General features: G+C 71.3%; 41 protein-coding genes. 24 read left to right on the forward strand and 17 right to left on the reverse strand.

The genetic code is table 11. From position 1 onward, the window contains the following. A partial coding sequence (locus tag E0493_RS20820; protein WP_160939194.1) for a COG4223 family protein occupies window positions 1-1233 on the forward strand: 1233 nt, incomplete at its 5' end. Next, window positions 1233-2483 carry a heme biosynthesis HemY N-terminal domain-containing protein gene (locus E0493_RS20825; protein ID WP_160939195.1) on the forward strand — a complete coding sequence of 417 codons (1251 nt, stop codon included), beginning with the start codon at window positions 1233-1235 and terminating at the stop codon, window positions 2481-2483. The genes E0493_RS20820 and E0493_RS20825, both read left to right, overlap by 1 nt. Window positions 2484-2568: 85 nt before the next feature. Here the strand turns inward: E0493_RS20825 and E0493_RS20830 are convergent, their stop codons facing one another. From E0493_RS20830 to E0493_RS20840, 3 genes are all read right to left on the reverse strand, one after another. Next, a complete protein-coding gene (locus tag E0493_RS20830) occupies window positions 2569-3006 on the reverse strand; it encodes a hypothetical protein (protein WP_160939196.1) in 438 nt (145 codons plus the stop codon). Between the two features lie 74 nt (window positions 3007-3080). Continuing rightward, on the reverse strand, window positions 3081-4697 hold the full coding sequence (locus tag E0493_RS23185) for a DUF4214 domain-containing protein (RefSeq protein ID WP_367614562.1): 1617 nt from the start codon (window positions 4695-4697) through the stop codon (window positions 3081-3083). A 63-nt stretch (window positions 4698-4760) separates the two neighbouring features. Beyond that, a complete protein-coding gene (locus E0493_RS20840; RefSeq protein WP_160939197.1) occupies window positions 4761-5522 on the reverse strand; it encodes an urease accessory protein UreH domain-containing protein in 762 nt (253 codons plus the stop codon). Between the two features lie 141 nt (window positions 5523-5663). Between E0493_RS20840 and E0493_RS20845 the strand changes: the two genes are divergently transcribed. Then, window positions 5664-7301, forward strand: a complete 1638-nt coding sequence (locus E0493_RS20845) for a methyl-accepting chemotaxis protein (RefSeq protein ID WP_367614559.1) — start codon at window positions 5664-5666, stop codon at window positions 7299-7301. An 82-nt stretch (window positions 7302-7383) separates the two neighbouring features. Here E0493_RS20845 and E0493_RS20850 read toward each other — a convergent pair whose 3' ends face one another. From E0493_RS20850 to E0493_RS20865, 4 genes are read right to left on the reverse strand one after another with little or no spacing between them, the layout of a single operon-like run. Further along, complete coding sequence (locus tag E0493_RS20850; protein WP_160939198.1) at window positions 7384-8295, reverse strand: DMT family transporter; 912 nt, start codon at window positions 8293-8295, stop codon at window positions 7384-7386. A gap of 53 nt (window positions 8296-8348) precedes the next feature. Beyond that, window positions 8349-9593: a CaiB/BaiF CoA transferase family protein gene (locus tag E0493_RS20855; protein WP_160939199.1), complete on the reverse strand. Its 1245-nt coding sequence runs from the start codon at window positions 9591-9593 to the stop codon at window positions 8349-8351. Then, window positions 9590-10348, reverse strand: coding sequence for a CoA synthetase (locus E0493_RS20860; protein ID WP_160939200.1), 759 nt, complete (start codon window positions 10346-10348; stop codon window positions 9590-9592). Before E0493_RS20860 ends, E0493_RS20855 begins: the two co-directional genes overlap by 4 nt. Further along, complete coding sequence (locus E0493_RS20865; protein ID WP_160939201.1) at window positions 10345-11172, reverse strand: CoA transferase subunit A; 828 nt, start codon at window positions 11170-11172, stop codon at window positions 10345-10347. The genes E0493_RS20860 and E0493_RS20865 overlap by 4 nt, the downstream gene beginning before the upstream one ends. 96 nt (window positions 11173-11268) lie before the next feature. Between E0493_RS20865 and E0493_RS20870 the strand changes: the two genes are divergently transcribed. Continuing rightward, window positions 11269-11850, forward strand: a complete 582-nt coding sequence (locus E0493_RS20870; RefSeq protein ID WP_160939202.1) for a GNAT family N-acetyltransferase — start codon at window positions 11269-11271, stop codon at window positions 11848-11850. 63 nt (window positions 11851-11913) lie between these two features. Here E0493_RS20870 and E0493_RS20875 read toward each other — a convergent pair whose 3' ends face one another. The 6 genes from E0493_RS20875 to E0493_RS20900 form a co-directional block, all read right to left on the reverse strand. Further along, complete coding sequence (locus E0493_RS20875) at window positions 11914-12612, reverse strand: dienelactone hydrolase family protein (RefSeq protein WP_160939203.1); 699 nt, start codon at window positions 12610-12612, stop codon at window positions 11914-11916. A gap of 143 nt (window positions 12613-12755) precedes the next feature. Further along, entirely contained in the window at window positions 12756-13973 is a 1218-nt protein-coding gene (locus tag E0493_RS20880; protein ID WP_160939204.1) for a polyhydroxyalkanoate depolymerase, read from the reverse strand. Window positions 13974-14840: 867 nt separating this feature from the next. Next, window positions 14841-15728, reverse strand: coding sequence for a beta-xylosidase (locus E0493_RS20885; RefSeq protein WP_160939205.1), 888 nt, complete (start codon window positions 15726-15728; stop codon window positions 14841-14843). Next, window positions 15725-16489 carry a TIGR04290 family methyltransferase gene (locus tag E0493_RS20890; protein WP_160939206.1) on the reverse strand — a complete coding sequence of 255 codons (765 nt, stop codon included), beginning with the start codon at window positions 16487-16489 and terminating at the stop codon, window positions 15725-15727. The genes E0493_RS20885 and E0493_RS20890 overlap by 4 nt, the downstream gene beginning before the upstream one ends. Next, entirely contained in the window at window positions 16486-17124 is a 639-nt protein-coding gene (locus E0493_RS20895; protein ID WP_160939207.1) for a histidine phosphatase family protein, read from the reverse strand. The genes E0493_RS20890 and E0493_RS20895 overlap by 4 nt, the downstream gene beginning before the upstream one ends. An 11-nt stretch (window positions 17125-17135) precedes the next feature. Continuing rightward, complete coding sequence (locus E0493_RS20900) at window positions 17136-18110, reverse strand: inositol-3-phosphate synthase (protein WP_367614560.1); 975 nt, start codon at window positions 18108-18110, stop codon at window positions 17136-17138. A gap of 618 nt (window positions 18111-18728) precedes the next feature. Here E0493_RS20900 and E0493_RS20905 point away from each other — a divergent pair. From E0493_RS20905 to E0493_RS20955, 11 genes are all read left to right on the forward strand, one after another. Next, window positions 18729-19844: an NAD-dependent epimerase/dehydratase family protein gene (locus E0493_RS20905; protein ID WP_160939209.1), complete on the forward strand. Its 1116-nt coding sequence runs from the start codon at window positions 18729-18731 to the stop codon at window positions 19842-19844. Window positions 19845-19846: 2 nt separating this feature from the next. Continuing rightward, on the forward strand, window positions 19847-20941 hold the full coding sequence (locus E0493_RS20910; RefSeq protein ID WP_367614561.1) for an SDR family NAD(P)-dependent oxidoreductase: 1095 nt from the start codon (window positions 19847-19849) through the stop codon (window positions 20939-20941). 22 nt (window positions 20942-20963) lie between these two features. Then, window positions 20964-22103, forward strand: coding sequence for a glycosyltransferase family 4 protein (locus E0493_RS20915; RefSeq protein WP_235913924.1), 1140 nt, complete (start codon window positions 20964-20966; stop codon window positions 22101-22103). Further along, window positions 22100-23212, forward strand: coding sequence for a CgeB family protein (locus E0493_RS23990; protein WP_160939212.1), 1113 nt, complete (start codon window positions 22100-22102; stop codon window positions 23210-23212). Before E0493_RS20915 ends, E0493_RS23990 begins: the two co-directional genes overlap by 4 nt. After that, complete coding sequence (locus tag E0493_RS20925) at window positions 23209-24312, forward strand: CgeB family protein (protein ID WP_160939213.1); 1104 nt, start codon at window positions 23209-23211, stop codon at window positions 24310-24312. Before E0493_RS23990 ends, E0493_RS20925 begins: the two co-directional genes overlap by 4 nt. Beyond that, complete coding sequence (locus tag E0493_RS20930) at window positions 24309-25469, forward strand: CgeB family protein (RefSeq protein WP_160939214.1); 1161 nt, start codon at window positions 24309-24311, stop codon at window positions 25467-25469. Before E0493_RS20925 ends, E0493_RS20930 begins: the two co-directional genes overlap by 4 nt. Continuing rightward, window positions 25456-26475: a UDP-glucuronic acid decarboxylase family protein gene (locus E0493_RS20935; RefSeq protein ID WP_160939215.1), complete on the forward strand. Its 1020-nt coding sequence runs from the start codon at window positions 25456-25458 to the stop codon at window positions 26473-26475. Before E0493_RS20930 ends, E0493_RS20935 begins: the two co-directional genes overlap by 14 nt. A gap of 22 nt (window positions 26476-26497) precedes the next feature. Then, entirely contained in the window at window positions 26498-28234 is a 1737-nt protein-coding gene (locus tag E0493_RS20940) for a hypothetical protein (protein ID WP_160939216.1), read from the forward strand. Between the two features lie 93 nt (window positions 28235-28327). Next, window positions 28328-29341, forward strand: coding sequence for a catalase family peroxidase (locus tag E0493_RS20945; RefSeq protein ID WP_202397260.1), 1014 nt, complete (start codon window positions 28328-28330; stop codon window positions 29339-29341). After that, the gene (locus E0493_RS20950) at window positions 29338-29661 is read left to right on the forward strand and encodes a cupredoxin domain-containing protein (RefSeq protein WP_160939217.1); all 324 of its coding nucleotides are present in this window, start codon (window positions 29338-29340) and stop codon (window positions 29659-29661) included. The genes E0493_RS20945 and E0493_RS20950 overlap by 4 nt, the downstream gene beginning before the upstream one ends. Window positions 29662-29707: 46 nt before the next feature. Then, complete coding sequence (locus tag E0493_RS20955; RefSeq protein WP_160939218.1) at window positions 29708-32173, forward strand: putative bifunctional diguanylate cyclase/phosphodiesterase; 2466 nt, start codon at window positions 29708-29710, stop codon at window positions 32171-32173. Here the strand turns inward: E0493_RS20955 and E0493_RS20960 are convergent. From E0493_RS20960 to E0493_RS20970, 3 genes are all read right to left on the reverse strand, one after another. Then, on the reverse strand, window positions 32118-32315 hold the full coding sequence (locus tag E0493_RS20960) for a hypothetical protein (RefSeq protein ID WP_160939219.1): 198 nt from the start codon (window positions 32313-32315) through the stop codon (window positions 32118-32120). The two genes, E0493_RS20955 and E0493_RS20960, sit on opposite strands and share 56 nt — an antisense overlap. A gap of 159 nt (window positions 32316-32474) precedes the next feature. Then, on the reverse strand, window positions 32475-34109 hold the full coding sequence (locus E0493_RS20965) for an FGGY-family carbohydrate kinase (protein ID WP_160939220.1): 1635 nt from the start codon (window positions 34107-34109) through the stop codon (window positions 32475-32477). Window positions 34110-34145: 36 nt separating this feature from the next. Then, entirely contained in the window at window positions 34146-34919 is a 774-nt protein-coding gene (locus E0493_RS20970; RefSeq protein ID WP_235913925.1) for a DeoR/GlpR family DNA-binding transcription regulator, read from the reverse strand. A 201-nt stretch (window positions 34920-35120) separates the two neighbouring features. Between E0493_RS20970 and deoC the strand changes: the two genes are divergently transcribed. From deoC to E0493_RS21015, 9 genes are all read left to right on the forward strand, one after another. Further along, on the forward strand, window positions 35121-35819 hold the full coding sequence (deoC, locus tag E0493_RS20975) for a deoxyribose-phosphate aldolase (RefSeq protein WP_160939222.1): 699 nt from the start codon (window positions 35121-35123) through the stop codon (window positions 35817-35819). Window positions 35820-35862: 43 nt separating this feature from the next. Next, window positions 35863-36918, forward strand: a complete 1056-nt coding sequence (locus tag E0493_RS20980; protein WP_235913926.1) for an autoinducer 2 ABC transporter substrate-binding protein — start codon at window positions 35863-35865, stop codon at window positions 36916-36918. Window positions 36919-36989: 71 nt separating this feature from the next. Further along, window positions 36990-38486 carry a sugar ABC transporter ATP-binding protein gene (locus tag E0493_RS20985; protein WP_160939223.1) on the forward strand — a complete coding sequence of 499 codons (1497 nt, stop codon included), beginning with the start codon at window positions 36990-36992 and terminating at the stop codon, window positions 38484-38486. Further along, complete coding sequence (locus tag E0493_RS20990) at window positions 38483-39475, forward strand: ABC transporter permease (protein ID WP_160939224.1); 993 nt, start codon at window positions 38483-38485, stop codon at window positions 39473-39475. Before E0493_RS20985 ends, E0493_RS20990 begins: the two co-directional genes overlap by 4 nt. A gap of 12 nt (window positions 39476-39487) precedes the next feature. Then, window positions 39488-40480 carry an ABC transporter permease gene (locus tag E0493_RS20995; RefSeq protein WP_160939225.1) on the forward strand — a complete coding sequence of 331 codons (993 nt, stop codon included), beginning with the start codon at window positions 39488-39490 and terminating at the stop codon, window positions 40478-40480. A gap of 18 nt (window positions 40481-40498) precedes the next feature. Further along, a complete protein-coding gene (locus tag E0493_RS21000; protein WP_160939226.1) occupies window positions 40499-41581 on the forward strand; it encodes an aldose 1-epimerase family protein in 1083 nt (360 codons plus the stop codon). A 9-nt stretch (window positions 41582-41590) separates the two neighbouring features. Continuing rightward, window positions 41591-42532 (forward strand): ribokinase, encoded by a 942-nt coding sequence (rbsK, locus tag E0493_RS21005; RefSeq protein WP_160939227.1) that lies wholly within the window; start codon window positions 41591-41593, stop codon window positions 42530-42532. Window positions 42533-42565: 33 nt separating this feature from the next. After that, on the forward strand, window positions 42566-42994 hold the full coding sequence (locus tag E0493_RS21010; protein ID WP_160939228.1) for a secondary thiamine-phosphate synthase enzyme YjbQ: 429 nt from the start codon (window positions 42566-42568) through the stop codon (window positions 42992-42994). Window positions 42995-43156: 162 nt separating this feature from the next. Continuing rightward, entirely contained in the window at window positions 43157-44950 is a 1794-nt protein-coding gene (locus tag E0493_RS21015) for a glucan ABC transporter ATP-binding protein/ permease (protein ID WP_160939229.1), read from the forward strand. Window positions 44951-45336: 386 nt separating this feature from the next. On the opposite strand, the gene E0493_RS21020 is transcribed toward E0493_RS21015, so the two are convergent. Beyond that, the gene (locus E0493_RS21020) at window positions 45337-45846 is read right to left on the reverse strand and encodes an HPF/RaiA family ribosome-associated protein (RefSeq protein WP_160939230.1); all 510 of its coding nucleotides are present in this window, start codon (window positions 45844-45846) and stop codon (window positions 45337-45339) included. Between the last annotated feature and the right edge of the window lie 489 nt (window positions 45847-46335).

The following is a 46335-nucleotide window of genomic DNA, read 5'->3' on the forward strand; positions in this document are numbered from 1 at the left end:
CGGCCGCCCGCCGGCACCACGCCGCCGGGCGGCGGCGGCGGTGGCCGACCGCAGGGCCCCGCCGCGCATGGCCGGCGCGACCACCTCGCGCTGCCGGTGGCGGCGGTCAGCGGCGTGCTGGCCCTGGCCGCGCTCGGTGTCAGCCTCTCCAGCCGCCATGCCGAACAGCCTGCGGTCGATCCGGCCCGCGTTGCCACGCTGGAGCAGAGCGTGCAGGCGCTGCAGGCCGGCCCGGTGAACCAGCTTGGCCAGACCATCGGCGCGGTGCAGCAGCAGCTCCAGGCCCTGCAGTCCGGCCCCCTGGCGCAGGCGCAGCAGCGCCTTGACGCGCTGCAGGCCGCGCAGCAGCAGAACCAGGCGCAGGCGCAGCAACGCCTCGACGCTCTGCAGCAGCGGGCCGACAAGTCCGACCAGCAGCTTGCGGCGCTGCAGAAGCAGCTCGAGGGCCAGGCCAGCGACCGCGAGGCCTTCCAGAACCGCGTGACCGGGCGCATCGAGCAGGCCGAGCGGAACTTCTCGCAGAGCATCGACAGCGCCCGGACGCAGCTGGAGCAGCGGATCGAGCAGCGCATCGCGGCGGCGGAGCAGGCGCTCAACCCGCGCTTCTCGGCGATCGAGACCGCCATGCAGCAGCGCATCGCCTCCGCCGAGGAGGCGGCGCGCCAGCGCATGCAGGAGCGCGACCGCACCCTCGACGAGCGCTTCGCCAACCTGGAGAAGCGCGAGAGCCGCATCAGCGACGCCGAGCGGCGGCTGAACCGGCTGATCGCCACCACCGCCACGGAAAGCGCGCTGGAGGCCGGGCGCCCGCTCGGCCAGGGCCTTTCCACCCTGCCGGGCGAGGCGCCGGCGGCGCTGCGCCGCTACGCCGACACCGCCCCGCCCACCGAGGCCAGCCTGCGCCTGGCCTTCGAGGAGGCGGCCCGCGAGGCGCGCGCCAGGTCGGAGCCTTCCACCGAGGGGCAGAGCGTCTGGGAATCCGCGGCGAACCGGCTTGGCAACCTCGTCACCGTCCGCCGCGGCGACAACGTCGTCTGGGGCGACCCGGCGGGCGGCCAGCTGGAGGAGGCACGCCGCCTGCTCGATGCGGGCGACCTGCGCGGCGCGGTGCAGCGCGTCGAGGGGCTGCCGGACTCCGCGAGGGCGCCGATGCAGGGCTGGCTCGACCGTGCCAAGGGCCTGCTCGCCGCGCGTGACGCCCTGCAGCAGCTCCGCGCCGGAGGGCAGGGCTGATGCGTCGCGCCATCTGGCTGCTGCTCGTCTGCGTCGTCTGCGTCGGCCTCGCCTGGGTGCTGATGCGGATGGGCGGCGTGGTGGAGGTGCGCGTCGGCGACACCTTCATCGGCCTTTCGCTGCCGATCCTGCTGCTGCTGCTCGCCGTGCTCTTCCTGGTGCTGCACGGGATCATCGTCGGCCTTCGCGCGCTGGCGAACTGGCCGGCGCGCGCCCGCGCCCGCCGCGCCGCGCGCAACCGGGAGAAGGGCGAGGCGGCGCTGACCCGCGCCCTGGTCTCGCTCGCCGCCGGCTCGGCCGACACGGCGCGCGGCGAGGTGCGCAAGGCCCGCTCGCTGATGGGCGACACGCCGCAACTGCTGCTGCTGACCGCCGAGGCCGAGCGCATGGCCGGGCGGGAGGAGGGCGCGACGGAGGCCTTCCAGGCGCTGGCCAAGCGCGAGGATTCCCGCTTTCTCGGGCTGCGCGGCCTGCTGCGGCAGGCGATCCAGCGCAAGGACTGGCCGGCGGCGCAGGCGCTCGCCCGGGAGGCCGAGGCGGCCTACCCCAACGCCGCCTGGCTGCGCGAGGAGCGCGCCGTGCTGGCTCTGCGCACGCAGGACTGGCGCGAGGCGCTGGCCCTCGCCGCGCCGGACACCCCGCGCGCGCCGCTGGCCATGGCCGCCGCCGCTCAGGAGCCCGACGCCACCCGCGCCGCCGAGCTGGAGAAGCAGGCCTTCCAGTCCGACCCCGGCTTCACCCCCGCGGTGCTGGCGCATGCCGCGCGGATGGGCGCCACCGGCAGCCCGCGCCGCGCCCGCAACGTGCTGGAGGCCGGCTGGGCCACCGCGCCGCACCCGCAGATCGCCGAAGCCTATCTGGAAGGCGAGACGGAGCCGCTGGCGCGGGTCAAGCTGGCCGAGACCTTGGTGCACAGCAACCGCACCCACCCCGAAAGCCGACTGCTGCTGGCGCGCGCCGCGCTGGCGGCCGGCCTGACCGGGCGCGCGCGCACCGAGCTTGAGGCGCTGGCCGAGTCCGGTGCCGCCGATGCGCGGACCTATCTGCTGCTGGTCGAGCTGGAGCAGGTGGAGCATGGGGACAGCCCGGTGGCCCGCACCGCCGAGGCCAAGTGGCTGCGCGCCGCCACCACCGCGGCGCCGGAGCCGCGCTGGCGCTGCGGCCATTGCGGCAAGGTGCATCCGCGCTGGGCGCCGGTCTGCGACGCCTGCGGCACGCCGGGGCGGATCAGTTGGAGCCGCACGGCCTGAGAACGTCCGCGAGGGGGTGCCCCCCCCTCGCGCTCCCCCGCCGGGACGCCGAGTTTCCGGGACCTTCGATCCGTTCCGCGGCGGATCAGCGCAGCGGGTTGGTCAGCAGGAGGCCGGCGCGGCGGAAGATGCAGGCCAGGCTGAGCGCGGCACCGGTGGCGCCATAGGCCGGCGCCGGCGGCAGCAGCCGCAGGAAGGCTGCCAGTGCCTCGCGGCGCGGGCCGCGCTGCGCCAGCGAGAAAGCCAGCAGCAAAGCAGGCTCGTCACCTCCTAGGCGGGGCGCCAGCGGGCCGGACAAGGCGAAGCGATCACCGCCTGCCCGGAGCACGGCATCCAGTGCCGGCGCCGCCGCGCCCACCTCCTCCGTCACGAGGGGAAGCCGTGCCGCCGGCAGGGCTGGATGACCAAGGCGCGCGGCCTCGCCCCAGAGGCGCATCCCTTCCACCAGCAGAGCCTCCGCTGGCGGCAGCGTATCAATCGGCGCAGCCTGCCAGGGCCAGGTGGGAAGCCCATGCGTTGCCATGGCGAAGCCCCTCGGCAATGGGAACCCCGCCAGTGTGCGGCCGATGAGAATGAGTTGCAAGTCACGCGAGCCATTCAGTGCAGGCCCAGGAGATCTCCCGGCCCACCATGGCTGGCCACCGCTTCCTGCGCGATGCGCAGGGCCAGCTCGCCCCGGTCCAGCGCATGGGTGCTGAGCAGCGCCGTCCAGTGCGCCAGGGTGCCGGCATCGGGCTCCTGGCTCATGGCCACCCTGTAGAGGCTGCTGACATAGGCCGCATCGCCCTGCATGGCATGCAGCATCTGCGCTTCCGGCGAGGCGGCGAGAACATGCACCAGCCGGTCCGGCCCCAGCGCGCCACTGCCGAGCTGCTGCACCCAGAGCATGAGGTCGCCTTGCGAAGGCGGCCGTCCCAGCAGCATCTCGTGCAGCTCGGTGACCAGCAGCGCGTCCGTCCCTGAGGATAAAAGCGGGCTGGCGGCGCCGCCGGGCGGCCCCGCGGGCATGGCGAGATCGCCGGCCAGATGGAACACGAAGCCCTCCGCCTCAACCGTCTGGCCCAGGCCCAGATGGGTGAGAGCGGTGAGCACTTGCTGGTCGGTCAGCGCGCCCAGCGCGCCTGCATGCGTGCTGAGAAACCCGCGCACCAGCTCCGCCAGGGGCGGCCCCTCGCCGGATTGGCTGATCCAGAGGCCGGGAACCGAAGTCTGCAGCAGCGTGCCCGCCAGCATCTCCTGCAGCGGCAGGATGCCGGCCCCACCCAGCGGCAGCGCGCCGTTCGCGGCCTGCAGCGCTTCCTGCGGCGGCAGCCAGACGATCTGCCCGGCCGAGAGCTCAAGGTGCACGCTGCCGTCCGGCGCGATGACGCTGTGCTCCGCCTGCCACTGGAGCTTCAGCTCCCCTGACGGCGTCGTCTCCGCCCGTGCCAGCACCTCAAGCCGCTCCTGCGGCGGTGCGGGGGGCGGTGGATCGGTATGCCCTTCAACCGGAGGCGGCGGAGGCGGCGGCGGCGGTGGTGGCGGCGGTGGAGGTGGTGGCGGAGGTGGTGGCGGTGGCGGCAGGGCCGGGGGAGCGGGCTGGGTGTCGATGTCAGTGGCGTTCAGCACGGCGACGTCCAGCAGAAAGGTCGCCTCGCGCTTGCCGTCGGAAACCTCGATCATCACCTGCCGCGTGGTGCCACCCTCGCGCAGCAGGTCCACACCGTCGCGCAGCTTCAGGATGTTGCCGTCCTTCAGCTCGAAATAGGCTTCGTCCGGCCACACCACGCGGTAGGTGAGCTGGCTCGTGTAGGTATCCGGGTCGCTGCCCTGGATGCGCCCGATCTCGGCCCCGACGTCGTTCTCCAGCACGGTGCCGCCAATCGCGAAGAACACGCGGCGCGGCGGGGCATCGTCGATGTCCTGCAGGGTGACGGACCAGCTCTGGCTGAGACTCTGCCAGCCGGTGGCGAGCTGAACGGAAACGCCGAACTGCAGCACGGGATCGGTGCCGAGCGGCAGCGAATAGGCTTCCCGGTCGAACACCATGGCCGGCACGATGGTGATGGTGCCGGTCAGGCGGTCGAGCGTCGCGTCGAACAGCTTCGCGTCCGGCCCGGTGAGGGCGACGTCCAGCACCTCCGGCCCCACCACCGAGAGGAGGCCGACCCAGTCGCCCGGGCGGGCGTTCTCGAAGATGGTGTTCGGCACGTTGCCCGAAACCAGCAAAGCCACCAAGGTCCTGCTCCGTGTTCCATCCTGGAGCGCGGCAGCTTCGGCGGGGGCAGTAAAGGAAGCCTAAGCGGCGGGTGCCTGCGCCAGCAGGCGCCAGGCCAGCCCCGCCAGCAGGAGGGCGTTGAGGGCGAAGAGGGCGGCGCTGGCCAGCCGCAGCCGGGCGCCGGCGCGCCGCCCGAAGAAGCGGCCGGCCAGGGCAAGGCCCACCAGCGCAGGCACCGTGCCGGCGCAGAAGGCCGCCATGACCAGTGCCCCGCCGAGAGCGCTGCCCGCGCCGGCGGCCGCGGCAAGGGCACCGTAGAGCAGCCCGCAGGGCAGCGCGGAAAGCAGCAGGCCGAGCGCCATGCCGCGCCAGCCGCCCGGCGCCGCGAGCAGCGCGCCGAGCCAGCGGGAGGGCAGGGTGGGCAACCGGGGAGCGGCCAGGCGAGGCAGCGCGGCGCCCAGCCGGCCGGAGGCCTGGGCCAGCATCAGCAGCGCCGCGGCCAGCAGCAGCCCCGCCAGCAGGAAGCGCAGCGCGCCGGACTGCGCGCCGGACTGCCCGCCGGCCAGGCCGGAAAGGGCGCCGGCCAGCCCGCCCAACGCCGCGTAGCCCGCGGTTCGGCCGAGATGGTAGGGCACCAGCGCGGCACCGGCGAGTCGCGCCAGCAGCGTGCCTCCCGCGCTTTGCCCGGCGCCGGCCGCCGCCTGCGCCAGCACGAAGGGCGCGCACATGCCGGCGCAGTGGGTCAGCCCGCCGCCCAGCCCGGCCAGGAACAACGCGCCCATCAGGGTAGCGAGCCCGCCCGGCCCGAGGGCGGCGAGGTCGTGCAGGCAGTCCGCGATCATGCCCGCAGCCTCGCATGGCGGCGCGCAGCCTGCCTTGCGGCAGATCAAGCGGCACAGTGCCGGGTTCGGAAAGAAAGGGTTCTTAACCGGTTCTCGCGATACTGCGCCCCACCTCAACCATTCCCGCACCGGGAGTTCATCGTGAGCCTCAAGACGCGCATCATCGCCTCCCTGGTTGCCTTGCTGGTCTGCCTGGCCGGCCTCGGCGGCTTCGCCCTTCATCGGCTGTCCAGCGGCCAGGAGGTCACCGAGGAAATCACCGGCAACTGGATGCCGAGCGTCAAGGTGGTGGCCGGCGTCAGCAGCGCGGCGAAGGATTTCCGCATGGGCCTGCTGAGCCTCCTGACAAGCCAGACCCCCGCCGAGGCCGCGGCGCTGGAGCGCGACATGCGGGCGCGGCAGGGGGCGATCACGCAGAGCTTCGCGGCCTATGTTCCCCTGCTGACGGGCGCGCAGGAGCGCGCGCTCTACGATGACCTGATGCAGAGCTGGAAGCGCTACGAGGAGCGCGCGCTGCAGGTGGCCGCCCTGGCCGTCCAGGGCGCGCAGCAGGAGGCCAAGGCGGGGGCGGTGCAGGCGCGCCCGCTCTACGACGCCTTTGAGCAGGCCGCCGTCAGTCTCACGGAATACAACGTCTCGGGCGCCCAGAAGGCGACGGCCGCCTCGCGCGAGGCCTACCAGCTTTCGCTCTGGATGATCCTGGCCTGGCTGGGCATCGGCGCGGTGGGGCTTGCCGCGGTTGGCCTCAACCTCGTGCGGGGCATCAGCGGGCCGGTGCAGCGCCTGACCCACAACATGGAGGCGATGGCCGGCGGCAACCTGCAGGTGGCCGTCACCGACCAGGAGCGGCCGGACGAGATCGGCACCATGGCGCGCGCCCTGGAGGTGTTTCGCGCCAAGGTGCAGGAGGCGGAGCGTCTGGCCGCCGCCCAGACGGCCGCGGACCGCGCGCAGGGCGAGCGCGCCCGGCGGGTGGGCACCCTGGTCACGGGCTTCGGCGACGAGGCGCGCCAGGCGCTGGAGAAGCTGCGCAGTGCCGCCACCCGCCTGAACGGCATGTCGGGCGAGATGAGCAAGGCCGCCGAGGAGGGCTCACGCCTGACCCACAGCCTCGCCGAGGCCTCCACCGGCGCCTCCAGCAACGCCCAGACCGCCGCCGCCGCCACCGAGGAGCTGACCGCCTCGATCGGCGAGATCACCCGGCAGGTCAGCCGCTCGGCCGAGGTTTCCCGCCGCGCGGTGGCCGAGACCGAGCGCACCGACCGCACCGTGCGCGAACTGGCCGACACCGCCAACCGGATCGGCGACGTGGTGAAGCTGATCAACGACATCGCCGGGCAAACCAACCTGCTGGCGCTGAACGCCACCATCGAGGCGGCGCGGGCCGGCGAGGCCGGCAAGGGCTTCGCCGTAGTGGCCTCCGAGGTGAAGTCGCTGGCCAGCCAGACCGCCAGGGCGACCGACGAGATCGGCCAGCAGGTGAGCGCCATCCAGGGCGCCACCAGCCTCGCGGTGGAGGCCATCCGCAGCATCGCCGGCGTGGTGGCGGAGATCGACCAGACCGCGGCGGCCATCGCGGCGGCGGTGGAGGAGCAGGGCGCGGCGACGCAGGAGATCGCCCGCAACATCGCCGGCACGGCGGCNAGGAGATCGCCCGCAACATCGCCGGCACGGCGGCGGCGGCGGCGGCTGTGTCGCGCGAGACGGGGGTGGTGCGCAGCGCCTCCGAGACCAACGGCCGCGCGGCCGAGCAGGTGCGCTCCGCCTCGGGCGAGCTGACGGAGACCAGCAACACGTTGCGGGGCCAGATCGAGAGCTTCCTGGCCCAGGTGCGCTCCGCCTGATGGGAAGGGCCGCCGCCTCAGCCCCGCAACGGGGCGAGGGGGCGGAGCAGCCTGCCGTCCAGCAGGGCGAAGCCAAGGGCGATCAGCGCCATCCCGGCCAGCTGGCGCGGCAGCAGGCTCTCGCCCAGCACCAGCACGCCGAGCAGGATGGCCATGACCGGGACAAGCTGCGTCACCAGCGCGCTGTTGGTAGCGCCGGCCTGGTCGAGGATGCGGAAGAACAGCGTGTAGGCGAAGCCGGTGGAGATCAGGCCCAGCGCCAGCAGGGCCAGCACAGCCTCCGGCGCGGGGGAGGGCAGGCTCCAAGGCTGGTCGAGCAGCGCGACCAGCGGAAGGGCCAGCAGGGTGGAGGCGGTGGTCTGGCCTGCCGCCGCCGCGAGCGGCGGCACGCCCAGGGCGCGGAAGCGCCGGCCCCAGACCGCCGCGAGGGCATAGCTGAGGCAGGCGCCCAGCCCGGCCAGGATGCCAGGCCACTCCGCGCCCTGCCGCAGCGCCGCCGGCCCGGCCAGCACCGCCACGCCCGCCAGCCCGGTCAGCACGCCCAGCAGGCGGGGGCCGCTCAGCTTTTCGTCACGCGTCGCGACATGCGCCACGCAGGCGGTGAAGACCGGCGTCGCGGCGTTCACCACCGAGGCGAGGCTGGAGGAGATGGACTGCTGCGCCCAGACGATCAGGCTGAAGGGCACGAGGTTGTTGAGCACCGCCATGCCGAGGCAGGCCAGCAGCACCGGCGCCCGCAGCGGCAGGCGCTGGCCGTTGAGGGCGAGCAGGCCCCAGAGCAGCGCCGACGCCAAAGCAACCCGGCCGAGCACGATGGTGAGCGGCGGCAGGGCCTTCACCGCCACCGCCATGAAGAAGAAGCTGCAACCCCAGGCCAGGGCGAGCAGCAGCAGAAGGCCCCAGAGGCGCGGCGTCATCGTCGTGGGCATGGGCTGATCCTGGCGCCTCGGACAAGGGCGCGCCCTCCGGGGATTGCGCCGGCTCAGCGCCGCTTTTCGACCAGGACGCCCTCGGCCTTCAGCGCCGCGATCTCCTCCTCCGTGAAGCCGTGCTGCGCCAGCACCGCGTCGCCGTGCTGGTTGAAGGCGGGCGGCGCGGCGCGGGTGCCGCCGGGTGTGCGGGAGAGCTTGATGGGCGTGCCCAGCGCGCGGAAGCTGCCGAGTTCGGTCACCATCTCGCGGTGGGCGGTATGCGGCTCGGCCAGCGCCTCGTCCACGTTCAGCACCGGGCCGGCGGGCAGGCCGGCGGCCAGCAGGCGGTCGCAGAGGCTGTGGCCGTCCTCGGTGGAAAGGCGCTCCTCCAGGATGGCGGTCAGCGCGTCGCGGTTGGTGACGCGGTCGCCGTTGGTGCGGAAGCGCGGGTCGTCCGGCAGGCTTTCCAGGCCGAGGAAGGCGCAGAGCTTGCGGAAGGCTGGGTCGTTGCCGCAGGCGACGAAGATCTGGCAGGTCTGGGTGCGGAAGGCCGAGTAGGGCGAGATGTTCGGATGCGGGTTGCCGGTCGGCTTCGGGCGCTTGCCGTTCAGCAGGAAGTTGGCGGCATGCGGGTGCAGCAGGGCCATGCCGCAATCATGCAGCGTCATGTCCACATACTGGCCCTGGCCGGAGCGGGCGCGCTCCTGCAGCGCCATCAGGATGCCGATGGCGGAATAGAGGCCGGTGGCGAGATCGACGACCGGCGTGGCCATGCGCACCGGGCCGCTGTCCGGCGTGCCGTTGATGGACATCAGCCCCACCATCGCCTGCACGATGGCGTCGTAGCCCGGTAGGCCGCCGCGCGGGCCGGTGGCGCCGAAGCCGGAGACGCGGCAATGCACGAGCTGCGGGAAGCGCTTGCTCAGCACCGCTTCATAGCCGAGGCCCCATTTCTCCATCGCGCCGGGCTTGAAGTTCTCGATCAGGACGTCGGCGTCCTCCAGCAGGCGCAGCAGCACCTCGCGGCCCTGCGGCTTGCCGAGGTCGAGCGCGAGGGACCGCTTGTTGCGGTTGACGCCGATGAAGTAGCTGGCGGCCTTGCCGGATTCCTCGGGGCCGAAGGGCGGACCCCATTCGCGCACCTCGTCGCCCTGCGGCGGCTCGATCTTGATGACCTCGGCGCCATGGTCGGAGAGGATCATGGTGCAGTAGGGGCCGCCGAGCACGCGCGTCAGGTCGATCACCTTGAGGCCGGCGAGCGCGCCGGCGGAACGGGCGAGGCCGCTGCCTTCATTCGTCGGGATGGCGTCGGTCATGCGGCGGCTTTCCTTCCAAACACGCGGGCACAGAAGTCGGGGTAGGTTTCCAGCATCTCCTCGCAGACCGGGCCGCGCAGCAGGGCCAGCTCGGCGTCGCTCGGGTCGGGCGTGGCGGGGAGGCTGGCCGGCTCGTCATAGTTGAAGCCGGTGGCGGCGCGGATGCTGGCGGCGTCCTCGCCGGGATGGGCGCTTTCCAGGGCGAAGCGGGCGCGGGCGGGGTCGAAGCGGAAGATCGCCTTGCCCGTCACCAGCGCCTGCGCGGTGCCGCGGCGGAACACGCCGGGCGGCGAGACGCCGGGGGCGGAGACGTTGTCCACCTGGGGCACCAGCACGCGGGGCGAGTGCTCCTCGCGGAACAGGATGGTGCGGGGGGTCATGAAGTACATGTAGGCGCTGCCGAAGCTGCCGGGGAAGCGGACGCCCCCGGAAGCTCCGCCACCCGGCCATTGCCCGGTGCCGACGAGGTTGAGGTTGGCCTGCCCGTCGATCTGTCCGCCGCCGAGGAAGAACAGGTCGATCCGCCCCTGGCCGGTGAGGTCGAACAGCTCGCGTGTGCCCTCGGTGAAGGGGTTGCCGCTGCGCTTGTGCAGCAGGGAGAGGCGGACGTCGTGCCCCTGCTTCCTCACCAGCCAGCAGGCCGCCGCGGGAATGGGCGAGGCGGCGCCAACGGCGATGTGGCGCGCCGGCGGCGCGGTGGGGTCCAGGATCAGCCGCGCCAGGGCGGCGGCCAGGCGCTCCTCGGGCTGGATCATGCCGCGGTCTCACGGCGCCTGCCGAACACATGCTCGTCCAGCCAGAGGTCGAAGCCCTCCTGGGTGCGGGCGGCGCGGGCGTAGGCGGCGACGGAATCGGCATCGAAGCCGTATTCGTCAAGCAAGGCCACAGGGTGGGCGCCGCGTTCGGCGATGGCCACCGCGTCGATATAGGTGGCGCTGATCGTGCCGGGGGCGAGACGCTCATCCTCCAGCAGGTTGCCCTCGTGGAGCCGTTCCACCGTCACCAGCGTGCGCTTCGCGGCATGGGCGATGGTGGCGCATTCGCGGCGGCGGCCAAGCCAGACGTTGCCGTCGCGGTCGGCCAGCACGGCGTGGAACAGGGCAAAATCCGGCGAAAGGGCGGGCAGCAGCACGATCGGGTCGGTGCCCGGCGGCGCGAAGGGGTTGTCGATGACGCGCCAGTCCGGCCGGTGGGCCAGGATGTCGCTGCCGATGATGCCGCGGAGCGGCATGAAGGGCACCCCCTTCTCGGCGGCCTGCAGCATGGTGTGGATGGCCGGGCAGGTGGCGTCCCGCACGGTGATGCGGCCTTCCTTCAGCGCCGCCGTGAAGCGGGGGGCGAAGCCGGCCTCGCCCAGGCTGACCGCGCTGGTCTGCACCTCCGCGACGCAGCCGGCGCCGATCAGCAGGTCGGTCGCGAAACCGGAGACCGGGACGCCGAGCAGGCGCAGGTTGCGTGCGCCGTGGCGGATCAGCGCCTTGGCAAGGGCGACCGACGGCAGGGAGTTGTCCGGCGGCAGGGCCAGCAGGGCGCCATCGGGCACCATGGCGGCCAGGGCATCGACGGATTGCGCGATCATGAAGCAGTTCCTCCGCGGCGCACCATAGCCCGTTCGGCCGATGGGGACAGGGGGGGTATGGCATCCGGTGCGGGCGGGGCTAGGCTGGAGCGCGTCATGCCTGAACCCGTCACGCTCAACGGTCCGCGCCTTCGCCTGCGCCCCTGGCGCGAGGCGGATCGCGAGGCCCTGGCCGCGATGAACGCCGATCCGGCGGTCATGCGGCATTTTCCCGCCACGCTGAGCCGGGTCGAATCCGATGCCTTCATGGACCGCATCGCCGCGCATTTCGCCGCGCATGGCTACGGCTTCTGGGCGCTGGAGCGGCGCGAGGCACCGGGAGTGATCGGCCTTTGCGGCCTGGCCCGGCTGCCCTGGGAGACAATCCCCTGGGAAGCGCCGGCCGACCCGCCGGTGGAGATCGGGTGGCGGCTGGCGCCCGCCTTCCAGCACCAGGGCTATGCGGAAGAGGCGGCGCGCATCGCGCTGGCGCATGGCTTCGGGCCGCTCGCCCTGCGGGAGATCGTGGCCTTCACGCTGCCGGGCAACATCCGCTCCTGGGGGCTGATGGAGCGGCTGGGCATGCGCCGCGCCGGCGCCTTCGAGCACCCCCGCCTGCCGGAAGGGCATCCGATGCGGCGGCACCTTCTCTATCGGTTGCGGCGCCTGGACTGGATCGAGGCGACGCTCGGAGAATAGAAGGCCGGGGGAACCCGAGGGGAAAAGTTGGGCCTGGGGGAAATCCTTCCCCCAGCCTTGTCTTCAGCCCAGGCAGCGCGCCAGCAGTTCGGCGGTGCGGCCGTTGGCGATGGTGGCGGCGCGGCCATCCCAGGAGTGGCCGCCCATGCGGGCGAAGGCGTGATCCACGCCGGGATAGACATGCAGCGCGACGTTGCCGTTGCCGCCCAGTTCCGCCTGCATCGTCCTGCGCGCTTCCTCCGGCACGAAGCGGTCCTTCTCCGCCACATGCATCAGCAGCGGCTTCGAGATCTTGCCCTTGTCGCCCAGGAGCTGGTCGATGCCGACGCCATAATAGGAGATGTTGCAGTCGGCGTCGGACTGGGTGGCCATCATGAAGGCCAGGCGCCCGCCGAGGCAGAAGCCCATGGTGGCGGCCTTGCCGTTGCAGCCGGGGAGGGCGCGGGCGGCGGCGAGGGCCGCCTTCAGGTCCTCGATGCCCTTGGCCTGGTCGAAGCCGTTCATCAGGGCGAAGGCGCGGTCCCATTCCTCCTTGGTGGCATCGGTGATCTGGATGCCCGGCTCCTGCCGCCAGAACAGGTCCGGGCAGAGGGCGATGAAGCCCATATCCGCCACCCAGTCGGAAAGGGCGCGCATGGCGTGGTTCACGCCAAAGATCTCCTGGATCATCACCACCGCGCCGGCAGGAACCTGCTTGGGCATGGCGAGATAGGCGCCGAAGCTGCCGCTGCCGTCGGAGGCCTGGATCGTGATTTCGGGCATTGGACCGGTTTCCTGCCTGTCGGGACTGGGGACGCGCAGGATACCGGGATGCGCCGGATGCGAAAGCGGGGGCGGTTCAGGCTTTCGCTAGGGACGATCATGGCGGACCGGCCGGCGGGGCGCCATCCGCCCCGCCGGGAGGATCAGTTCGCCTCCTGAATGGTCCTGCGCACCAGCGGATAGACCTCGGTGGCCCAGCGGCGGCCGCTGAACACGCCATAGTGACCCGCGCCCGCCTGCAGGTGGTTGTGGCGCATCTCGGCGGGCAGGCCGCTGCAAAGGTCAAGCGCCGCGGCGGTCTGGCCGATGCCGCAGATGTCGTCCCGCTCCCCTTCGACCGTCAGCAGACGGGTGTGGCGGATCAGCTCCGGGCGCACCGGGCGGCCGTGGTGGGTGAAGCGGCCAAGCGGCATGTCATGGCCCTGGAACACCGTCTTCACGGTTTCCAGGTAGAACTCGGCCGGCAGGTCCATCACCGCCAGGTACTCGTCGTAGAAGCGGCGATGCGCGTCGGCCAGCTCGGAGTCGCCGCCGACCAGGTTCCGGTATTGCTCGAGATGCGCCGACACATGCCGCTTCATGTTCATGGACATGAAGGCGCTGAGCTGCAGCGCGCCGGGATAGACCTTCCGTCCGCCGCCCTTGAAGCGCCAGGGAACGGTGTCCACCAGGTTCTTCTCGAACCATTCGATATCGTGCGACTGCGCCAGCGCGTTGACCTTGGTGGGGCTGACGCGGGTGTCGATCGGCCCCGCCATCAGCACCATGCTGCGCGGCGTGGCGGGGTTCTGCGCCTCCGACATCGCAGCCACGGCCGCCAGCACCGGCACCGCGGGCTGGCAGACGGCCAGGATGTGGCCACCGGGACCGATCTCCTCCTGGAAGCGGATCACATGATCGATGAACTCGTCCATCCCGAAGCGGCCGGCGCGGACCGGCACCTCGCGGGCGTTGGTCCAGTCGGTGATGTAGACGTCATGCTCCGGCAGCAGGACCTGCACGGTGTTGCGCAGCAGGGTGGCGAAGTGGCCGGACATGGGGGCGACCACCAGCACCCGGGGTTGCGGCGTGCCGATATCCTTGCGGAAGTGCAGCAGGGTGCCGAAAGGCGTGGAGAAGACCTCCTCCTCCTCCACGGCGACCTCCTGGTTCTCAACCTGAACGGTGGCGCAGCCGAAGGGAGGGCGGACATGGGTGAGGCCCGAGCTGCCCAGCAGTTCAAGCATCGCGGTGAACTGCCGCACCGGATAGGTCTCCGGCCGCCCGTTGTCGAAGTGGCGCAGGATGGCGCCGGTGCCCTTCGCGAAGAGCCGGATAGGAGCCATCAGGTCCTGCTGGGCCTGATACATCTGGTACATCATTCGCTGGAGCCTCTCCCGCGCTCAATGCCTCGCCGAACCCCTGGCCAGCATTTTTGCCGCCCCAGCAAACGGTTGCGAAATTTCATTCTTTTACCGTGCCTGGCCACTGTCTTCGATCTTCTATGACCATTCCGTCAAGTGTGTGGCGCGTCAATGGTTGCCGGCCCGGCGCCGCACCGCGGGTCACCATGAGCGGAGCCGGGCTCCCGCCAAGCGGTTGCGGCTTCTCCCGCGACGGCTGTCTGGCTATCTGGGGGATTGCCTTCCGGGCCTGTTCTCCACCGCCGCCGCATCCCGGGGCTTGGCGGCAAAGGCCGAACCGCGGCGGCGCGGCCCGGGCCTCCGCATGGCAGCCCTGCTGACGAGGGCCATTCCGGTTCGGGACGCCCTGGCGAATGCCGAGCACCTCCATGAAGCCCGGATGGCGCCGGAGGAACCCGCGGCGTGGGCATGGGGCCGCCCGGTCCCGGGGAGATGCATCCAAGCTTCGCAGCCCTTGGCGTTGTCACAGCCGCTGAACATAGGCGCGAGACGGCCGCCACTCAACCAGTGGTCATGATGGCAAGCCGGCGGCGCCCTGAACCCGCAGATGCGGCGCGCTCGCCTGGAACGGCGGGGCGGGCCCGGGGATGCCCGGGGCCCACCCCAGCGTCGGAGATACGAGGCGTGCCCCGGTCGCCCGTCACCTCGTTGCCTCTCAGAGGAAGCCGGCTCCCCGATGCGCCGCGCTTCCGCGCCCGCTTCCGGCTTGGCCCGGCAGGGCGGAACCGATGGCGGAGGCCGAGCAGGAGCCGCAGGTGCTCGAAGAACGGCCGCTTGCCTGCCGGAAGCCGGGTGGCGTCGCCGGCGCCAGCCCGGGAGCCGCGTTCAGGTGGCGTAGCGTCGGATCATGCTGGCGCAGAACTCCGCAAACTCCTCCGCGACCTGCGGCGGGCTGGTGTGGTGCGGCGCGAGGCCGCGATGCTCCGGCGTGAAGCAGAAGGTGACGGTGACGTCGAAGTCGCGCAGCGCCTCCATCTGCCGGTCGAACCAGGCCAGGGCGTCGGGGCGGAAGCTGTCGGCCCAGGAGAGGCCGGTGCGCATGTAGCGGACGCCGAGGCGCTTCATCCAGGCCACCGCGTCGTCCAGCCGGTGGTCCTGGTAGTGGAACCACTGGCAGAGGCCCATGAAGCCGCCATGCTCGGCGAAGGCCTCCGCCGACGGCTTGGGCGAGCCGTCCTCGCGCAGCAGGCCCATGTAGAAGTGGCGGTAGTAGGAGGAACCCTCCGCCTCCCGGTGGCGGGTGGTGGCCTCCCAGGTGCTGGGCAGGTCGTAGAGGCTGTACCAGTGCACGCGCGGCGCCTGGCCCTTCAGCAGCTCGGCGGTGCGGCGCAGGCCCCAGGCCTGCACCTCCTCGGCGCCGAAGCTGGAGACGCCCACTTCCGAGACCCAGACCGGCAGGTCGGTCACGGCGCGGATCTCGGCCACCTTGGCCGGCCATTCCCCGATCTGCCAGAGGTTCCAGTCGAGCGGGAAGCCATGCACGGCGACGGCCTCCATCTCCGCCAGGGTGCCGCGGGCGGCCATCTTCTGGATGAAGACCGGGTCGATCGGCGAGATGCCGCCGAGCACGCGTGGCACGCGGGCGTTCTCGGCCCGGATCGCCTGCCCGGCCAGGCGGGCCATCCGGGCGAACAGCTCCCAGTCGGGATCGAGCTCGCGGTCCCAGTGGGACTTGTTGTTCGGCTCGTTCCAGATCATCGCGGCTTCGATCATCGGCGGGGACCCTTCGCGGGATAGACGGCGCCGGCCCCGTAGGGCGGCTCGACGCGGCGGCAGAGATAGACTTCGCGGGCCGCATGCTCGAGGATCTCGAAGCCGGCGTTGCGCAGCATGGCCTCGGCGCAGGCGCGGTTCGGCACCCACCAGTTGGTCACGTCGCCGGCGTAGCGGTGCTCGATGAAATGCAGCTTCGGGTAGGCGGGCGCGTCGAAATGCGCCGCTTCCTCGAACGCGTAGTCGGAGGCGACCTGATCCACCGCCCGGGAGCCGCGCTGCATGCTCTGGAACAGCAGGCGGTCGCCGACGACATGCTCGTGGATCAGGTCCAGCGCCAGCAACGGATGGCGCAGGTGGTAAAGCACGCCCATGAACAGCACGAGGTCGAAGCGCTCGCCAAGGGCGGCGACGTCATAGACGGAGAGCTGGCGGTACTCGATGTCGAGCCCGAGCGTCCCGGCGGCGAAGCGGGCCTGGGCGAGGTAGCGCTCGTCGCTGTCCACGCCCAGCACGCGGCGGGCGCCGCGCCGCTTCATCTCCATCGAGAAGAAGCCGCCGTTGCAGCCGATGTCGAGCACGCTGAGGCCGGTCAGGTCCTGCGGCACGAGATGCGCGAAATGCTGCCAGACCTGGCCGGGATAATCGCCGAGGAAGTGGTTGGGGGCGGTCCAGACGCCGTTCAGGTTGATGTTGTGGAACCACTCGCCAAGCGCCGCTGCGCCGCTGCGGATGGCCTCCGGAGAAAGATTCTTGGTCATGTGCCGTCTCCGCTGCCATGCCGGCCCGGACAAGGTCTGTCATGGGCCAGGTCGTTCATCACCAGGACCTTTCCGCCCCCCGGCCAGACGGCCAGCGTGCTGAGGGAGGCGGGGCCGATCTCGAAACGCTCGTAGGCTTGCAGGGGTGCGTCCAGGTAGTGCGCCAGGATCGCCTTGATGACGTCGCTGTGGCTGACCACCGCCACGGCCTGCCCGGCGTGGCGCGGCAGCAGCGCCGCGACGCCTGCCACGGCGCGCGCCTGCGCGGCCCGCATGGACTCGCCACCCGGCGTGGCACCCTCGTCGCGCCGCATGTTCCAGGCCTGCCAGCGAGGATCGTCGTTCAACGCTGCGAAGGTCTGCCCGGCCCATTCGCCGAAGTCGATCTCGTTGAAGGCTGCATCCACCACGGGCACCAGTGCCGCGGCGCTCGCCACGGCCTCCGCGGTTTCGCGGCAGCGCTGCATCGGGCTGCTGTAGATCGCGGCGAGGCCGAGCGGCGCGAGGCGCTTGGCCAGGCGGGCGGCCTGCGCGCGCCCCGCCTCGCCAAGCGCCACCCCCTCCATGCGGCCGCAAAGGATGCGGTCCACACGGTCATGCGCCGCGTGGCGCAACAGGTGAACCGTCGCCGCCACCGCTCCGGGGTTCACTCCAGCCCGTCGATGAAGCGCTGCGTGCGCTCGCGCGCCTCGCCATCCGTGAACTGCTGCGGCGGCGACTTCATGAAGTAGCTGGAGGGCGCGACGACGGCGCCGCCGAGGCCGCGGTCCATGGCCAGCTTCGCGCAGCGCACGGCATCGATGACGATGCCGGCGGAGTTCGGCGAGTCCCAGACTTCCAGCTTCAGTTCGAGGTTCAGCGGCGTGCCGCCGAAGCCGGTGCCCTCCAGCCGGATATGCGCCCATTTGCGGTCGGTCAGCCAGGGCACGTGGTCGCTGGGGCCGATATGCACGTCGCCGGCGGGGAGGGGGACGTCGAACTGGCTGGTCACGGCGCGGGTCTTGGAGATCTTCTTGGATTCCAGGCGCTCGCGCTCCAGCATGTTCTGGAAGTCGGTGTTGCCGCCGAAGTTGAGCTGGTAGGTGCGGTCGAGCCGCACGCCGCGCTCGCGGAACAGGTTGGCCAGGACGCGGTGCACGATGGTGGCGCCGACCTGGCTTTTGATGTCATCGCCGATGATGGGCAGGCCGCGCGCCTCGAAGCGCGCGCGCCACTGCGGGTCGGAAGCGATGAACACGGGCACGCAGTTGACGAAGCCGCAGCCGGCCTCCAGCGCGCGCTCGACATACCATTCCGTCGCTGCCTGCGAGCCGACGGGGAGGTAGGAGACCAGCACGTCGGTGCGGCTCTCGCGCAGGATGGTGGCCACATCGGCGACTGGCGCCTCCGATTCGTCGATCTCCTCGCGCAGGTAGCGGCCGAGGCCGTCCAGCGTCGGGCCGCGATGCACGAGCGCGCCGGTGGGCGGCACCTCGGCGAAGGTGATGGTGTTGTTCGGCCTTGCGCGGATGGCCTGCGCCACGTCGCGGCCCACCTTGCCGGCATTCACGTCGAAGGCGCAGGCGATCTCGATGTCGCGGACATGGTAGCCGCCGAGATCGGCATGCATCAGGCCGGGCACCGGCTCGTTCGCGGAGGCCTCCCGGTAATAGGCCAGTCCCTGAACGAAGGATGAGGCACAGTTCCCGACACCAACGATCCCGACTCGCAGCGGTCCCGATCCCACCAATTGGCCTCCAGTTTCCCGACGTGGCGTTGCCAAGGCTGATCCAGCCAGGCCGGATCGTCAAACGCAGGCGGGCTGGGCCGCGGTGCAGCTCCGCCACGCTTGCGCCACGGGAAAGTGACGATGGCCGGGGCGTGCTGGCAAGCTTCTTTGTTCCTGTCCTCACCACAAATGCGTGACGAGCTGCGTTGTCCTCACAATTCAGTGTGAAGGAAACTTCCTGAAACGCGCCATATCCGCGCCGAGTTATGGCGCTGTCTCGGCTGTTCGCAACCCTTCACCCTCCCTCGCGACGCGCGTTGGTGCCTTCCGGAGCGGTCATGCGGCTGGAACACGTGGTTGGAAGCGCAGCGGGGTCACGGGGAGCGTCCCGGGAAGGAGTGTGAAGAAACTGTGATCGGACGGCGCCGTGCAGCTTGCGGTTCTACTTCTTAGAAGAAGGCAGGCAGGATTCGAATCAGCGGATTCGCCGCATGCCCTGGGCCTGCGGCGCATCATACCGGGAGTGGCTGCGTGAAAGAAACCATCCTGATCACGGGCGGGGCAGGCTTCATCGGATGCCATGTCGCGCGGGCGCTGCTGCGGCGGGGTTATCACGTGCGTGTCCTGGACAGCCTGCTCAAGCAGGTTCATGGCGAGCGCACGGAGCCGATGCTGCTCGATCGTGACGTGGAGTTCATGACCGGCGACGTGCGCGACGAGGCCGCGCTGCGCCGCGCGCTCAGGAATGTCGACCGCGTGGTGCATCTCGCCGCCGAGGTCGGTGTTGGCCAGAGCATGTACGCGGTGGAACGCTACGTGTCGGTCAATGACTGCGGAACGGCGTCGCTGTTCCAGCAACTGATCGACCAGCCGGTGAAGCGCGTGGTCGTGGCGTCCTCGATGAGCATCTACGGCGAGGGGCTCTACCGTGATGCGGAAGGCCGGCTGCATGAGGACGTCATCCGCAGCCCGCGCACCGCGCCCGACGCGCCCTGGGACCCGGTGGACGCGCAGGGGCGCCCGCTGCTTCCGGTGCCGACGCCGGAAAGCAAGCGGCCGGTGCTCGCCTCGGTCTACGCCATCACCAAGTTCACCCAGGAACGGCTGACGCTGACGCTGGCGCCCGCCTACGGCATGGAGGGCGTGGCGTTGCGGCTGTGGAACGCCTACGGGCCGGGCCAGGCGCTTTCCAATCCCTATACCGGCGTGCTGGCCATCTTCGCCTCGCGCCTGCGCAACGGCCAGCGGCCGATGATCTTCGAGGACGGCCAGCAGCGCCGCGACTTCGTGCATGTCGAGGATGTGGCGCGCGCCTTTGTTCTGGCGCTTGAGCATCCGCGTGCGGCCGGGCAGGTCTACAACGTCGCCAGCGGCCAGAACCGCACGGTGGAGGAGGTCGCGCTGGCACTGGCGCATGCCATGGGCTGCCCCGACCGGACGCCGGAGATCATGGGCAAGACCCGCAGCGGCGACATCCGCCACAACATCCCCGATATTGGCAAGATCCAGCGGGAACTCGGCTACAGCGTTTCGCGCGACTTCGAGGCGGACCTGCGCGAGCTTGCCGAATGGGTTGCCTCGCAGCAGGCGGAGGACCTCGTGCAGCAGGCCCGGAGCGAGCTCGAGACGCGGGGCCTGGTGGCGTGAACGTGCCGTCCTCCCCGCTCGAGGCGCCGGCCCTCCTGTCGCGGCGCGTGGCGCTGGTCACCGGCGGCGCCGGCTTCATCGGCTCCAACCTGGCCGACCGGCTCGCAACCGATGGCCATGACGTGCTGGTGCTCGACGCGCTGGCGCGCCCCGGCGTCGAGGCCAACCTGCAATGGCTGAAGGCGCGCCACCCCGAGCGGGTCACGGCGCGCATCGCCGATATCCGCGACGAGGCCGCGGTGGAGGAGGCCGCGCGGGATGCCAAGGTTGTCTTCCACCTGGCCGGCCAGGTCGCGGTGACGACCAGCCTCGCCGACCCGCGCGACGACTTCGACGTCAACCTGCGCGGCACCTTCAACCTTCTCGATGCGCTGCGCCGGCAGGGGAGGGCGGTGCCGCTCGTCTTCGCCAGCACCAACAAGGTCTATGGCGCCCTTGCCGATGTGGCGCTGGAGCGCGCGGCCGACGGGTACCGTCCCGTGGACCCGGCGCTGCGCGGCCACGGCATCGGCGAGGCGCGGCCGCTCGACTTCCATACGCCCTATGGCTGTTCGAAGGGGGGCGCCGATCAGTATGTGCTCGACTTCGCCCGCAGCTTCGGAATCCCGACGGCGGTGCTGCGCATGAGCTGCATCTACGGCCAGCGGCAGATGGGCACCGAGGACCAGGGCTGGGTGGCGCACTTCCTGATCCGCGCCCTGCGGGGCGAACCGATCACCATCTTCGGCGACGGCTGGCAGGTGCGCGACGTGTTGCAGGTGGATGACGCGGTGGCCGCCTACCTCGCCGCCTGGCAGCGCATCGATGCGGTTTCCGGGCAGGCCTTCAACCTGGGCGGCGGACCGGACAATGCGGTGAGCCTGCGGCAGGTGCTCGCCGCCATCGAGGAGCTGGTGGGGCGGCGCGTCATGGTGGACTATGCCGACTGGCGCGCCGGCGACCAGCGCTACTACGTCTCGGACACGCGGCTGGCGCGACGCGAACTGGGCTTGCGGGCTTCGACGCCCTGGCGCAACGGGCTGGCCGGGCTGGCGCGCTGGCTGGGCGAGGCACAGGCGCCGCGCAAGCCGGCCAGCGTGGCCGAGGCCGCACGGTGAGATGCGGCGTGGAGGCGGCGCATTGCGCGACCTAGGTTCCTCCGCCGCGCCTTTCTCCCCACGCCTGCTGATCACGGCGGATGCCGTGGGCGGTGTCTGGTCCTATGCGCTCGACCTCGCGCGCGGGCTCATCGGCGAGGGCGCTTCGGTGGTGCTGGCGGTGCTGGGCCCTCCGCCAGGCGCGCGACAGCGCGCCGAGGCCGCCGCTGTTGCCGGCCTGCGCATCGTCGACACGGATCTCGCGCTGGAATGGATGGCGGAGGATGCGGCCGCGGTGCTGAAGGCCGGAGAGCGGCTCGCCGCCCTGGCACGCGCAGAAGGCGCCGATCTCGTGCACCTGAACAGTCCGGCCCTGGCCGCGAGCGGTGGCTTCACCGTCCCGGTTGTCGCCGCCTGCCACTCCTGCGTGGCGAGCTGGTGGGAGGCTGTGCGCGGCGGGCCGTTGCCGCCCGATCTCGCCTGGCGCAGCGCCTTGGTGACGGAAGGCTATCGCGCCGCCGACCGGTTGCTGGCCCCCAGCGCCGCCTTCGCCGCAACCACGGCGCGCTTACATGGCCTCGCCGCGCCGCCGCAGGTCGTGCACAACGGCCGCGCGCGCCAGCAGCCAGCGCGGATGCCGGCCGGGCTGCCGGAGCGCTTTGTCTTTGCCGCGGGGCGGCTGTGGGACGATGGCAAGGACCTGCGCCTGCTTGACGGAATCGCCGGGCGGCTGCCGCTGCCGGTGGTCACCGCCGGGCCGCTCGCGGGGCCGCAGGGGGGCGCGATCGCGCTGCCCGGCCTGCACAATCTCGGCACACTCGACAGCGGCCAGATGGCGGCGTGCTTCGAGGCCGCCAGCCTCTTCGTCTCGCCGGCACGCTACGAGCCCTTCGGCCTGGCGGTGCTGGAGGCGGCGCAGGCGGGCTGCCCGCTCGTGCTCTCCGACATCGCCAGCTTCCGCGAGATCTGGGGCGAGGCGGCGGAGTATGTGTCTCCGGGCGATGGCGACGGCTTCGTCGCGGCCATCGCCCGCCTGCTGGAAGACCCGGCGCTTCGCCGGCGGCGGGGCGAGGCGGCGGCGGCGCGGGCCCGGCGCTACACGCCCGCGGCCATGGCGCGGGGGACGCAGCAGATCTACCGCGCGGTGCTGGCACCGCAGGCATGCCAGGAGGCGCAGGCGTGAGGATCGTCTATTTCACCCACTCCCTCGAATCCTGCTGGAACCACGGCAACGCGCATTTCGTGCGCGGTGTGCTGCGTGAATTGCAACTCCGCGGGCACGAGGTTCTGGCGGTGGAGCCACGCGAAGGCTGGAGCCTGCAGAACCTGCTGCAGGATCATGGCGAGGCCGGGCTGGCCGCCTATCGCGCCGCCTATCCGGAGCTTGCCGCCCGGTCCTTCGAGGCGCTGGCGGATTGCGAAGCCGCGCTCGATGCGGCGGATCTGGTGATCGTGCACGAGTGGAACGCACCGGAGCTGGTTGGCGCGCTCGGCCGCATGCGGGCCAACGGCGCGCGCTTCACCTTGCTGTTCCACGACACGCACCACCGCGCCGTCAGCGACCCCGCCGCGATGCGCACCATGCCGCTGGACGGCTATGACGGCGTGCTCGCCTTTGGCGCGGCGCTGGCCGAGGTCTATCGCGACTGGGGCTGGCGCGACCGCGTCTGGATCTGGCACGAGGCGGCGGATACGCGCCATTTCCGCCCCCTGCCCTCCAGTGAGCCGCGCCAGGGGCTGGTCTGGATCGGCAACTGGGGCGACGACGAGCGCAGCGAGGAGCTGGAAAGCTTTCTGCTGCGGCCGGCGCGCACCGTTGGGCTGCCGCTCGACATCTTCGGCGTGCGCTATCCCGAGGACGCGCTGGCGGCGCTGCGCCGCCATGGCGCGCGCTACCACGGCTGGCTGCCCAACGCCGCCGCGCCCGAGGTCTTCGCGCGCCATCTCGCCACCATCCATGTTCCGCGCCGCTTCTATGTGCGGATGCTGCCGGGCATTCCGACCATCCGTGTCTTCGAGGCAATGGCCTGCGGCATTCCGCTGGTCTGCTCGCCCTGGGAGGACGCGGAAGGCCTGTTCCGTCCCGGGCGCGACTATCTCGTGGCGCGTGACGAGCCGGAGATGGAGCGTCACATGGGCGCGCTTCGGGATGATGCGGCGCTGCGGGAGTCGCTGGTGGCCAGCGGCCTTGAAACCATTCGTGCCCGCCACAGTTGCGCGCACCGGGCGGAGGAACTGCTCGGGATCGTCGCCAACTTGCGCGCCGGCCATACCGCGGAGACCGCCGCATGAAGATCGCGTTCTATGGATCCAGCCTGCTGTCCGCCTACTGGAACGGCGCAGCGACCTATTACCGCGGCATGCTGCGCGACCTGGCGCAGCGCGGCCACAGCATCACCTTCTACGAGCCCGATGCCTTCGACCGGCAGCAGCACCGCGACATCGAGCCGCCGGACTGGGCGAAGGTCGTGGTCTATCCCGCCACGGAGGCGGCGGCGCAGGGCGTCATCGCCGAGGCGGCGCTGGCCGAGGTGGTGGTGAAGGCCAGCGGCGTCGGCGTCTTTGACGACCTGCTGCTGGAAGGCGTGATGCGTGCCGCCCGTCCCGAGGCGATCCGCATCTTCTGGGACGTGGACGCGCCCGCCACCCTCGCCGAGATCGGCGCCGCGGCCGAGCATCCACTGCGGCGCACGCTGCCCTCGCTCGACCTGGTGCTGACCTATGGCGGCGGCCCGCCGGTGGTGGACGCCTATATGAGCTTCGGCGCGCGGCGCTGCGTGCCGGTCTACAACGCGCTGGACGCGGAGACGCACCATCCCGTGCCGGCCGAGCCGCGCTTCGCCGTGGACCTCGCCTTTCTCGGCAACCGCCTGCCGGACCGCGAGGCGCGGGTGGAGCAGTTCTTCCTGCAGCCGGCCGCCGCGCTGCCGGAGCGCAAGTTCCTGATCGGCGGCAATGGCTGGGAAAGCAAGGCCATGCCGCCCAACGTGCGGCACATCGGCCATGTGCGGACGCGCGACCACAACGCCTTCAACACCTCGCCCTTGGCGGTGCTGAACATCGCCCGCGACAGCATGGCCAGGACCGGCTTCTCGCCCGCCACCCGCGTCTTCGAGGCGGCGGGGGCGGGCGCCTGCCTGATCACCGACGCCTGGGTGGGGCTGGAGCTGTTCCTCAAGGAGGGCGAGGAAGTGCTGGTGGCGCGCGACGGCAAGGACGTCGCCGAGCATGTCGCGGCGCTGACGCCGGAGCGGGCGCGGGCGATCGGCGAGGCGGCGCGGGCGCGCATCCTGGCCGGCCATACCTACGCGCTGCGCGGCGCCCAGGTGGATGCGCTGCTGCGCGAGGAGGCCGGGCGCAAGGCAGCCACCACCAAGCGGAGCGCGGCATGAGCGCGGCGCCGCTCAACATCGTGGTGCTGGGGCTGAGCCTCTCCTCCTCCTGGGGGAACGGCCATGCCACCACCTTTCGCGCGCTGCTGCGCGCCTTCGCCGCGCGCGGCCACCGCATCTTGTTTCTGGAGCGCGACGTGCCCTGGTACGCCGCGCACCGTGACCTGCCGCAGCCGGATTTCTGCCGCCTGGAATTCTATGGCGACCTCGGCGGGCTCAGCGCCTGGCATGGCGCGATGGCGGCGGCGGATGCCGTGATCGTCGGCTCCTACGTGCCCGAGGGCGTGGCGGTCGGCGCGCTGGCGCAGCGCGTGGCGAACGGCGTCACCGCCTTCTACGACATCGACACGCCGGTGACGCTGGCCAAGCTGGCGCGCGGCGACGAGGAGTATCTCTCCCCGGCGCTGATCCCGGGCTACGACCTCTATCTCTCCTTCACCGGCGGCCCGACGCTGGACCGGCTGATGCGGCACTACGGCTCGCCCGCCGCGCGGCCGCTCTACTGCTCGGTGGACACCGACGCCTACCGGCCGATGGAAGTCGCGCCGCGCTGGGACCTCAGCTATCTCGGCACCTACAGCCCCGACCGCCAGCCGACGCTGGAGCGGCTGCTGCTGGAGCCCGCGCGGCAGGCACCGGAACTGCGCTTCGTCGTGGCCGGGCCGCAGTACCCGGCGGAAATCGCGTGGCCGGCCAATGTGGAGCGGCTCGACCATGTGCCGCCGGCCGAGCATCCTGCCTTCTATGCCGCCAGCCGCTACACGCTGAACGTCACCCGTGCCGACATGATCCACGCTGGCTGGAGCCCCAGCGTGCGGCTTTTCGAGGCCGCTGCCTGCGGCACGCCGGTCATCTCCGACCGGTGGGACGGGCTCGACACGCTGTTCGCTCCTGACGCCGAGATCGTGCTCGCCGACAGCGCCGCGGATGTGCTGCGCGCCCTGCGCGAGCGCCCGGAGGCGGTGCGGCAGTGCCAGGCCCAGGCGGCACGCCGGCGCATCCTCGCCAGCCACAGCGCCGCGCACCGCGCCGCCGAGCTCGAAACCTACATCCGGGAAGCCGGCGACCGCGCGCCGCTGCCCGAACCCGCCTTCGCGGCGCTGCACGGTGCGGCGCCGCATTCCTTCCCGCAGGTGGACGTCCATGAAGAACGGTAAGGCAAAGCACGTCCTGGTGGCGGGCGGCGCGGGCTTTCTGGGTTCGCATCTTTGCGATGCGCTGCTGGCGCAGGGGGACCATGTGGTCTGCGTGGACAACCTGCAGACCGGGCACGCCAGGAACCTGCGGCATCTGGAGAACGAGCCGCGCTTCACTTTTATCGAGGCCGACGTCATCGAGCGGCTTCCGGCGCGCGCCCTGCCGAAGCAACTCGACCGCGTGTTCAACCTGGCCTGCGCCGCCTCGCCGGTGCAATACCAGGCCGACCCCGAGCATACGATGCTGACCAGCGTCATGGGCACGCGCAACCTGCTGCGGCTGGCGGAGGCGCATGGGGGCCGCTTCCTGCTGGCTTCCACCAGCGAGATCTACGGCGACCCCGAGGTGCATCCGCAGGTCGAGACCTACTGGGGCAACGTGAACTCCACGGGGCCGCGCGCCTGCTACGACGAAGGCAAGCGCGCCGCCGAGGCGCTGGCCTTCGACTTCGACCGCGCTCACCGCGCGGAGGTTCGCGTCGCCCGCATCTTCAACACCTATGGCCCTCGCATGCGCGCGGATGATGGGCGCGTCGTCTCCAACGTCATCACGCAGGCGCTGGAGGGGGCGGACATCACCGTCTACGGCGATGGCAGCCAGACCCGCTCCTTCTGCTACGCGCATGACCTTGTGGAGGGGCTGATGCGCCTGATGGCCCATGAGGGCGAACAGCCTGGTGCCGTCAACCTCGGCAATCCGAACGAGCTTACGGTGGCGGAGCTGGTGGAACGCGTGCTGGGGATGGTGGATACGCGCTCCACCGTGGTTCACCAGCCGTTGCCGGTGGACGATCCTCGTCGCCGCCGACCGGACATTTCCCGCGCGCGCGCGCTGCTGGGCTGGCAGCCGCGCACCACGCTGGTGGCCGGGCTGCAATCCACCATCGCCTGGTTCAGCGAGCTGATGCATCAGCCAGCGGCGAGCAGCTACGGCGCGGGCGCCGGGGCCAGCGCCACGCTGCGCTGAGCGGCGGCCAGCGCCGGCCGGCATGATCGTCTATGGCGATGCCGTCCGGCATGAGGAGCCTCACGCCCTGCTGGGCGCCTTGCAGGAGGGCCTGCGGCAACTCTCCGGCCTGCCGCCGGGCCTTGCCCGCCATACGGCGCTGGTGGCCCGCTTCATCGAGGCGGGCGAGCTGGCGCAGGGGCTTGCGGATGCCGCCTTCAGGGCGCGGGGCGAGGATGCCGCCTCCGCGCAGGGCGATGCCGGCACGGCCCTGCTGACGCGGCTGGCGGCGGCGCTGCGGGCTTCCTGGTCCAGCGGGTTTCAGGACCTGCCGCCGCTGCCGGAGGCTTTCCTGCCCGGGCCGCTGCCTGAGGTGATCGCTCCGAAGCGCATGGAGGGCTTCAGCTTCTATGCGCTCTATCCGGAAGGCTATCTGCAGGCGGCGGAGAAGGCCGGATTGGGCGAGGCGACCGTCGTCATCGGGTTGCGCAGCATCGGCCTGCCGCTGGCGGCGCTGGTGGCCGCCGCGCTCGGTGCCGCGCCGCCGGTCAGCCTGCGGCCGGTCGGACACCCCTTCGAACGGCGCCTCGCCCTGTCCGGCGAGATCAAGGCCGCCTTGCTGCGAGGGCAGGGGCCGCGTGCCATCGTGGATGAAGGGCCGGGGCTTTCCGGCAGTTCCATGGGGGCGGTGGCCGACCTGCTGGAGGGGGGCGGCATTGCGCCTTCGCGGCTGCATTTCTTTCCCAGCCATGGCGGAGCGCCCGGGCCACAGGCCAGTGCGCGGCACCGCGCCCGCTGGTCCGCCGCCGCGCGGCATCTCTGCGATTTCGAGCGGCTCGTGCTGCACGCCTCCCGGCCGGCGCATCGCCTGGAGCATTGGGCGGCCGACCTGACCGGCCCGCCTGAGGCTCCCCTGCGCGAGCTTTCCGGCGGGGCCTGGCGGGCGCTGCGCTATGCCGCGGAAGGCGCCTGGCCACCTGCCAATCCGCAGCAGGAACGCCGCAAGTTCCTCCTTCAGGCCGGAGGGCGCCCCTGGCTGCTGAAGTTCACCGGCCTCGGCCCCGAGGGCGAGGGCAAGGCGCGCATGGGGCGGATGCTTTCGGAGGCCGGGCTGGTGCCGTCACTGGCAGGCTACCGGCACGGCTTCCTGGTTGCCGGCTGGGAGGCGGCGGCGCGCGGGCTGGACCAGGCGCCGCGCCCCCCGGCTGCGCTGCTGGCGCCAGTGGCGCGCTACCTGGCCTTCCGCCGCCGGCACTTCGCCAAGGGCAGCGGGGGCGCCAGCCTGGCCGCGCTCTGGGACATGGCCTGCCACAACACGGCCGAGGCGCTCGGCGAGCCCGCGGCCCGCGCGCTGCGGCGCCTCCAGCCGGACCTGCCCCGGCTGGAGGCGCGGCTGCGCCCGATTGCCGGCGACAACCGGCTGCATCCCTGGGAATGGCTCGCTCTCCCCGATGGCCGGCTGCTGAAGGCCGACGCACTCGACCACCACGCCGCGCATGACCTGATTGGCTGCCAGGATCTCGCCTGGGACCTGGTCGGTGCCGAGGTGGAACTCGGGCTCGCTCCCACGGCGCTCGCGGCGGCGGTGGCGCGGGAATCCGGCCATGCCACCGACCCGGCGCTGCCCGACGCCTACCGGCCCTGCTATCTCGCCTTCCAGCTTGGCGCCGCCGGCATGGCCGCCGCCGCATGCCAGGGCATGCCTGAGGAGGCGGCGCGCCTGAGGGCCGCCACGAGGCGCTACACCGTGCTGCTGAGAAGGCTGATCGAGGCGGGCTGAGCGAAACGGCGCCGGCCCCGGCGGCGGCACACGGATCAAGGTTTCCTTTGCGATTGAACCACTAGGCTTCGCTCCCAGCAGGGAAAGCAGGCCATGGCGGAAGCAGCGGAATCGGGCGAGGCAAGGACGGCTTGGGCGCGGCGCGGCATTCTCGGTGCCGTACTGGGAAGCGCCGCGATGGCCGGGATCGCGCGCGCGCAGCCTGGCCGCTCCGGCGTTCCCGCCGGCATTGTCGGCGCCTTCGACAACCTGTTCCAGGGACCGCATCCGGCCCGGCGGGCGGTGCACGCCACCGGCCTGCTCTGCACGGGAAGCTTCCACCCGCATCCCGAGGCGCCGCGCCTGAGCCGGGCGCCGCATCTCGCCGGTGAGGCGGTGCCGGTGCTGGTCCGCTTCTCCAACTTCGCCGCCGCGCCCGGCCTGCCGGACGGCGACCCCGCCGCCAGCCCGCGCGGCATGGCGATCAAGTTCCTCCTTCCGGGGGAGCAGGAGACGGACATCGTCGCCCATTCCTATGACGGCTTCCCCGCGGCGACGCCGGAGGCCTTCCTCGCCTTTCTGCGGGCCGTGCCCGATCCGGCGGCCTTGCAGGGCCTCGCCGCTGCGAGCCCGGCGGTGCGGGCCTTCCTGGACGATCCCAAGCCGGCCCCGGCCAGCTACGCGACGGAAGCCTATTTCGGCGTCAATGCCTTCCGGTTCAGCAATGCGGCGGGCGAGGCGCGGTTCGGACGGTACCGCATCCTGCCGCAGGCGGGCCCGCAGCACCTGACGCCAGGGCAGGCCGCCGCGCGCCCGGCCGACTATCTCACGACTGAGCTGCGTGGCCGGCTGAGCCAGGGCAAGGCCGGCTTCCGCCTGCTGGTGCAGCTCGCCGAGCCGGGAGACGACACCCAGGACGGCTCGCGGGCCTGGCCGGCGGAACGGCCGCTGGTGGAGCTTGGCACCCTCTCGCTGGAGGCGCTGGCGGCGCCGGCGGACGCCGCCCGCCAGGACCTGCGCTTCGTTCCGACCAGTCTGGTGGCCGGCATCGCACCCTCGGGCGACCCCATGCTCCTGGCGCGCACCCAGGCCTACCAGATCTCCGCCGAGCGGAGGGCGGCGCAATGAGGCGCGCGCTGGCCCTGGGCTGCCTGGTGCTGCTCGCCTGCGCCGCCGCGGCCCCGGCGCGCGAGGTCGAGCCGCTGATCGTTCAGCGCGACCGGGCCTTCTCGGCGCGCGAGGCCGTGGTGCCGCGCGGCACCGTCCTGCGCTTCTCCAACGAGGATGAGTTCCCGCACCAGATCAACGCATCCGGCCCGGGGGTCGAGATGAATTCGGATCTTCAGTCTCCGGGCGATGTGCTGCGCCTCCCGCTGCCGCAGGCCGGCACGGTCGAGGTCCGGTGCGGAATTCATCCGCGCATGCGCCTGACGGTTCAAGTGCGCTGACGCGGCCTTGGCCCGCAGCGCCAGCAAGGAAACGGAGTGAGGCGCGATGTCCATCCGGCTGAAGATCCTGCTCGGGTGTCTCGCGCTGACCACCGTGACGGTGGCGCTTGGCACCTTCACCCGCACCGCCCAGCGCGAGCTCGGGGCCATCACCACGCAGCTCTACGACGATTCCTTTCTGGCGATGAGCTATCTGCGCGCGGCGCAGAACGGCCTGCTGCGCGCCGAGGCGCGAATCCGTCAACCCGAGGACACGGCAGCGGCGAGCGCCAACGCGCCTCGCCTTCTGGCGCAGTTGCTGCAGGAGATCGCCGACGACCTTGAGGTCGCCAGGAACCGCGCCACCTCACCGGAGGCCGCTGCGGTCGCCGAGCGCCTCGGCGTCAGCCTGCGGCAGGCCGGCGAACTGGCTGCGGCGCCGCAGGCCGACAGCATGGCACTGGCCGGCCCCCTCGCGGCCGCCGAGCGCGACTTCGACGTCGCCATCGAGATCTATGCCGCCGACGGGTTCCGGCAGCGCCGGGAAGCCGGCCTCATGGTGGAGAACACGGTGCGGCGGGCCTGGTGGGCGATGGGCCTTTCCGTCGCGGTGGCGCTGCTCATCACGCTGGTGCTGACGCGCTCCATCGTGCCCGCGCTTCGCCGGGCGCTCCAGGTCGCGGATGCCATCGCCGCGGGGCGGCTGGACAACCAGATCCTGGTGCGTGGCCGCGGCGAGCCGGCGCAGCTCCTCCGCGCGCTCGCGGTCATGCAGAGCAGCATCGCCGCGGCGATGGAGCGGATCCATGCGCTGATGCAGAGCCAGGCCTCGCACCATGCGGGCGAGATCGCGTTGCAGAACGCGCGGCTGGACGCGGCGCTCTCCAACATGGTGCAGGGGCTTTGCCTTTTCGCGCCGGATGGCCGGCTGGTCATGGTGAACCGGCGCTTCACGGAGATGTTCGGCGCGCCGGCGCCGGGCGCCGCGCCAGGCGAGTTGCTTTCCCCTCAGGGCCTCGCCGCCTTGCTGCCGCCGGCCGGCATCGCCGCGGAGGCCACCACGGCGCAGTTGCCGGACGGCCGCTGGATTTCCGTCGTGCACCGCCCGGTGGAGGGTGGCGGCTGGGTGGCGACCTATGAGGACGTGACGGAGCGCAAGCAGGCCGAGGCGCGCCTCGCACACATGGCCCGGCACGACGCGCTGACCGGCCTGCCGAACCGGGCGGCCTTCCGGGAGCAGATGGCGCGGGCGCTGGCGCGGGTTCGGCGAGGCGAAGGGGTCGCGGTTCTCTGCCTGGATCTCGATCGCTTCAAGGCGGTCAACGACAGCCTCGGGCATCCGGCCGGCGACGCGCTGCTGCAGGCGGTGGCGGCGCGGCTACGGGATTGCGTGCGGGAGACCGATCTCGTGGTGCGGCTTGGTGGCGACGAGTTCGCAGTGGTGCAGGAAGGGGCCTCCCTGCCGGCGGAGGCGGCTGCGGTCGCCGGCCGCATCATCGCCGCCCTTTCGGCGCCCTTCGGCATCGGCGGGCATCACGTCACTGTCGGCACCAGCATCGGCATCGCGCTGGCCGGCCTCGGGACAACCGATGCGGATGTGCTGCTGCGCTGCGCAGACCTGGCCCTCTACCGCGCGAAGGAGGACGGGCGCGGTGCGTTCCGCTTCTTCGAGCCCAGCATGGACGAGCAGATGCGCGCCCGGCGGGACCTGGAGATGGATCTCGGCTCGGCCCTGGCGCGGGGGGAGCTGGCCCTCTTCTACCAGCCGCTCGTGGATACCGAACAAGGCCGGGTCGGTGGCTTCGAGGCGCTGCTGCGCTGGCAGCATCCGGTGCGCGGCACCGTCTCCCCGGCGGCGTTCATTCCGCTGGCCGAGGAAACAGGCATGATCGCCGCCATCGGCGCCTGGGTGATCCGCAGGGCCTGCGCCGATGCGGCCTGCTGGCCGCTGCCGGTCAAGGTGGCCGTGAACCTTTCCCCCGTGCAGTTCCGCGACCGCTCCCTGCCGCGCATCGTCGCCGAGGCGCTGGCCGAGAGCGGGCTGGACCCGGCGCGGCTCGAGCTTGAGATCACCGAGTCCCTCCTGCTGCTCGACGACGAGAAGGTCCTGGAGATCCTGCACGGGCTTCGGGCGCAGGGCGTACGCATCGCGATGGACGACTTCGGTACCGGCTATTCCTCGCTCAGCTACCTGCGGCGCTTTCCGTTCGACAAGATCAAGATCGACCAGTCCTTCGTGCGGGGCATGATGGAGCAGGAGGATTGCGCCGCGATCGTGAGCACCGTGGTGAGCCTGGGCCGGCTGCTCGGCATGTCCGTGAACGCGGAGGGCGTGGAGACGCGGGAGCAGTTCCTCGCCCTGCGGGAGCAGGGTTGCGGCGAGGTGCAGGGCTACCTGTTCAGCCCGCCACGCCCGGCTGAGGAGGTGGTGGCCATGCTCGGCAGCATCCGGCAGGACGCCTGCGCCACGGACTGCCTCAGTCCCGGCGGCGGATCAGTTGCGCCACCACCATCAGCAGAATGCCAAGCGTGATGATCCCGGAGGTCGCCGGGTCCTCGTAGATGAAGTTCATGACGCTGCGCGGAACCCACAGCAGAAACTCCCAGCCGATCAGCCGTGCCGCCAGCCCGAGCGCCACGAGCAGGCTGCCGATGAACCAGAGCCTCGCCGCCATCCGTTCCTTCCCTCAAGCCGACGCAGCGGCGGAGATGTCCGGCCTTCATGTGGGCCGGGCAGGGCGGCAAGGAAAGGGCCGTGGCCGGCCGGTGCCGGAGGCGCCGCCTCCCGCATCCCCGCCGGGGCGACAGTGTCACGCCGGATGCCGCCATTCCCCTCAGCCCGGTGGGTGCATCAGCGCGCGATAGGCCATCTGGTCGGCATGCATGCGCTGGAAGACGGCGTACTTAGCCTCGTGATAGCGCCGCACGGCCGCTCCGCCGGGCTCCAGCACCTTGCCGGCGCTGTTCATCGCCGCCATCGCGTCAGGCAGGCTGGCATGCGCGCCGCCGGCCACCGCACCGAGCATGGCGGCGCCGAGCAGGATGGCCTCCGGCTCGCGCGGCAGCACCACGCGGCAGCCCGTGGCGTCGGCGTGCTCGCGCAGGAAAACGGGGTTCTTGGTGCCGCCGCCGCAGGCCAGCACGGTGTCGATCGCGTAGCCCTCGGCGTTCATCGCCTCAATGATGTGCCGCGTGCCATAGGCGATGGCCTGAACCGTGGCGAGGTAGAGCAGGGCGAGGTCGTCGGCCGTCGCCGAAAGGCGCAGGCCGGAGACCATGCCGCGCAGCGAGGCATCCGCGCGTGGCGAGCGGTTGCCGTGGAAGTCTGGCATGACGTGCAGCGCCTCCGTCAGCGCGGCGGGGAAGGGGAGGCCTTCGGCCAGCACCTCCAGCCGCTCGTTCAGCAGCTGGTAGATGGTGGCGCCGCGACTTCGCGCCTCTTCGGCCAGGGCGGGATAGGCGGCATGGGTGAGGATGATGTGGTCCACGAGGCTGCCGGTGGCGGACTGGCCGCCCTCGTTCAGCCACAGGCCAGGCAGCATGGCTGAATAGTAGGGGCCCCAGACCCCCGGCACGAAGCGCGGCGCCTCGGAAACCGCCATGTGGCAGGAGGAGGTGCCGCCGATCAGCGCCAGCCGGCGGCGCAGCGCCTCCCGGTCGGGCGCCGTGCCGTCCAGCGCCGCGCCGATCACGCCGAGGCCGCCGGCATGAGCGTCGATGGCCGAGGCGCCCACGGGAATGCCGGGCGGCAGGCCGAGGGCCGCCGCCGCCTCGGCGGAGAGGCCGCCCAGCGGGGCGCCGGGCGGCAGGATCTCGGTGCCGATGCGGCGGAAGCCCTCCTCCGCCAGGTCCCCGAGGCCGATGGCGCGGAAATAGCCGGCATCCCAGCGGCCTTGCTGGCCGAGATAGGTCCATTTGCAGACAGTGGAGCAAAGCGAGCGCGTGAGGCTGCCGGTGGCGCGCCAGGTCAGGTAGTCCGGCAGGTCGAAGAAATGCGCGGCGCGGCGCCACGCCTCCGGCAGGTTCTCCTTCAGCCAGAGCAGCTTCGGCGTCTGCATTTCCAGCGAGATGCGGCCGCCGACATAGCGCAGCACGTCGTGGTCGCCGGCGTTGATGCGCGCGGCCTGGGCTTCCGCGCGATGGTCCATCCAGACCACCACGTCCTGTTCCGGGCTGCCGTCGGGGCTGATGGAAACGGGGCGGCCGGCGGCGTCCACCACCACCAGGGAACAGGTGGCATCGAAGCCGATCCCCCGCACCCGTGCCTCGGCGAGCCCGGCCAGCGCCCCGCGCACCGCGGCGCAGACCGAGGCCCAGATGTTCTCCGAGGACTGCTGCACATGGTCCGGCGCCGGCCGCCACATGCGGATGGGCTGCACCGCCTGGCCCAGCATGGCGCCGTCCAGCGTGAAGGCGCCCGCGCGGGCACTGCCGGTGCCCACATCGACGCCGACGACAATCTCCTGCATGGCGCTCCCCCGGCTGTGCTGGTCTGCCGGCCGGGGTTAGGAACCGGCCGGCGCCGCGTCAAGCAAGGGCGGCCCGGCGACCGGGATGCCGGCGGCCTCCGGGCGGGCGGCGGCGTCGGTCAGGATGCGGGCGAAGGCGGAGAGCGGCGCGAAGTAGGCCGGCCGCAGCCGGCCCAGCTTGCTCCCGTCCACCACCAGGAAGCATTGCGCGGCGGCCGCCATGGCGACCTGCTTCACCGGCACCTCGTGGAAGTTGGTGCAGGTGACGCCGCCGGTGGCATGCACCCCGCCCGCCGAGATGAAGGCCTTGTTGATGCGCAGCCGCCGCAGGGCGTGCAGCGCCTCCTCGGAGGCGAAGGTTGCGGAGGCGGGATGGAACAGGCCACCAAGCAGCACCAGCTGCGTGTTTGGCCGGCATGAGGCCAGGGTGGCGATGTTCAGCGCGTAGCAGACGATCGTCAGGGAAATGCCGTCGGGTAGCGCAGCGATGAAGTGGGGCAGGGTGGTGCCGCAATCAACGAAAAGTGTATCGCCGTCCTCAACTTGTCGCGTGGCGTGGCGGCAAGCCTGGCGTTTGGCATCGGCATGGCTGTCCTGCTCGCGCTCAAGCACGTACTGCCCTCGTCCGCCAAGGCTGCCGGCAGGCACCACATGCCCGCCGAGCAGCGCCAGCGGCTGGCCAGGCACGGCAAGGTCGCGCCGCAGCGTCATGGAAGACACGCCGAGCGCCTGGGCTGCCTCGTCGAGCCGCGTCGTGCCATGCTGGCGCAACAGCTCCTCCAGCCGGGCGAGGCGCGTGCGGCGGCGCATGCTGGCCAGTCCGGTGGCAGCCCCCCGGGCAACCCCCCGGACAGCCCCTGGGGCATCGGCTTCAGCCATTCTTCCTCCGTCGAAGGGCGCTTGACCTTTGCGGGCCTTGATGTGAGACATATAACAATAGTTAGAAAAGTGACAAACGGGCAGATCGAGCCGCGGCGGAAAGCCCGCCCGGCACGGAGGACACCAGCTTCGATGGCCAATTCCGCAACCGGGCCGCTTTCGCCCGATCAACTCGCGCCGTTGATCGACCACACCCTGCTGAAGCCTGAAGCGACGGCGGCCGAGGTGCTGCGCTACTGCGAGGAAGCGCGGCGTTTCCGCTTCTGCTCCGTCTGTGTGAACCCGGTGCATGTCGTTGCGGTGGCCGAGGCGCTGCGTGGCAGCGGCGTGAAGACCTGCTCGGTGGTGGGCTTTCCGCTCGGCGCGACCACGCCGCGGGACAAGGCCGCCGAGACCGCCAACGCCGTGCGCAACGGTGCTGACGAGATCGACATGGTCATCAACATCGGCGCGCTGCGCGAAGGGCGGCTTGATGCGGTCCGCGAGGATATTGCCGCGGTGCGCGCCGCCTGCCCGGGCAAGGTGCTGAAGGTCATCATCGAGACCTGTCTGCTGGACGACGCGCAGAAGCGCGAGGCCTGCCGGCTGGCGGCCGAGGCGGGGGCGGATTTCGTCAAGACATCCACGGGCTTCTCGACCGGTGGCGCGACGGTGGCCGATGTGGCGCTGATGCGCGGCGTGGTCGGCGCCGCGCTGGGAGTGAAGGCATCGGGCGGCATTCGCACGCTGGAGGCGGCGCAGGCGATGATCTCCGCCGGCGCCACGCGGATCGGGGCAAGCTCGGGCGTGGCGCTGGTCACGCAGGCGCCGGCCGTGGCCGGCAGCTACTGACGGAACGTTGCGACAGATGCGAGGGAAGGAAACAGCAATGGTCATGATCAACAGGCGCGCCTTCGGTGCGCTCGCCGCGGGTGGCGCGCTGGCCGCGACGATGGGCCGGCCGGCCTGGGCGCAGGGCAAGGCGGTGGATGCCGCCAAGGTGCCTGACTTCGTCAGCGCCAAGGCGGGCAAGAAGCGCGTCATCGCCACCGTGGTGAAGGTGGACGGCATCGCCTGGTTCGACCGCATGCGCGAGGGCGTGAAGCAGTTCGGCGCCGACCAGGGCCACGACACCTGGATGGTCGGCCCGAGCCAGGCCGACGCGGCGGCGCAGGTTCAGCTCGTCGAGAGCCTGATCGCGCAGGGCGTGGATGCCATCTGCATCGTGCCCTTCTCCGTCGAGGCGGTGGAGCCGGTGCTGCAGAAGGCCCGCAACCAGGGCATCGTGGTGATCTCGCACGAGGCCTCGAACCTGCAGAACATGGACTACGACATCGAGGCCTTCGACAACCACGCCTATGGCGCCAAGCTGATGGAGGTGCTGGGCAAGCAGACGGGCGGCGAGGGCAAGTACGTCGCCACCGTCGGCAGCCTCACCTCGCAGTCGCAGAACCAGTGGATCGACGGCGCGGTGGCCTACCAGAAGGAGCACTTCCCGAAGATGCAGGAGGTGACGCGGCGCATCGAGACCTATGACGACGCGACCACCGACTACAACAAGCTCAAGGAAGTGCTGACCGCCTATCCGGACCTGAAGGGCATCCTCGGCGCGCCGATGCCGACCTCGGCCGGCGCCGGACGCCTGATCTCGGAGCGCAACCTGCAGAACAAGCTGTTCTTCTCCGGCACCGGCCTGGTTTCCGTCGCCGGCGAGTACCTGAAGAACGGCGCGATCGACTACATCCAGTTCTGGGATCCGGCGGTGGCCGGCTATGCCATGAACATCCTGGCCGTCATGGCGCTGCAGAAGAAGGCCGTCGGCGCCGGGCTGGACCTTGGGCTCAACGGCTACCATGACCTGAAGGCGCCCGATCCGAAGTCTCCGAACGTGCTGGTCGGCCAGGGCTGGGTCGGCGTCACCAAGGAGAACATGGCTCAGTACAACTTCTGAGCCGGCGCCTCCCGCCTGGCTGACACGCGGGGCGGCCCGGCGCCGCCCCGCGCCTTTCGTGACGGATCACCATGACCGCTCCGCTGATCGAACTGCGCCATCTCGGCAAGAGCTTCGGCGCCGTGCGCGCCCTGGAGGACGTCTCGCTCGCCATCGGGCGCGGCGAGATCCACTGCCTCGCCGGCGAGAACGGCTCCGGCAAATCCACGCTGATCAAGGTGATCTCGGGCATCTGGCAGCCGGACAAGGGCGAAATCCTGTTCGACGGCAAGCCGGTGCACGCCATGACGCCGCGCGACGCCATCGCCCGCGGCGTGCAGGTGATCTACCAGGACTTCTCGCTGTTCGGGAACCTGAGCGTCGCCGAGAACCTCGCGCTCAGCAACGAGCTGCAGGAGGGGCGCAGGCTCGTTTCCTGGGGCCGCGTGCGGCGCATCGCCCGCGAGGCGACCCGGAAGCTGGGCGTGGACCTCGACCTCGACGCGCTGGTGGAAACGCTGCCGACCGCCGGCAAGCAGCTCGTCGCCATCGCCCGCGCGCTGATGTCCGACCCGCGCCTGCTGATCATGGACGAGCCGACCACGGCGCTCACCGGGCGGGAGGTGGAGGCGCTGTTCCGCGTGGTGCGCGACATCCAGGGCCGCGGCATCGCCGTGCTCTTCGTCAGCCACAAGATGCGCGAGATGCTCGACATCAGCGAGCGGCTGACGGTGATCCGCAGCGGCCAGGTGGTCGCCGCCGGGCCGATCGGTGAGTTCGACGAGGCCAAGATCACCCGCGCCATGACGGGCCAGGAGATCGCCGCCGAGGGCTACCGCTGGGAAGCGCAGCCCGGCCGGAAGCCGCTGCTGGAGGTGTCCGGCCTGACCGTGCCCGGCGAGATCGAGGACGTGAACCTGCGGGTCATGCCGGGCGAGATCGTCGGCATTTCCGGCCTGCTGGGCTCGGGGCGCACGGAGCTGGCGCTGGCGCTGTTCGGCATGAAGCCGGGCCATGCCGGCAGCATCCGCCTGGAGGGGCGCGAGTTGCGCCTGGGCAGCGTGCAGGACGCCATCGCCCATGGCATCGCCTATGTGCCGGAGGACCGGCTGACCGAGGGCCTGTTCCTCACCCAGACCATCGACCGCAACATGCTGGCCACCTCGCATGACCGGCTCAGCCGCATGGGCGTCCTGCAGGGCGGCCGCGCCGCGCGCGAGGCGGCGGCGATGATCCGCGAGATGGCCATCGCAACCCCCACCGGCAACCGGCCGGTGACGCAGCTCTCGGGCGGCAACGCGCAGCGCGTCGTCATCGGCCGCTGGCTGATGAACGACCCGAAGCTCTTGATCCTGAACGGCCCCACGGTGGGCGTCGATGTCGGCTCCAAGGCCGGCATCCACCGCAAGATCCGCGAACTGGCCCGCGCGCGGGGCCTGGGAGTGCTGATGATCTCCGACGACCTGCCGGAGCTGGTGGACAACTGCAACCGCATCCTGGTGCTGCACCGCGGCCGCCTCGTCTCCGAGGTGGCGGCCGAGGAGACCAGCGAGGCGGCGCTCAGCGCCCAGCTCGGAGCCCTCGCATGAGCGGGCTCGCCAATGCCCTGCGCCGCCATCCGGAGCTGATGGTGGCCGCCGTGCTGGTGCTGGCGGTGGTGGTGATCGGCGCGGTCAACCCGGTGTTCTGGCAGCCCTCCAACATCTTCAGCCTGCTGCGCGCCAGCGTCATCAGCGGCATCCTGGCGCTGGCCGTGCTGCTGGTGATGCTTTCGGGCGGCATCGACGTCTCCTTCCCCGCCTTCGCCATCGCCGCCATGTACCTGACGGTGAAGGCGATGATCGCCTGGGGCTTCGACGGCGTCGTGCTGCCCTTCCTGATGGCGAGCGGCATCGGCCTCTGCCTGGGGCTGGTGAACGCGGTCTTCGTCCATTATTTTCGCATGATCCCGCTGATCGTCACGCTGGGCACCGGCACCGCCGTGCGCGGCTTCATCCTTGGCGCCGTCGGCACCAGCCAGATCAACATCGGCCAGATGCCGCCTGACCTGATCGATTTCGCGCGCACCGAGCTGTTCGCCGTCGCGCGGCCGGATGGCAGCATGGCGGGGCTCTCGGCGATGGTGCTGGTTTTCGCGGTGATCGCCCTGCTGGTGCACCTGATGCTGCGCCACACCATGATGGGCCGCAGCATCTACGCCCTCGGCGGCGGCGAGGAGGCGGCGCGCCGCGTCGGCTTCAACGTCCGGCGCACCACCTTCTTCATCTACGGCCTGGCCGGCGCTTTGGCGGGCTTCGCCGGCCTGCTGCACGGCGCGATGATCTGGACCGCCAACCCGCGCGACATGGTCGGCATGGAGCTGGACGTGATCGCCGCCGTGGTGCTCGGCGGGGCCAGCATCTTCGGCGGCCGCGGCACGGTGATCGGCGCGGTGCTCGGCGTGCTGACCTTTGTCGTCATCACCAACAGCCTGATCATCCTCGGGGTGGACACCACCTGGCAGCGCATCGTCGTCGGCCTGATCGTCATCGCCGCGACGGCGGTGACCGCCTGGCGCGACCGCAAGCGGTTGGCCTGAGGGAGAGGACCGATGAGCGCCATTCTCCAGCGCCTGCGCCGCGCCGACACCAACCTGCTGCAGCTCCTGGTGCTGACGGTGCTGATCTTCGCCGGCATGGCGGCGCTGAACCCGGAGCGCTTCCTGCGCCCCTATGTGTTCCAGTCCATCACCTTCATCGCGCCGGAGCTGGGGCTGCTGGCGATCGCGATGATGGTGGCCATGCTGACCGGGGGCATCGACCTTTCCGTCATCGGCATCGCCAACCTGTCCGCCATCCTGGCCGGGCTGTTCTTCCATGCCGTCGGCGGCGCGCGCGGGCCGGAACTGGCGAACCTGCCGCTGCCCACGGTGCTGGCGGGCATCGGCATCGCGCTCGGCATCGGCGTAGGGGCGGGGGCGATCAACGGCTTCCTGATCACCCGGTTGCGCATCACGCCTATCCTGGCCACCATCGGCACCGGTCAGGTGTTCACCGGCATCTGCCTCGTGCTGACCGGCGGGCCGGCGGTGGTGGGCTTTCCCAAGCTCTGGGGGATGATCGGCAACGGGACGATGTTTGGCGTGGCCGCGCCGCTGCTGGTCTTCCTGGTGGTGGCGGGGCTCGTCTGGTTCATGCTGGCGCGCACCGCCTTCGGCATCAACCTGGCGCTGATCGGCACCAACCCGAAGGCGGCCGTCTTCGCCGGGCTGCGCACCGCGCGCACCGTCTTTCTCTCCTATGTGCTGACCGGCGTGCTGGCGAGCATCGCCGGCATCCTGCTCTCCGGCCGCACCAATGCCGCCAAGTCGGACTACGGCGTGTCCTACCTGCTCCAGGCCGTGCTGATCGCCGTTCTGGCGGGCACCAACCCGGCGGGCGGGCGCGGCTCGGTGCCGGGGGTGGCGCTGGCGCTGGTGGCGCTGATGCTGCTCTCCTCCGGCCTGCAGATCATGCGCTTCAACAACTTCCTGGTGGACCTGATCTGGGGCGGCTTCCTGCTGCTCTCCATCGCGCTCACCTCCTGGCGCAGCCGGGTCCGCTGAGAGGGGAGCCCGCACATCATGGCCGCCACCATCCCGCTGCACCCCGCCCTCTGCGGCGAGGCCGAGAAGACGGTCCTCACCGCCGGGCCGCTCTCCGCCAGCCTGTTCCGCTTCGCCACCGGCGTGCCCGCGCTGCGGCTGCGGAACGCGCGCGGCGCGCTGGTCATCCTGCCCTGGATGGGCGGCATGGTCTGGTCGGCCGCCTTCGACGGCGTGGACCTGACCATGGCGAGCGGCTTCGACGCGCCGCGCCCGGCGCAGACCATCGCCGAGACCTATGGCTGCTTCGCCTTCCATTCGGGCCTGCTGCGCAACGGCGTGCCGGCGGCGGAGGACGACCACGCGGCGCATGGCGAGTTTCCCTGCGCGCCGATGCAGCGCGCCTGGCTTGAGCTGGGCGAGGACGCCGGTGGCCCCTTCCTGCGCGCGGTGAGCGAGCGCGAGTACGTCATGGGCTTCGGCGCACACTACCGCGCCTATCCCTCCGTCACGCTGCGCCCGGAGGCGACGCTGTTCGAGATCGGCCTCGCCGTGGAGAACCGCTCCGGCAAGCCGATGGAGCTGATGTACATGTGCCACATCAACTTCGCCTTCGCCGCGGGGGCGCGGATCGTGCAGCCGGCGCCCTTCACGCCGGAGCGGACGGCGGTGCGCCGCGCCGTGCCCGCGCATGTGCGGCCGAACCCGGACTATCTCGCGCTGATCGAGGATCTCGCCCGCGACCCCGCCCGCATGGAGCGGCTGGACGAGCCGGCGCGCTACGACCCCGAGCAGGTCTTCTACCTCCACGGCCTCGGCACCGACGCGGCGGGCGAGACGCACCTGATGCTGCAGCGGCGGGAAGGGGATGGCTTCGGCATCTCCTACGCCCCGGCGCAGTTCCCCCACACCGTGCGCTGGATCATGGCCGACCCGGACCAGCAGGTGGCGGCTTTCGCGCTGCCCTCGACCTGCCAACCCGAGGGCTACGCGGCGGAGAAGCGCAAGGGCCATGTGCGCGAGCTGCCGCCGGGCGGCCGCGCGGACTTCGCGGTGCGGACCGGCTATCTGGACGCCGCCGCCACCGCCCGCATGGGCGGGCTGATTTCTTCCCTGGGTTAGGAGCGGGCCATGGGTAAGCGCATCGGTGTGGTCGGCAGCAACATGGTCGACCTTGTCACCTACATCGACCGGATGCCGGCGGCGGGAGAGACCCTGGCGGCGCCGGCCTTCGCCATGGGGCATGGCGGCAAGGGCGCCAACCAGGGAGTGGCGGCCGCCAAGCTCGGCGGCGAGGTGGTGATGGTCAGCCGCGTCGGCGACGACCTGTTCGGCGGCGGCACCATCCGCAACTTCGAGGCGCTGGGCATCGACGCGCGGCATGTCCGCGCCGTGCCGGGCACGCAGAGCGGCGTGGCGCCGATCTTCGTCGATCCGGCGGGCGAGAACCGCATCCTGATCGTCAAGGGCGCCAATGAGCGCCTGCTGCCGGAGGATGTGGAGGCCGCCGCCGAGGAGCTGAAGACCTGCGGGCTGATCCTGCTGCAGCTCGAAATCCCGCTGGAGACCATCTATCACACCATTGCCTGGGCAGCGCGCCAGGGCATCGAGGTGCTGCTGAACCCCGCGCCGGCCGTGCCGGAACTGGATGTGGAGCGCATTCTCGATGCCACCTTCCTGGTGCCCAACCAGACCGAGCTGACCATCCTGACCGGCATGCCCGCCGACACGCGCCAGCAGGCCGAGGCGGCGGCGCGGACCCTGGTGGCGCGCGGCGTGCGGCAGGTGATCGTGACGCTGGGGGCCGAGGGCGCGCTGCTCGTCTCCGCCGAAGGGCCGGCCGTGCATGTACCCTCCGTGCCGGTGAAGCCGCACGACACCAGCGGCGCCGGCGATGCCTTCATCGGCGCCTTCGCGCAGCACTACGTCGCCAACCGGGACGTGCTGGCGGCGCTGCGCTGGGGGACCCGCTACGCGGCGGATTCCATCACCCGGCCGGGGACACAGAGCGCCTTCGCCGATGCCGAGGGCTTTGCCCGCTTCTGTGCGGCGGTGGACAAGCAGGCCGGCTGAGCCGCGCCGGCCATGGGGTGAAAGGGCGGCAGCATGCGGCAGGCACAGCATCGCCTGACGGTTCCGACCCCGGGCAGGGGCCTTGTCGAGATCACGATGGAGGTCTGCCGCTGGGTGGCCGGGCAGGACATCGGGACAGGGTTGCTGGTTATCTGGTGCCGGCACACCTCCGCCTCCTTGCTGGTGCAGGAGAATGCCTCTCCCGAGGTCCGGGATGACCTGGAGGACTTCCTTTGCCGGCTGGTGCCCGAGGGCGGGGCAGGGCGGTACCGGCACGAGGAGGAAGGGCCGGACGACATGCCGGCCCATATCCGCGCCGCCCTCACCCAGACACAGCTTTCCATCCCTGTCGCCGCCGGCCGGCCGGTGCTGGGGACCTGGCAGGGGATCTTCCTTTGCGAGCACCGGTCGCGGCCGCATCGCCGGGAACTTGTGCTGCACCTCATGGGCGAGGCGCACTGAGCTCGCGCCGGGCAACGCCGCCATGCCGCGATCGCGCCACGGCTGCGGCGGAAAAGCCTCGGCTCGGTCGCAATCTGGTCACGCGGCGGTGAGATAAGGGGGGCGCCCGCCCAGGGCAGGGGCGGGCCCGCCGCCAACCTTGCCCGTTCAGATACACGACCCATGCATATGCTGAAGGTTTACGGCCGGGTTCTCGGCCTGCTGCGCCCGGAATGGCGGCGCTGCGCACTGATGCTGGCCTGCAGCCTGGCCATCGCCGCGATCGGCTTCCTCGATCCCGTGCTGTTCGGCCGGGTGGTGGACCTTCTCTCTCGCTCCGCCAGCCTGCCGCCCGAGCAACTCTGGCCGGAGGCGGCCTCGCTGCTCGGCCTTTGGGCGGTGGTCGGGCTGGCCGGCATCGGCGCCGGCATGGCGGTGGCGCTGGTGGCGGACCGCATGGCGCATCGCGCCCGCATGCGGGAGATGAGCCGCTTCTTCAGCCATGCGCTCTCGCTGCCGGCGGCCTTCCACGGCAAGGTGCATTCCGGCGCGCTGATGCGCATCCTGACCAGCGGCACGGACACGCTGTTCCACCTCTGGCTCGGCTTCTTCCGGGACCAGTTCGTGGGCTTTCTTTCCGTGCTGGTGCTGCTGCCGCTCACCATGCTGCTGAACTGGCGGCTCTCCCTGGCGCTGATCGCGCTGGTGCTGCTGTTCGGCGCGCTGACCGCCTTCGTGATCGGCCGCACCCAGGCGCTGCAGAAAGGCGCCGAACAGTGCCACCTGAAGCTGGCCGCCTCGGCGCAGGACGCCTTCGCCAACATCGCCGTGGTGCAGGCCTTCACCCGCCTGGCGGCGGAGCGGCGCAGTTTCGCCGCGCTGCAGGGCGCGGCGCTTGCCCAACAGTTCCCGGTGCTGAACTGGTGGGCGGTGATCTCGATCCTGACCCGCAGCGCCAGCACGCTGGCCGTGCTGAGCATCGTCGTGCTGGGCACGGTGCTGCATCTGCGCGGGCAGGCGAGCGTCGGCGAGATCGTCTCCTTCATGGGCTTCGCCGCCATGCTGATCGGCCGGCTGGAGGGGCTGGTCTGGTTCGCCTCCAAGCTCTTCGCGCATGTGCCCGTGCTGGACGAGTTCTTCGCCGTGCTGGACGCCCATAGCGCGGTGCCGGAGGCGCCCCGCGCAGCGCCGTTGCACGCCGTCGCCGGCCGGGTGGTGTTCGACGAGGTGGGCTTCGCCTATCCGAACGGCCCGGCCATTCTCGCGGGTGTGTCCTTTACCGCGGAGCCGGGGCGGGTGGTGGCGCTGGTCGGCGCGACGGGCGCCGGCAAGTCCACGGCGATGACGCTGTTGCAGCGCGGCTGGGACCCGGTCGGCGGCCGGATCAGCATCGACGGGCAGGACCTGCGCGCGGTCACGCTGGAAAGCCTGCGCGGCGCCATCGGCGTCGTGTTCCAGGACAGCCTGCTGTTCAATCGCTCGATCCGGGAGAATCTGCTGGTCGGCAAGCCCAGCGGCACCCAGGCGGAGCTGGAGCAGGCCTGCCGCCTGGCCGAGGCGCACGACTTCATCCTGCGCCAGCCGCAGGGCTACGACACGCTGGTCGGCGAGCGCGGCGGCACGCTTTCCGGCGGGCAGAAGCAGCGCCTCGCCATCGCGCGCGCACTGCTGAAGAACCCGCCGATCCTGATCCTGGACGAGGCGACCTCCGCGCTGGACGCCGCCACCGAGGCGAAGGTGACCCGCGCGCTCAAGGCGCTGATGGCCGGGCGCACCACCTTCGTCATCGCCCACCGCCTGTCCACCGTGCGGGACGCGGACGAGATCCTGGTGTTCGACGCCGGGCGCATCGCCGAGCGGGGCGGCTTCGACGCGCTGGTGGCGCAGGGCGGCGTTTTCGCGGCCCTGGTGGCCAGCCAGATGCCGGCCGCTGCCGAGCCAGTCGTGGTGCCCTTCCCGGCGGCGCGCGCCGCCTGAACGTTCGCCGCCTGAACGTTGCGGGGCGTGGCGGGAGGATCGCCCAGGGAGGTCGCCGAGGCGCCGGGAGGGAATCTGCCCGACCGGCCCGCCTCAGGGCGCCGTCCTGTCCCTCTTGGAGGGCGGCACGACGCTCTCGCGAGGCGGAGCATCCTCCGCCGCCGCGCAGCGAAGATGGCTCTGCAGGAACTCGGCCCAGATCGGAGAGGAGAGAACCGAGCGGCGAAAGGAAGCCTGCCGCTGCCTGCCCAAACCCTTCCGGTGCGTCCTTCTGCCACTCGGTTCCACGGTCCCCTCCGATGCTTCAGGGAAAGCCCAGCCGGATCGGCTGCTGGAAGGCCGCGACGGCGGCCTTCGCAAGGAGCGCCCTTCGGGTGGCCGAAAGGCTATTCGGCGGCCATCGGCCAGTCGCGCCGCGTCGCAGGCCGGCCGCCCGATGCCGGCTCAGGAAACGCGGCCTCGTCCTCCATGCCGTCATCGAGCAGGCCAAGAAGCTCATCGCGTTCCGGCACCGGCGCGCCATGCAGGCGGAAGAGGGAATCCTTGGCCGGGTTGGCCGGCTTGTCCTCCCGCAGCGCTCGCTTCCGGCGGCGGAGTTGCTTCGCGACATGCTCGGCCGCCATGACCAGCGCACCATTGGCATCCCGGTGCATGGCGCGCCCGTCGAAGTCGATCGCGCCGGCCACGCGGAAGCGGATGTTGCAACAGAAGCCCACGCCCTTGGCCTGGCGCGAGAAGATGACGGTCGCATCCGCCGCGCGGCCGAAATACTTGGCGGCGAGAGCTCTTATGCGGCTGGCCGCACTGGTCTTGAGGGCCTCTCCCACCTCAAGCTGGTGGCCTTCAACGGCGACGCGGGTGTTCTCTGGCGAATCGGACCAAACAGAGCCTGCCATTTTGGTGCGGTGCCCCTCTGTGAGGTTATGGGTTGCGGAAGAACGGTAGCGAGATCAGGACACGTTCAGAAACGTGTAATAAGGAGCTGGCCTTCAACTGAAGGTGAAGGTTCTTCAGCCTTCCGCCACCTGATGCCCGCTACGCCCTGGCTCCCGACACGCTGCGCTGTCCGGCGCTGCCGGATGCACCTTGGGTGCGGCGACGTCCTGCAGGTCAGGCCCGCAGCGGCAAAGGGGCGGCCGGTAGCCCCGGTGAATTCCCGTTCAATGGCCACAACCTCCAGGCCCCGGACAATCCGGCAGGGCGGAGCGGCCGCCGCACCGCGCCACCCGTCTCGCCCCACGCCGGCCGGAGGGCGGGCTTGTGTGGGCACGGGTGGCGTCGGCGGCGTGGATGAAGTTCCTGGCCCGCCGCCGTCACGGGAGCATTCTCCGTTCGCTCTGGCTCACAGGAAATGCTCTAGAGCGGTTTCCGATCAGTCTGCATCG

Origin of the sequence: Teichococcus coralli (assembly GCF_009829925.1) — a bacterium.
GTDB lineage: Bacteria > Pseudomonadota > Alphaproteobacteria > Acetobacterales > Acetobacteraceae > Pseudoroseomonas > Pseudoroseomonas coralli.

Bases quoted from the DNA above. Each gene is read 5' to 3' on its own strand.
- deoC (WP_160939222.1), top strand. From the start codon at position 35,121: ATGGCCAATTCCGCAACCGGGCCGCTTTCGCCCGATCAACTCGCGCCG.
- E0493_RS20860 (WP_160939200.1), bottom strand. From the start codon at position 10,348: ATGATCCAGCCCGAGGAGCGCCTGGCCGCCGCCCTGGCGCGGCTGATC.
- E0493_RS20875 (WP_160939203.1), bottom strand. From the start codon at position 12,612: ATGCCCGAAATCACGATCCAGGCCTCCGACGGCAGCGGCAGCTTCGGC.
- E0493_RS20950 (WP_160939217.1), top strand. From the start codon at position 29,338: ATGAGGCGCGCGCTGGCCCTGGGCTGCCTGGTGCTGCTCGCCTGCGCC.
- E0493_RS20850 (WP_160939198.1), bottom strand. From the start codon at position 8,295: ATGCCCACGACGATGACGCCGCGCCTCTGGGGCCTTCTGCTGCTGCTC.
- E0493_RS21010 (WP_160939228.1), top strand. From the start codon at position 42,566: ATGCGGCAGGCACAGCATCGCCTGACGGTTCCGACCCCGGGCAGGGGC.
- rbsK (WP_160939227.1), top strand. From the start codon at position 41,591: ATGGGTAAGCGCATCGGTGTGGTCGGCAGCAACATGGTCGACCTTGTC.
- E0493_RS20940 (WP_160939216.1), top strand. From the start codon at position 26,498: ATGATCGTCTATGGCGATGCCGTCCGGCATGAGGAGCCTCACGCCCTG.
- E0493_RS20870 (WP_160939202.1), top strand. From the start codon at position 11,269: ATGCCTGAACCCGTCACGCTCAACGGTCCGCGCCTTCGCCTGCGCCCC.
- E0493_RS20840 (WP_160939197.1), bottom strand. From the start codon at position 5,522: ATGATCGCGGACTGCCTGCACGACCTCGCCGCCCTCGGGCCGGGCGGG.
- E0493_RS20965 (WP_160939220.1), bottom strand. From the start codon at position 34,109: ATGCAGGAGATTGTCGTCGGCGTCGATGTGGGCACCGGCAGTGCCCGC.
- E0493_RS20880 (WP_160939204.1), bottom strand. From the start codon at position 13,973: ATGATGTACCAGATGTATCAGGCCCAGCAGGACCTGATGGCTCCTATC.
- E0493_RS20825 (WP_160939195.1), top strand. From the start codon at position 1,233: ATGCGTCGCGCCATCTGGCTGCTGCTCGTCTGCGTCGTCTGCGTCGGC.
- E0493_RS21000 (WP_160939226.1), top strand. From the start codon at position 40,499: ATGGCCGCCACCATCCCGCTGCACCCCGCCCTCTGCGGCGAGGCCGAG.
- E0493_RS20935 (WP_160939215.1), top strand. From the start codon at position 25,456: ATGAAGAACGGTAAGGCAAAGCACGTCCTGGTGGCGGGCGGCGCGGGC.
- E0493_RS20980 (WP_235913926.1), top strand. From the start codon at position 35,863: ATGATCAACAGGCGCGCCTTCGGTGCGCTCGCCGCGGGTGGCGCGCTG.
- E0493_RS20960 (WP_160939219.1), bottom strand. From the start codon at position 32,315: ATGGCGGCGAGGCTCTGGTTCATCGGCAGCCTGCTCGTGGCGCTCGGG.
- E0493_RS20885 (WP_160939205.1), bottom strand. From the start codon at position 15,728: ATGATCGAAGCCGCGATGATCTGGAACGAGCCGAACAACAAGTCCCAC.
- E0493_RS20970 (WP_235913925.1), bottom strand. From the start codon at position 34,919: ATGCGCCGCCGCACGCGCCTCGCCCGGCTGGAGGAGCTGTTGCGCCAG.
- E0493_RS20990 (WP_160939224.1), top strand. From the start codon at position 38,483: ATGAGCGGGCTCGCCAATGCCCTGCGCCGCCATCCGGAGCTGATGGTG.
- E0493_RS20945 (WP_202397260.1), top strand. From the start codon at position 28,328: ATGGCGGAAGCAGCGGAATCGGGCGAGGCAAGGACGGCTTGGGCGCGG.
- E0493_RS20865 (WP_160939201.1), bottom strand. From the start codon at position 11,172: ATGATCGCGCAATCCGTCGATGCCCTGGCCGCCATGGTGCCCGATGGC.
- E0493_RS21020 (WP_160939230.1), bottom strand. From the start codon at position 45,846: ATGGCAGGCTCTGTTTGGTCCGATTCGCCAGAGAACACCCGCGTCGCC.
- E0493_RS21015 (WP_160939229.1), top strand. From the start codon at position 43,157: ATGCATATGCTGAAGGTTTACGGCCGGGTTCTCGGCCTGCTGCGCCCG.
- E0493_RS20930 (WP_160939214.1), top strand. From the start codon at position 24,309: ATGAGCGCGGCGCCGCTCAACATCGTGGTGCTGGGGCTGAGCCTCTCC.
- E0493_RS20985 (WP_160939223.1), top strand. From the start codon at position 36,990: ATGACCGCTCCGCTGATCGAACTGCGCCATCTCGGCAAGAGCTTCGGC.
- E0493_RS20855 (WP_160939199.1), bottom strand. From the start codon at position 9,593: ATGACCGACGCCATCCCGACGAATGAAGGCAGCGGCCTCGCCCGTTCC.
- E0493_RS20830 (WP_160939196.1), bottom strand. From the start codon at position 3,006: ATGGCAACGCATGGGCTTCCCACCTGGCCCTGGCAGGCTGCGCCGATT.
- E0493_RS20925 (WP_160939213.1), top strand. From the start codon at position 23,209: ATGAAGATCGCGTTCTATGGATCCAGCCTGCTGTCCGCCTACTGGAAC.
- E0493_RS20890 (WP_160939206.1), bottom strand. From the start codon at position 16,489: ATGACCAAGAATCTTTCTCCGGAGGCCATCCGCAGCGGCGCAGCGGCG.
- E0493_RS20955 (WP_160939218.1), top strand. From the start codon at position 29,708: ATGTCCATCCGGCTGAAGATCCTGCTCGGGTGTCTCGCGCTGACCACC.
- E0493_RS20995 (WP_160939225.1), top strand. From the start codon at position 39,488: ATGAGCGCCATTCTCCAGCGCCTGCGCCGCGCCGACACCAACCTGCTG.